The following is a 56,148-nucleotide window of genomic DNA, read 5'->3' as shown; positions in this document are numbered from 1 at the left end:
CCGCACAGGAACACACATGGACAGCGCCGAGGCGCACGGCACCGAGGAACGGTCTTGCCACGGCCGCGCTGGCCCTCGGCATCGCCGGACTCCTCGCCTCCCCCGTACTCATCGGCTTCGTCCCCGCATGTATCGGTCTGGTTCTCGGCGTTGCCGCGCTGTTCACCACCGGGCGTACCGGAGCCGGCCGGCGCAGGGCCGTCGCCTCCGTGGTGACGGCATCCGTGGCGATCGCCGTGTCCGGGCTGTCTGTCGTCGTCCTGCTCTGGTACGCGGACAGAACGCAGGACTGCTACCGGCCGGACAGCCTGCACCAGTACGCGGAATGCGTCCGCCAGCACTTCGACGAGAACTGACACAAGGACAGGACCGGCCTCACCATGCGTGACAGCAACACCCGTAGAACCCGCCTGCTCGCCGCCGGCCTCGCGACGGCTTCCCTCCTGACGGCGGCGGCTGTCGTCACCACGTCCGAATCCTCCAGCGCGCTCTCCGCCCAGGACCCCCTGTGGGCGTACACGCGGCAGAAGCTCCGTTGGGACCCTTGCCCCTCGAAAATCCCGAGCGCCCTTGAGTGCGCGACGGTCAAGGTGCCCCTGAACTACAGCGACCCGGAGGGCAGGAGCATCGGCCTCGCGATTTCCCGGCTCAAGGCGGGCAGCCCGGAGGAACGCCGCGGAGTGCTGCTGCTCAACCCGGGCGGCCCCGGAGCGTCCGGGCTGGACCTGCCCGTCGACCCGCTCATGAAACTTCCTGAGGAGGTGAAGCGGCGGTACGACCTCATCGGGTTCGACCCACGGGGCACCGGCCGAAGCGCGCCTGTCAGCCGTGGCCTGACCCCCGAGGAACAGTCCGACCATCCGTACAAGGCGGAGTCCTTCGTACAGGACGTCGGCCGGGCCCGCACGGTCGCCGCGAAATGCCGGGCCGCCGCCGGCGACGAGCTGACGCAGCTCACCACCCGCAACAGCGCCCGCGACTTGGACGTCATCCGCGCCGCGCTCGGCGAGGAGAGGATCTCCTACCTGGGAATCTCGTACGGCACCTACCTCGGAGCCGTCTACATGCAGCTCTTCCCCCGGCGTACCGACCGGTTCGTGCTCGACAGCGCGACCGACCCCACCCGGGTCTACCGGGGAATGTTCCAGGACATGGCCAAGGCGGCAGAGCAGGCATTCACACGCTGGGCCGGCTGGACCGCGCAGCGGGACCATCAGTACGGGCTCGGAAGGACTCCAGCAGAGGTACGTGCGGCCTTCTGGGACCTGATCGCACGAGCCGACCACGACCCCGTCGCCTTCGAGGGACAGACCCTCACCGGGGACGACATCCGCGCCAACAGTCGCGCATTCGTCCACGTCCAAAGCGCTGCCGAATGGATCGCCGCGCTGAAGAAGGCGTCCGACAGCAAGAAGCCGGTCCGTGGCACTGCCGGCGGAACCCAGGAATCCGACGACTCCTACGCGTCGGCCGCGTGGTCCTACATGTGCGCCGACACCCGGACCTGGTCACACGACCCCGGGGAATACCGCCGCGAGGCGGTCCGCGACCAGGAAAGGTATCCGCTCTACGGCGACTTCGCGGCAGCCATCACCCCCTGCGCCTTCTGGGAACAGGGCAGCGAGCCACAGACCATCATCAACAACAAGGCACGTGCGCTGATCACCCAGAACGAATGGGACCCCCAGACCCCCCTCTTCGCCGCCCAGGCCATGCACCAGGCGTTGCGCGGCTCCCGCATGCTCACCGTCACCGGAGGCGAAGGACACGGTGTCCTCTATGCGCCGGACGGCCCTTCCTGCGCGGACCAGGTCGCCACGGCCTACCTCACCACAGGCGGACTCCCCGCCACCGACCAGCACTGCCAGACCGCACCCCCGAACTGACGCCCGATTGCACCTCTTCGGGTTCGCCGCACCGCCGGCCCCGCCGCACCGCGCCGGGCGCGTGCCACGGCCGGGCAGGGCTCTGGCTCCAGGTCCCCGTCGAGCGCGGCGGCCGTCTCCCCGTCTGGCTGCGCGGGCTCGGGTGAGAACGTCCTTCAACCCCGGGCGCGTGGCGTGGCCCGTGGCCCAGGCAGGACTAGGGTCGTCCGAACGGCGCGTTGAGCACCGCGATGCCGGTGGTTGTGGCGATGTGGGCGGTGGTCCGGCGGTCTCGGTGGGTGTCGATCAGGCCTGCGTTGCGGAGCGTCGTGGCGTGCTCGCTGGCGCTGGCCTTGGCGATGCCGATGAGTGCGGCGAGCTGCTGGGTCGAGCAGCCTGGGTGGCCGGCGATGGCGCTGAGCACTGCGGCCCGGGTGTGGCCGAGCATGGATCCGACCAGGTCGACCGCTGGTGCTGTCCGGCCCCGGCCCGCGGTGAACAGGGGGGTGGTCACGCCGTCCTGGAGCTGAGCCACCGGGTAGGTGAGGACGGGCTGCGGCACGGCGTCGAGGTCGATCACCGGGACCTCCACAGCGAACACCGACGGCTGGAGCAGCAGCCCTTGTCCGGCCAGGTGCACGTCGGCGTCCGTCCTTGAGATCATCGCGACCTCCAGCACGGGGGCCCGCCAGCGGATCCATCGCGGGTTGATGCGGGCGAGAAGGTTCTCCACGCCGCCGCTGAGCATCTGGCGGGAGCGCACCGCCGCGTCGACCGCCGCCATGGCCTGAATCTCCTGCCAGTGCGGGGTCAGGGCGTGGCCGGCCACGTGCTCCAGGCTGTCGCATAACCGCTGGAGGAGCGCCGGGTCGTCGGGCAGCCGATGGGCCCAAGAGGGCAGGGGTTGGTGCCGCGCCGTCCCTTCCAGACTGGCCCGCAAGCGGCGCCGGGGCGTGGCACGGATCTCTTCAAGCAGTTCGGCGGGGGTGGAGCTGTTCGCGCCGCTCAGGAACTCGGTGACGCGCCCGCGGCGGGGCATGAGTCCGAAGACCATCCGGGAAGCAGGATGCAGGGCGGACAGGGTGTGGTGGCGCCAGGCTCCGAGACGTACCAGATGAGTCCGTTCCTGCAGTTGGCGCACTGCGGTGCTCAGCTCGAAGCAGGGTGCGGGCCCCTCGGCGATGCGCGTCCGCGCGAGGTCCTCCATGGTGAAGTGAATGCGTAACGACACGTCGTCGCCATCCCCGAAACCCGCCCGGCCCGTACCGGTGCTGCTGTCCGTCTGCGCGTCGACGGCCATCCTCGTTGAGAGTGGGGCAGCGGGCCAGTAGGGATCGAGCCGAAGGCGGGCGGGCCAGGCGGACTCAGCGCTCCGTCAGGCGGGCGGCGGCCTGCTGACGGAGCTTCCGGTAGATCGCGATCTGTTCCGCGTGTTCCCGGGTGACTTCGCGGCGGTAGTGGTTTTCGAGGTCGCGCATGGTGCGCGCGCGGCCGGCGCGCGCGTCGCACGTGGCGTCGGCGACGGCGACGGCGATCTCCCGGCGCCTGAGCCGGTCGAGATCCTGAGGCCGGGCGCTGGGACCGCCGGACTCCTTCTCGTATCTGGCGAACACCGCCGCCCGGCCCGCGGCCGGGTCCTTGTAGGGGAATCCGCGAGCCTTCATGCAGTCACGCCACGCCGGCAGGGTCTGGACGGTCCGGTCGTCGTCGGTCACCCTGCGGCTGATCTCACTGGCCAGGTTCATCACGGTCATCTGAGCCCTCAGCCACACGGTCAGGTCGCCGTACAACTGCCGCTCGGCATGTGCGACGCAGCCGTCCGTATTCATGAAGACCACGCCGTCGGGAAGGTTCACTTCGAGGCGATGAGCCTGTGTACCGAACAGCGCCGCACCGTAGGCCTTGGCCTCGTCCCGGGCCAGGGTCCGCAGGTAGTCGCCGTTGGGGTCCTCGGCACGCGCCGGCACGAGCGCCGCAAGGGCGCCGTACCCCTCGCGCCGGCGTGCCGCGATGTCGTCGCCGTGGGCGTCGTCGCTGCCGTCCGTACGGTCCGGAGCGTGCCAGGCCAGGGGCCGGTACGGCCTGCCGCGATCCCGCATGCAGGCGGCGACCATGCGTTCTTGTGTCTCGAACAGCAGCCGCTGCTCCGCCGGATCGCCTTTGGGGTCGCTCCGGGAATCTCCGGTGGGGTCTTCGTGGGGAGTGATCGTCGGCGGGGCCACGGGGGTCGTCCCCGCTCGCGACGACACCCCGGAAGCAGGCCGGTGGTCGTTGTCGTGCGCCGGCCCGCAGGAGGCCAGAGCAAGCAGCGCGGTCGTCCCCGCGAGCAGCAGGGTCGTACGGCGCGGGGGGCGGGACCGGAACATGCGAGGCACCTCGTTCGTCGGGTCGAGGCGGTCCCCGGGGCGGCGTGACCGCCCCGGGGACCGCCGGGGTGAGTCACGGGACCGGGGTCAGCAGCTCCAGGTCCACTTGTTGCCTTCGCCGTCGTCGTTGGGGCGGTGCTGGGTCCAGCCCCGGCCGTCGGGGAGGCAGCCCAGGGGGCGGCTGTAGCCCTCGTCGCCGTAGAGGATGACGCCCATTCCCGACGTACCGCCGTTCCAGGACGACGAGTCGTCGTTGAAGATCGCCCAGGAGGCCCAACTGGAGTTGTTCCCGCCGAACAGGAACTCTCGGCCCTGGTAGTTGGCGTCCCAGTACACGCAGTAGTAGCCCGCGTTGCAGGTGTTCGCCGCAGCGGTGTCCGCCGCCGTCTCGGCCGCCGCGGCCCCCGGCGCCGCGAGGAGACCGGCCCCCAGAAGTGCGGTCCCGGCCAGTGCGGTGAGCATGCGCTTCACGTTGTGCTCCTTGTCTGCCGTGCTGTCCGCTTCGAAGGGCGCGGGCAGCGTCGCTGCGTTCCAGACTGGCCGGGCCCACCCGGCGGATCGAGACGATTCGGCGTGGCCCGAACACCTCGGTCCGCACACCTCGAAGGCCGTCGGTCGGACCGCCGCGGCGCGGGTGCCCGAAGGGCGGGGCCCTCCACAAAGGGTGTCGATCCGCTACGGGAAGCGGTGCTCACGGCGGGGGTGGGCGCGGGCGTCGATCCCTCCCTGGCCGGGATGCGCATCCGGCCCTACCGCGCCTGCCTCAGGGCGCTCGTTCCACCTGGCGAGGATCGCCCACGGCTCGCGCTCACCGAGCCTGTCTCATTGGAGCAGCAGCAGACCTACCGGACCTGCTGACAAGGCAGGTGATCTGGCGGGGTAGGCTGGCACTCCATGGCAACAAGCTCCGCTCTATGGTCCTTCGCCCTGGTTGTAGGGCTCCTCACTCTGACTCCGGGGCTTGATACGGCGCTGATCCTGCGCACGTCCGCCCTTGGCTGGCGCAAGCGGGCCTGGGGCGTCGTCCTCGGAATTCAGACCGGCACCCTGGTCTGGGGGGCTTTCACTTCCCTCGGAATAACCGCGCTTCTCACCGCCTCCCATCTGGCCTATTCGGCGTTGCGCTGGATCGGCGCCGCTTACTTGATCTGGATGGGGTTCCGCATGCTCCGGGACGCCTTCCGGAGGTTGCCCGCGGCAGACGCGGACGACTCCGTCTTGGCCACCGGCACGGACTCGGTCAGGAGCGGCTGGCGGCAGGGGACGCTCACCAACCTCCTGAACCCGAAGATGGGCGCCTTCTACGTCGCCGTCCTGCCACAGTTCATCCCTGCGGGCGCTGGCCACTTCACCATGGGCCTCCTACTGACCACGGTGCACATTCTCCTCGGCCTGCTCTGGTCTGCCGTCCTGATCGGCTTCGCCCGGGTCCTGCACGGCTGGCTCCGCAAACCCCAGGCCCGCCGTCTGCTCGACCGGATCACCGGTACGGTCATCGGCATCTTCGGAATCAGGCTGGCACTCAGCGACTGAGGTTCTGAAAGCCGAAGTCCATCGACCTGCTCCGCGTCGGACCCGGATCGAGATGAACACGACGTGACGTGAAGTGCGGCCCGGTGGGCGATGGCGAGCGTGTCCGTCCGCATGGACGGGCCGCGCCACTGCTTGAGCCGGACGATGCACCGCTCGACCGCGTTCCGCTGCTTGTACGTCTCCTTGAAAAGTCCGTAGTCGTCGGTGCTTTCGGCGCAACCGGAGCAGACGGCCGCCGGCCGTTCTGCCACGAAGGGGGAAGAGTTCTCCCCCGTCGGTGCCACGGTCACGGGGACCCTCACCACAGACCGGGTCATTTGTGCCGAAATATCACACAAGACCTGGGCAGGGCTCCGCAAGCACTGCTGCCGGCCGTGCCACACACGGCGCGCCCGAGTGCCCTGACAGGACGGCATTCTCCAGACGGCTCCGCGGTCACCGTCGCACGGGCACAGAGCCGTCAACAGGCCCCTGACGGCGGCTCTGTCCCCGCCTCCCGGAAGGACCGTTCACGGGAGTGACCGGCCGCTCTTGCGTGGGCGTTCGCGTGTGGCTATTGGCGGGCGTACACCACCAAAGGGCTGCCTGGGGCGTGGCGTGCGGTGATGATGTGGTCCTTGAATGTGAACAGGGCTGCCAGTTCGGTTTCCGTGCGGATCATGTCCAGGCCGGTGTCGATGTTCTCCTGCTCGTCGCCGTCGGTGGCGTCGAGGACGCGCAGCTGTTCGTGACCGTCCTTGCGGGAGCCCTGGTCGGAGAGGACGGTCACCCGGTCACCGGACACGTCGAGGCCGCGCAGGCCGCCCGCGACAGCCACGTTCTCCAGCCAGAGCCGTCGGCCGTCCTTGAGGTCGAAGGCGACGACACGGTCCCGGTACGCCGTGCGTGTCCGGCTCTCGGCTCCGACGTAGAGGCGCCCGTCATGGACCGACACGAGGGCGGGTGTGTGGGCCTGGAGGTCGCCGTAGTCGCCCTTGAAGTCGATCCGGGCCGTGGTCCTTCCGGCCTCGTCGAAGGCCAGGAAGGCGCCCGGCGCGAGTTCCCTCGTGGCGGTCTGCACCATCGCCGGTTCGGCGGACAGCAGGGCGAGTTGTCCGTCCGGTGCGGGCACCGTGCGGCTGCCGAGCGGCGCGGTCCAGCGCAGCCGGCCGTCGTCCGGGGCGAACGCGGCGAGGCTCAGGTCGGTGCGGTCGCAGGCGAGGAGGGCGACGACCTGCCGCTTCCCGGCCTCGACCTGCTCGGGGACGCAGCCCTCGGGGACGGCTGCCGTCCAGCGCTTGGCTCCGGTCCGCAGATCGAAGGCGCGCAGGGCCTTCGTACCGGGGATGCCGGGCCGCATAGCGATGGCCCAGTCGTCGTCGGCGTCCCGCAGGAGGGCCAGCCCGCCGCCCGCGGCCACCATCCCGGTGAACGTCTCGGTCAGTCGGCCCCCCGCCGTGCGGGCGGTGTGCCAGCGCTCGTGGCCGGTCGTGAGGTCGAGCGCGGCGACGGTCGTGCAGCCCTCGGGCGTGGTGCGGCCCCGTGCGATCAGCACGACGGAGTCGACCGCGTTCCGGCTGACCGCGCAGACGCGTTCCCGGCCGGGCGGGGCGTACTCCCAGCGCGCCTTGCCCGTATCCGCGGCGAAGGCGGTGACCTTGTCGTACCGGCTGCGGACGAGTGTGTCGCCGATCAGCCAGGCGCCGTTGCCGCGTTCCTCGACGATGTTGTCGGCCGGGGCCTCCCAGACGACGCTCAGCGAGCGTCCGAAGGCGGAGCAGCCGGTGGCCACGGCAACGAGGAACGCGACGGTCGTGAGAAGGCGGGTGCGTCCCCTTCTTCGCCGGCCTGCCCGTTCCCGTCCCGATACCCAGCGACCCTCCGGTCCGGGTGTCCGTCCCAGCGGCGCGTCGTCGGTCGTACGCGTAGTCATACTGCCCCTCCCCCTGGCCCGAGCATTCAGGCGACGCCAGCGTACGGGCGAGCCAGTGCATCGTGTCCCGCCGAACGCCTCGAACCCGGCGGAAGCCCCTGCCTGGCCCTACATCGACGGGACCAGCACGCCGACCGCTGCACGAGGGTCGCCGAGTTCACCCTGTCCTTCCGCGCAGACCACGGGGGCGGCCCCTCCTTCAAGCAACTGGGAGACTCCCTCGGCTGGGCGCTCACCCGGCCCGTTCTCGGCTTCACCGTGCTGTGCCTCGTGGCGAGCGGCTGACTGACGGGAACAGGCGAGGTTGCCTGGACGCTCCGCCCGGGTACATCCGCTCAGCCGTGCGGTATCACCCTTCCTGCGGCACGCACCCCAGCATTTCCCTAACAGCAGCACTGAGCTGACCGACCACTCCCGGATCAGGTCCGTTGCGTCTGCCCGCTGCAGGGTCGCCGCCTCGGAATGCCAGGTCACGAGCCCGGCTCGGAGGCGGAGGTGAAGCGGAGCTTGGTGGATGCGGTCTTCGCTGGGTCGGTCACCACCGGGATGCTCCCCGGTGGTGACCGAGAACCTGGTGTGAAGCGTGTGCGTGGGGGGCGTCATGACGGGATCGTTCCAGGTGGCGGACCGGCGACGACCGCGTTCCGGTCAACTTCGCCAGCCCCGCTGCCGGACAGGGCAGGGCAGGTTGATCACGACAGCTGTGAGGACTGTGCAGACACCGCCGAGCAGCGGCGTCGGTTCGGACGCCGGGCAACCTGCCGTACGCAGACGCCCCCTCCACCGACGTTGGACGGATTGTGCCGCTGAGCAGATGCTGAGGTTCTGGCCGCCAGGGCTGATGGCCGTTGACAGTTCCTGCCTTCCGGCCCGCTCAGCGGCGCCACCATCGGCGCCCTCTTGCGGGCCGGTCCGGGGTGAGGAGCGGTTCGATGGCTGGTGGCGGTGCGGTACGCTCCGCCGCCAGGCCTACCTTGCCCGGATGAACGCAGACCGGGGTGCGGTCATCGACGGTGTATCGGAAACCGTCCACGGGGTCGAATGGCCAGAGCCGGCTGGGGCGGTCGGCGACCACGAAGCCGGAACGTGGCAGCCGCAGAGCCGGGCAGAACCAGCAGCATGGGTAGTCGGATTCCGGGTCGATGAACGGGCTCTGTGCTTCGTTGGGCATGTCCGTCCAGCCAGTGGAAGGTTTGGTCGTCAGGGGCGGCGTGCTCCTCGGGCACCAGCCCGCCCCAGCAGGACGCCAGTTCACTGCGCTGAACGATGAGACGGCTGCGTGCGCCGGGCAGGCGCGCTGAGAGATCCCCGCTGATCACCGGCCCATCCTCCCTCATGTCGCGGGCCTGGCAGGCGCGTTCGGCGCAGTGCTGGGGAGCCGCCGCAGGATTCGGGCGCTGTGGAGTACGGTGCCCGGTCTCTTCGCTCCCCTGTGCCTGCACTTCGCCGGGCAGGCCGGGTCGGCTGCTCGGCGGCGGACCGCCGGTTCTGGTCGGGCCGTTGTGCCGTGCGCGGCAGGTAAGGGGAAGGGACGCGGTTCTTGCGGGCGGCAGACGGGCCCTGACGTGCGTTCCCTCCACGGTCGGTTCTGGAAGAATGCGGGAATGCACATCGACCAGCCGTCACCGGCTGATGAACCAGAAGTGCCTTGGTGGCACCAGGTCTTCCTGCGCGCTGTACCCGACTCCAGCGATCTGGCGAGGGAGGTTCGCTGCGCGGTCGACCATGGACTGCACGACCCCGTGGACACCGTGGAGATGGTCGCCGCCGCCGAGGAGACGACCGCGGCCGTGGTGACGGCACTGTCGTCTCCGTGGTCGCTCTACACCCCCCAGGATGCCGCGCACGTCGCCGCTGGCCTCTTCGTCCAGATGCAGCACCAAGCGGCAGCGCTCCAGGAACTCGGGCGCGCGGTCGAACGTATCGCGGGGCGCGGTGAGACTCTCCTGCCCTCCGAGGCCGGTCCCGGGCAGGAGGAGAATCTCGCCGATGCTCTGGCATCTCTCCAGTCGGCATCCGACCAGGTTGCCTCGCTGGCCGCACGGCATGCCCCCGTCATCGTGCGCGCGCTGGAGGCCGCACCCGCCTATGCCCCCATCCCGGCGAACATCCACGAGACCCTGGTGGCCGTCGCGGCGCTGCTCACAGAGCAGCACGACGGCACGGTCACTCTGAACCAGCCCCACGAGAGCGACGTGTTCGATGACCCGGAAGGGTTGGGGTGTGGCTGCGACATCACCCTCCACACCGACGACGAGGAGTACAACTTCCACCGCGGCGACAGTGAGTGGGCGCTCGTCAAGGAGTCCGACGGTCTCGAGTTCTCCGACGGGTCCGTCGCCTACGGCACGTACGAAACCCTGGCCGTGAGCCTCGAAACGCCCCACCCTCAGCAGCTCACCGACAGCGTCCTGCGGTTCATCGCGGACGATCAGCGTCCGTCGGACTTCATCGGCGGGCTGCGCAGCGTCCCCGCCGGCGGAGCCTGAGACTCTGCTGAGCCCTCATCGTCGGCTCCCGGGATACATCAGCGGCGACGCGTACGGGGAGTGGTACATCGAAGCCGGTCCGGTGCTGTTGCGGGCGCCGGTCCAGCTCGCCTTCGCACACGGACCCACCGACCATGGCACGGCGCTGATCTCTGGCTACGAGAATCTTGCCAGAGGCACGTGTGTGCAGAGGTGGGTACGAATGATCCGCCTTCGAGGGCAACGAGACTGAGATCGGCCGCATGGTGCGGCTGGAGGCATGAGACCCGGCGACCGAAACGGCGCATGCCGTCGGCCCCGAGCGGCGCCACGCAACCGATCCCTGGCCGGTGCAGACGACGCCTCGCGGATTCGGACGGCTGCCGCTGTCCGATGGTCCCGCTGAATCGGGCTGTACGCGGCGGAGTCATCGGCGACCGGCGGCGCGGGCCGGATCCGGGAGGCCATGTCCGTACCCGAGCCGTCCCGACTTGGGGCTCCCGGTCCGGCTCACCGTTGCCGATTTTGAATCCGTTTCATGCCGGACCTGGTGCCATTAGAGTTCGCAGATGATCTTTTCCTCTGCCCACCCGCGATCGGCCCTCAGGGCGACTACGAGCCATCCGGGCCGCTGATATGGCGCCCTTTGTGTACCGCATCACTCCGTACCACCCTGCTGAGCTCGACGCCGCAGCGGGCGCAGACAGCACGTTCATCGCGTATGAAACGAGGGAGCGCGTCGCTGCTGCCTGTGTGGCGGCCGTGGCCGGGTTCGCGCTCGATGACGCTGTCGAGCAGGTGACGATCGACAATCCCATGACTGAGGGATTCTTCTCCTTCTCCGTCCTCGCGGGAAAAGGGGGGCACGGGCTGAGCGGGCTCTTCCCCCATGACGGCGCCGGGTTCCACGACGGCGCGCGCGTCCCGCTCGCCACGGGGCTCGGGTTGCTGCGGGCGATGGTGCTGCGCGAGGGCGCCTGGTGCCGGCTGCAAGCAGACAATGGATTCTTCGTCCATGTCGGCGACCGGGACGACATTTACGTCGGCGGCGATCGGGACCAGCGGAACGCCGTCTCCCGCGCCCGCATGCTTGGGCTGTTCGCCGACCGGGTCGTGAGCTCGCCCTACGACCCCGCTCTCGACGAGACCGACGCCCCGCGGGCGGCCGACGAGGAGTTCTGGTCCGAGGTCGGCGCACTGGTCGCGGTCCGCGGCGGGGTCCTGCTGGAGGAGCGTCCGACCGGCAACGCCTACCGCTGGCACCGCCTGACGGCCGCTCACGAGGTGGACTCTGTGTGTGAGCGTCTGACCCCGCGGGCGCGGCTGGCGATATGGCCGGACCTGACGGACGACGTCGAAGCGATCCGCGCGACCGTCGTGCGCGGTGAACGCCTTCACCTGCTCGTGGAGCAGTATCCGGGCGGAGGGTTCTACGAGGCGCGTGTCGCCGAACCGGGCATGGGACGTGCAGACGTGCCGAATCCCCGGATCAGGGTGAGCCCGGGTCACCGCGTCGCGTTGGTTCCGCTGGAACAGGCTGATCGCCGGCCTCTTCTCGCGGCAGTGCTGCCCGACGGGGACGGTGTCCTTCGGGCACGCTGGCGCACCAATCGCACCCGGGCCGAGGAGCGGCGGACGTTCCTCGGCTCTCTGCGAGTGGGCGAGGCTGTCACCGGTGTTGTCGCGACGGGTCTCCATGACGTCGGGGTGTACGTACACCTCGATGGTGATCTGGGTCGTCACCTCGGCTTCCTCCGTGTTCCCGAGATGTCCTGGGCCCGTTTCGACTCGGTGGACGAGGTTGCTCCCGTCGGTCGAGAGATCCGCGCCGAGATCATCAGCATCGACTTCGCGCAGGAGCGGGTGAGCCTGTCGATGAAGGCACTGCAGCCCGACCCCTGGCAGCACTATGCCGATACCCACAAGGGCGGTGACACGGTCTCGGGCACTGTGACCGAGCTGGTGCCGTTCGGCGCGTTCGTCCAGGTGGAAGAGGGTGTCGAGGGCCTCGTCCACCTTTCCGAACTGGTCGATCACGACGTCGAACACCCGCAGGAGGTGCTCGCGACCGGCGACCAGGTCCGCGTGGTCATCCTTGACGTGGACCGCCAGCGTCGCCGCATCAGCCTTTCGCTCAAACGCGCCCGACGGGAATGACGGCAGCAGCACTGCGCGGGCCCTCAACGATCACGCCCAGTTGCGCCTCGATTCTGCTGCGCTGCCCCTCGGCCCACGCTGGAGCGGGTGAGCGCGGCGCGCCCCGCAACGCCCCGGCGGCCGCGCGGACGGCGGGGTGCGGGGTCTCAGGCCGCCGTGTTCGGCGGGGCCGGGGGCGGTCGTGTCGGGGCGAGCATCGGAGGCAGCGGCGGAAGCCGTGGAGGGCGCGCACGCGCTCAGGTGGAGAAAGTGAGCACGTCATGAGTTGGCCGACAGGAGAGACGGCGTTTGTCACCGGTGCGGCGTCGGGGATCGGGCTCGGGATCACCAGGGCGCTGGTCGCCGCGGGAGCCCGGGTGGCACTCGCGGACATCGACAGCGCGCGGTTGGCGGAGGCGGCCCGGGAGCTGACCACGGCGGGCGGCACGGTCACCACGGTGGAGCTCGATGTCAGTGACGCCGAGCAGTGGTCGGCCGCGGCCGACCAGGTGGAGGCGAAACTCGGTCCGGTGTCGATCCTGTGCAACAACGCGGGTGTCACCGGCGGCGGACCGATCGAGCAGACCTCCCTGGAACTCTGGCGCTGGATCCACCGGATCAACATCGAGGGCCAGTTCATCGGCGTCTCGACCTTCCTGCCCCGGATGCGTGACCGCGGCGGGCGCGCGCACATCGTGAACACCGCCTCGATGACCGCCCTGCTGCCCACCGCGGGTCTGGGCGCCTACACCTCCTCGAAAATCGCCAGCGTCGGCTTCTCGGCGGTGCTGCGCGACGAACTGCGCGGGACGGACATCGGCGTCTCCGTGCTGTACCCCGGCACCGTGGCCACCCGGATCAACCGGACGGCCGGGGCCGCGCAGGCGAAGCTCCTCGGCAGCGGGCCCGACGACGCGCTCACCGAGCAGATGGGCGCCGTCCTGGCCCAGGGAGCGGACCCGGACGTGGTCGGTGAGCAGGTGCTGGAGGCGGTCCTGGAGCGGCGCTTCCACATCCTCACCCACCGCGACTTCGCCCCGCTGGTCCGCGCGGTCCACGGCGAGTTGGAGCAGGCGTTCGCGGAGATGACCGACCGGCACGGCCCCGACCCGTCCGCCCGGATGCTGTCCGGTGGGCAGGACCCGCTCGGCTCGTAGCCGTCCGTCCGCCTGTCGCCCGGATCCCCGTCACCGGGGCGCTGTACGCTGGCGCTCCGGTGACGGGGAGTGAGCGGATGCGGGAGCACGTCGGACGGCCGGACGGCCCGGGGGTCGCCGAGGTCCTGAAGGTGGTCGCCCACTTCGACGCGCTCGCCCTGGCCGGTACCGGACCGGAGGGGCTGCTGCGCGGCGCCGCCGCGCTGTCCGGCGTCGTCGCGGGCACCGAGCGCCGGGGCCACCGGGTCATCCGGCGCGACCCCGACGGCCGGGCCCCCGTGGTGGAGCCGTCGGCCCGCTCGTGCGAACGGCCTTGCTCCACCGGGACGGTGTGGCTGGAGCGGGTCGGCCCGCCGCACGCCACCGACGCGCTGATCACCGAACGCCTCGCCGTCGCCCTCGACCTCGTCGAGGCCCGCAGCCACCGGCCCGGCACCCTGGAGACCGTCATCGATCCGGTCCGTTCCCGGGCCGAGCGGACCGCGGCCCTCACCGGACTGGCCTCACCCCGGCCACCCGGATCCGGATCGTCGCGACCCACGCGGACAACACCCCGGCGGCCGGCCCGGCAGCACTCGTCGCGACCCGGTACGGGCTGCTGCGCGCGGAGCTGCGCCACGGGGACGCGCCTCCCCCGGGCGGTCCGGCCGGGCTGGGCCCCTGGGTGCGGGCCGACCACGCTCCCGACTCCTGGGAGAGCGCGGTGATCGCGCTGCGGCTCACGGAACCCGCGGTCCCGGTGGTCGACGCCACCGATCTCGGCGCGCTGCTCATGCTCGCCCGCGCCCACGACCCGCAGGACCCGCATCCCGATGTCGCCGCCCTCGCCCGGCTGGACACCCGGACGGCCCGGGTGCTGCAGGTCCTGGTCGAGGCCGAGAGCCTTCGCGCCGCCGCGGCAACCCTCGGCATGCACCACTCCACCCTCCAGGCCCGGCACGTGACCCTGGTCCGCGATCTCGGCTACGACCCGCGCACCGCCACCGGCAAGGTCCGCTACGCCGCCGCCGAACTCCTCCTCCGCCTCACCGACCGGGATCCTCACGAGGGCGGGGACGAGGCAGCAGAGCGCTGAACGCGCCCGCCACGGGACCACCGGGCAGCAGCCGTTCCCTTCGGCCCCAGGGTGTTACGGCATCGTCGGCGCGACGCGTGGCGCAGGCCACCGTGCGCACACGGTCCCGGCAACTGCGCCCCCTCCCTCTTCAACCGGGGCCGCGTCGGCCGGTTGCGCACGCGGGCTCGGTCCCGTCCATGGAGGCGAGCACATCCGCGACGGGTCCACCGTCCGCAGCCCGACGCTGAACGCTCACCGAGAGCCTCGGGCCCCTTCAGTTCCTGACCGGGCGTCGGCCCGGGGAAGGCAGCGCGCACGGTCGAAGCCCTCGGCGTCCCGAGTGGGCGACGTCTGCGCCCAGGTCCAGCGCCCCGGCCAGTCGGCGAACGGCCGGCGTCAGGTGTCGGGCCGGCGTACCGAGCCCTTGGCCATCTCGACCCACGTCACGGAAATGCCGGCGCTGTCGCCGGTGCGCAGACGGCTGGGCAGAGCCCTCGACCTGTGACCGGACGTCGTCGTCCGCCGCGGCAAGCAAGCAGGCAGGCAGGCAGGTGGTCGAGGACGGGGACGAGCCCCTGCCGCCGGTCGGCGGCGTCGTCCACCCGACTCGACCGACTCCATCCGACTCCATCCGGCTCAAGCGACTCCACCCGGCGCTCCCTCCTGCCCCTCGACCCGACTCCATCCGACGTTCGACGTTCCCTCCTGCCCCTCGAATCAAATGGACGCCTCGTTCATTTCATGGTTATATGGACGTGGCGTTCATATAGAGCCATCAGTCAGCAAGGAGATCTCATGAACACGTCCGCACCCGACCGCGTCGCTCTCGTCACCGGCGGCTCCGGCGGCATCGGCCGCGCGGTGGCGGAGAGGCTGGCCAAGGACGGGGTATCGGTCGCCGTCCACTACTCCGGCAACCAGGCCAAGGCGGAGGAGACCGTCGCGGCCATCACCGCGTCCGGCGGCCGGGCGCTCGCCGTGGGCGGCGACGTCGCCGACGAGAATGCGATGCGTTCCGCCTTCGAGACCGTGACGTCCGCGTTCGGCGGCATCGACGTCGTGGTCAACACGGCCGGCATCATGATCCTCGCCCCGGTCGAGACCTTCGACCTCACCGAGCTGGACCGGATGCACCGCACCAACATCCGCGGCACGTTCGTCGTCAGCCAGCAGGCCGCGCGCACGCTGCGTCCCGGCGGCGCGATCATCAACTTCTCCACGTCCGTGGTCCGCACCCAGTTCCCCCAGTACAGCGCCTACGTCGCCAGCAAGGCCGCCGTCGAGGCCATGACCCTCGTCCTCGCCAGGGAGCTGCGCGGCCGCGACATCACGGTCAACGCCGTGGCCCCCGGCCCCACCGCCACCCCGCTCTTCCTCCAGGGCAAGGACGAGGAGACCGTCGACAGGCTCGCCAAGGCCGCCCCGCTGGAACGCCTCGGCCGGCCCGAAGACATCGCCGAGACCGTCGCCTTCCTCGCCGGCCCCGCCCGCTGGGTCAACGGCCAGGTCATCTACGCCAACGGCGGCCTCGCGTAGCCCGGTCGCACCCACCCCTCACTGAAGGTTTCCCCATGGCCCCCACAGGCAACGTCATAGTCATCACGGGTGCGTCCAGCGGTTTCGGCGCACTCACCGCCCGAGCCCTGGCCGACGCCGGTCACACGGTGTACGCGGGCATGCGCCACACCACGGGCCGCAACGCGCCGCAGGTCCAGGCCGCGACCGACTACGCCGCCGCGCATGGCGTGGACCTGCGCACCGTCGAACTCGACGTGAGCACGCAGGACTCCGTCGACGCCGCCGTCGCACAGGTCGAGGCCGAGGCCGGGCGTATCGACGTACTCGTCCACAACGCCGGCCACATGGCCACCGGCCCCGCCGAGGCCTTCCCGCCGGAACAGCTCGCAGAGCTGTACGACGTCAACGTGCTCTCCACCCAGCGCGTCAACCGCGCCGCCCTGCCCGGCATGCGCCGCCGGGGCCGGGGGCTCGTTCTCTGGGTGTCCAGCAGCAGCGTCAAGGGCGGCACTCCCCCATACCTCGCCCCCTACTTCGCGGCCAAGGCCGCCATGGACTCCCTCGCCGTGTCCTACGCGGCCGAGCTGGCCCGTTGGGGCATCGAGACCACGATCGTCGTACCCGGCTCGTTCACCAGCGGCACCAACCACTTCGCCCACTCCGGCCGCCCCGCGGACACCTCCGTCGAGGCCGAGTACACGACCAGGTATCCCGGGCTCATGGACCAGGTCGCGGACAAGCTGGCGGCCCTCGCCCCCGAAGGCGCGGACGCGTCCATGGTGTCCGAGGAGATCGCGCGCATCGTCGCCCTGCCGGCGGGCGACCGGCCCTTCCGCGTGCACGTCGACCCCGCGGACGACGGGTCGAAGGAGGTCTCGGACACCGCGGACCGTATCCGCGCCACGTTCCTCCGGCGGATCGGCCTCGCCGACCTGCTGAGCGGCGCGCACTGACCATGAACCGATGGCGTACGGGTCTCGGCCCGCACGCCTCCGGTACGGACCGCAGCGTCGCCACCCCCTCACCACACCCAGGAGCCCCCGTGTCAGAGACAGCGAAAGAACCTGCGAGCAGAGGCCGCGGACGGCGACCCGCCGACGAAGTCCGGGCGGAGGTCCTGCACACGGTCGGCGAACTGCTCCTGACGGAGGGGATGGGCCGGCTCACCTTCGAGCGGATCGCGAAGGCGTCGGGCGCCAGCAAGACCACCCTCTACAAGTGGTGGCCGTCCGTCGGCGCGCTCGCCCTCGACGGCTACTTCCATGCGGTCGAGGACACCCTCGCGTTCCCCGACACCGGGGACATCCGAGCGGATCTGCTCACCCAGCTGCACGCCTTCGCCGAGGTCATGACCCGCACACCCGGCGGACGCGTCCTCACCGAGCTCATCGGCGCCTCGCAGACCGATCCGCAGCTCGCCGTCTCGTACCGCACCCTGTACTCGGCCCACCGCCGCAGGCTCGCGGGCGAGCGGCTGCGGCGCGCCCAGTCGCAGGGGCAGATCCGCGCCGAGGTCGACGTGCAGGTCCTGGTGGACCAGCTCTGGGGCGCGGTGTACCACCGGCTCCTGATACCCGATGAGCCGGTCACCGAGGGCTTCGTCACCGCCCTCGTCGACAACCTCCTCCACGGGGTCGCCGCCCGTCCGACACCCGGATCGCCCGGCTGAACGGGAAGACCGCCGAGCGGCACAGCCGTTCCAGACATGAGGAAGCTCTCTTTTTTCATTCGAATGACGACCTCTTGCGGTGATGCATTCATGTCAATACAGTTCCCCGCGTAAAGTTGCGGCGCTTCCGGCGGTCCGTTCGCGGCCGCCGGGCGCCGCAGGGGTCAACCGATCGAAGGGGCTCTCGGTGGGATTCACGCGGCGCACGTTCTTACAGGCGGCGACAGCGGCCGGGCTGGCAGGAGCCGTCGGAGCCGGGGAAACGGCGCTCGCGAGCGCGGCCTCCGCGGCCGGCGGTCAGGGCGACGTGGTCGGCAAGGTGACCGTGGGGTACCAGGGCTGGTTCGCCTGCAAGGGCGACGGCGCGCCGATCGACGGCTGGTGGCACTGGGCGCGGAACTGGGGGGAGACGCCTTCCCCGTCCAACCACGCCATCGTCGCCTGGCCCGATGTACGTGACTACCCGGCCACCTACCGGACCGCCTTCGGCAACCTCGGCAACGGGCTGCCGGCCTCGCTGTTCTCGTCCTACGATCAGTCCACCGTCGACGTGCACTTCCGGTGGATGAAGCAGTACGGCATCGACACCGCGGCCCTCCAGCGGTTCAACCCCACCGGCGGGGAGGGGCCGACGCGCGACGCGATGGCGGCCAAGGTGCGCGCCGCCGCGGAGGCCGAGGGCGTCACGTTCTACATCATGTACGACGTGTCCGACTGGACGACCATGCAGACGGACATCAAGGCCGACTGGACCGCCAAGATGCGGACGCACACCGCCTCTTCCGCCTACGCCCGGCAGAACGGCAAACCGGTGGTGTGCATCTGGGGCTTCGGCTTCAACGACGCCCAACGGCCGTTCACCCCGGAAGCGTGCCTCGACGTGCTGAACTGGTTCAAGGCCCAGGGCGTCTACGTCATCGGCGGCGTTCCGACATGGTGGCGGACCGGCGACCGGGACTCCCGGCCGGGCTTCAGCGGCGTCTACCACGCCTTCGACATGCTCTCGCCGTGGCTGGTCGGCCGGATCGGCAACGCCGCGGACGCCGACAACTTCTACAACGCCGCCACCCTGCCCGACCTCGCCGAGTGCACCGCGCACGGCATCGACTACCAGCCGTGTGTCCTGCCCGGCGGAGTCACCGAACGGCAGCGCGCCCACGGCGACTTCATGTGGCGGCAGTTCTACAACATGGGCCGGGCCGGGGTGCCCAGCGTCTACATCTCCATGTTCGACGAATACAACGAGGGCAACCAGATCGCCAAGACCGCGGAGTCCCGGGACTGGGTTCCGGCCGGATCGGGCTTCCTCGCGCTCGACGAGGACGGCACCGCCTGCTCGTCCGACTACTACCTCCGGCTGACCGGCGACGGCGGCCGCATGCTCAAGGGGCTGCTCCCCGTCACCCCCACCCGGCCGACCCCGCCGCTCGGCGGCAACGGCAACCAGCCACCGACCGCCCCCGGCAGTCCGCACGCCACCACGGTCACCGACACCACCGTGGCGCTGGCCTGGACCGCCTCGACGGACGACTCCGGCATAACGGGCTACCGCGTACGCCGAATCACCGGCGACACGGCCACCCCTGTGGGCACCGTTCCGGGGAGCAGCACCACGTACACGGTGAGCGGTCTCGCCCCCTCGACCTCCTACACCTTCGACGTCCAGGCGCTCGACTCGGCAGGCTCCGTCTCCCCGGCCTCGGCCCGGGTCACCGTCACCACCGCGGCCGGCGACGGCACCCCCACGGGCGACCTGGCCCTGCGCCGGCCGGTCTCGGAAAGCAGCCACACCCAGACGTACAGCGCGAGCAACGCCGTGGACGGCGATGCGGGCACCTACTGGGAGAGCGCCAACCGCGCCTTCCCCCAGTGGCTCCAGGTCGACCTGGGCACCACCACGGACGTCCGTCGCATCGTCCTCGCGCTGCCGCCGTCCACCAACTGGTCCGCCCGCACGCAGACCATCACCGTCCAGGGCAGCACCGACGGCACCTCCTTCTCCGTCCTGCGCGCCAGCGCGGACTGCGCCTTCGACCCGCTCACCGGGAACACCGCCACGCTGACCCTGCCCGCCGCCACGACCACCCGTCACCTCCGCCTCGTCTGCACCGCCAACACGGGCTGGCCCGCGGGCCAGCTGGCCCAGCTCCAGGTGTACGGCGCGTGATCCGCGCGGCGTGATGGCAGTACGACAGCAGGCTCGCCCAGGAGTCCGAGGACTCGCGGCAGCCGTCGGCCATCGCGATGATCTCCTTGGCTCCGTCCGCGGGCACGCCCGTGACGGCTGGGATCGCGGCCTTCGCCACCTCCAGCCGTATGCACAGGTGGATACCGTCGGCCCAGACGAAGACGTAGGCCGTGGTGGACAGGTCGCGGTCGCTGAACGCCTTGTGGTCGGCTTGCCAGTGGGCGGTCAGCCGGGTGACTGTAGCCGGCGACAGGGCGGCCGAGGAGCCGAGAAACATGGCGGCAGGATCACCGAGAAGAGCCGCTTGCGTTCGCCGGTTGCCTGGTCGACGCGTTTGTCGTTGACGCGCGGGGCGTTCATCTCGACCGTCCCGGCCGCGGTGGTCACCGTTCTCGCGTGATCAGGGGTGATGGACCGGAACGGAGACACCGGTGAGACGTTCGGCCTCGGCCCACAGGCGCGCCGCGACGTCCTTGTCCTGGGCGCTGCGCGGCACAGCGGTCGCCTTGGTCGGGCCGACCATCGCCCAGCGGGGGCCGTAGTAGCCGCCCGCCACGGCGTCGGGGCTGGTGGCCGCGTACAGCAGGGGCTCTGCGCCCTGCTGCGGGCCCTGCGACGGGACGATCTTGTAGAGGATCGATTCGATGAGGCCGGGGCGGCCGCCGTTCAGGGTGGGTCCGGACGTCATCAGGTTGGTGCGTGTGTAGCCGGGGTGGGCGCCTGCCGACAGCAGGGGCCAGTCGTAGCGCGAGGCGAGTTCGGCGAGATGGATCATCATCAGCATGTCGGCGAGCTTGGACTGGGCGTAGGCCCTGGTGGGGCTGTAGGCGCGGCTCGACTGCAGGTCGTCGAAGTCGATGCGGGCCCGGTTGGCGGTGCCGCTGCTCATCGTCGCCACCCGCGGCGCGGATGCGGCCAGCAGCAGCGGCACGAGCTGGACGGTGAGGGCGAAGGGACCGAGGAAGTTGCTGCCCAGTTGCAGTTCGAAGCCGTCGGCGGTCTCGGTGCGCTGGGGCACGTTCATGACGCCGGCGTTGTTCAGCAGCAGGTCCAGCGGTGCGCCCTCGGCCGCCAGGCCGTCGGTGAACTCACGGACCGACGACAGGTCGGCCAGGTCCAGTCGGCGGACCTCCACCCGGGCGTCCGGGTGCGCGGCGAGGATCTCGTCGCGGGCCAGCTCGCCCTTGGCGGGCGTACGCGCCGCGAGGAGGACCCGAGCGCCGGCGCCGGCCAGTCGCTTGGCGGCTTCCTTGCCCGTGCCGCTGTTCGCGCCGGTCACCACGGCGAGCTTTCCGTGCTGGTCAGGAACCTGGTACATGACGAAACCCCATTAAGGACTGCCGGTATCTTGTCTCCGATCCACGGTAACGGACCACCGGTACGTACGCAAAGTACCGGCGGTTTGTAATATGGACCCGTGACCTTTCAACGCGCCCGCACCGATGAACAGCGCAGCCAGCGACGGCGCCAGATCCTGGACACCGCGGCAGCGATGCTGACCGAAATGCCGGTCGCGAAGCTCAGCCTGAACGAGCTGAGCCGCCGCGTCGGCCTGGCCAAGGCGAACGTGCTCCGCTACTTCGAATCCCGCGAGGCCGTGCTGCTCGACCTGCTCGACACCGAGATCCACGCCTGGATCACCGAACTGGAGCGAACACCGGCGGACGGTCACGGCACCGCGCGCGAACGCGGAGACGCTCTGGCCGACCTGCTCGCCACGTCGATGGCGCGGCGCCCCGTGCTGTGCGACCTGTTCAGCGCACAGGGCGCGGTGCTGGAACAGAACATCTCCACCGAGACCGGCATCCGCCACAAGCGTGCCGCCCGGGAATCACTGCAGAGCCTGGTCCGGCTGGTCCTGCGCCATGTCCCCGAACTCGGCGCCGAGGGCGCGGCCGCGCTGGTGGAAACGACTCTGCTGATGGCCATGTCCGCCTGGCAGTGCAGTCGCCCTTCGGACGCGATGCTCGCGGTCTACGCCTCGGACCCCGAACTCGCCTCCATGCGCCTGGACTTCACCGACCTGGTCCGCCGCGCAACAGCTGTGGCCGCCACCGGCCTACTGGCCCGACGCCAACAGTCCGCCGGCGCCGACCCAGCCGGCTGACGGGCGTCCACTTCGCTCTGCGCTTGCAGGCATCCCGTTCCCCGTCGCCCGCTCGCATAGCCTCCCGCTTCGCCTCCTCCCGGAGCGGCGCATAGGCGCTGTTGCCCAGGTCGTGGTCTCCCGGTGGTGTGTACCCGGATCGACGGCGCCACCCGGCCGACGGCCTGCACCCGCGAATTGCGCACGCCGAGTGGCGATTGACGCTCGGATCGGCCTTCGGGGTTGGAGGAGTTGCTGCTCCCGTCACACACACAGCTCCTACGTGCGGCTTTCCCGCCGACGTACCCAGCGCGGGACGGCGGGTGGTCCTCTATCGTCGAGCCCGCTGCGACATCCCTCGTCATCCCCCGTCACCGAACTGCGCGCCCTCGGCGACAACGCCCCGCGCTGATCACCGTCGGCGGAGCGCGATGCCGGTGTCCTGGAGCCGGACACCGGGCACGCGCCCCAGCGCGGATGCCCTCACTTCTCTCGGCTGCAGGGCATCCGGATGTCCGGGACCCCGTCTACCGCACTCGTGCAGAGGTTGGGACGCGGGCTCTCCTCCACGGGCGGGACGGCCCGCTCCTACTCGACGGTGTCCGTCAAGGCGACGGTGAGCGTGTCCTCGTCACGGGTGAGGTGTTCGATGGTGATCGAGCCCTCGGCTCCCTTGTAGTTTCCGGTACCGCCGGTGATCGCGAACTCGTGGGTCCACTGGCGTGAGTTGACGGGCAGTTCGGTCACGGCAGGAAGCGGGCGCTGGAATGCGGTGGAGGCGGTGATCATGCCGTCTTCAAGAGCCAGGACCAGCGTCGCCATGACGTAGGAGCCGTCGGGTCCTACGCTCACGGGCAGGCAGTGCGCGTTCTCGGTGCCCACGCTGCGGCCCTCGGCGTCCGTCAGGTCGTAGCGCACGTAGTACGGGACCCCGGTCGTCAGGATGTCGGGGATGTTTGCGCCCGTACGCCTGCCCTTCAGGGTGATCAGGCGGTCGGCCCTCGGGGTCGCACCGGCGGCTCCGGCCGATTCGGCCACCAGCCCTCCGGTGATCGCAGCCGCCGAGGTCAGCTGCAGCATGCTTCTGCGGTTCATGTGGGTCACCCTTGCTCGTCGTGTGCGTGGGCTGCGCGCTCGCACCCCATGGGTAACGGCGTCCGGGGGCGGAACGGGTCGCCCTCGGCCGGAAGATCACCGGAACGCAGGAGCCCGCCGGGAGTGCACGTACGCATGGCAGGGTGGCCGTATGAAGATCACCGTACGTACCGCCGCCGGGCACGACCTTCCCGCGCTCCTCGCCCTTTACGGTGAGCTGAATCCGGACGACTCCGACCTGCCCCGGGAGACCGCCGGGATCATCTGGAAGCGCATCGCGTCCCAGGAGGGTCGGACCGTTCTGATCGCCGAGACGGAGGACGCGGTGGTGGGTACGGCCGACTGCCTCGTCATGCCGAACCTGACCCGGGGCGGCCGGAGCATCCTCTTCGTCGAGAACGTCGTTGTCGCCGGCGCCGGCCGTCGCCGGGGCGTCGGGCGGCACCTGCTGGAGGCGGCCGTGCGGCTGGGCGAGGAGGCCGGATGCTACAAGGTGCAGTTGCTCGCGGCCGACGACGCGTATGTGCACACGTTCTACGCGGCCTGCGGCTTCGAGCCGTTGGCCCAGGGCTTCCGGCGCTACATCGGGCGGGCGGCGTGAGCCGTAACGGTGCTCAGTTCGGGCGGCATGCCCGAGCAGGTTCGCGGGCTCACGGCCGCGGCAGACAGCGGCGTGGGTCAAACACCTGTTTCGGGGCTCCCGTGGCTGGGTGAGTGAGTGCGGGGCCGGTGTTCGGGGGGTTTGACCGGCGCTCAATCCCTTGACCCGGCCCGTACGGTGTTCGCATGAAGGACACCTTGATCAACGAACTCCGCACCGCGTACGACGCCCAACTCCGTGGTGTCACACCGCCGGGCGGCAGCGCCCGCGTCGAGAAGGACGGCCCCTTGACCCGTGTCGTCGGTTGGCACCGTGGCTTCGTCACCGGGCCACGCGACCTCGGTGTGCGCGGGGAAGAGCTCGACGCGCTCATAGCGCGACAGCGTGACTTCTACGCTGCTCGTGGTGAGGCGGTCGAATGGAAGACGCGCGCCCACGATCTCCCCGCCGACCTCACGGACCGGCTCACGGCGGCCGGCTTCGTCGCCGAGGAGAGCGAGACCGTGCTCATCGGGAAGTCAGCGGACCTGGCCTCCGACCCCGTCCTGCCCGACGGCGTGACCCTCCGCCGTGTCACCGCCGGATCGGACCTCCAGCGCATCGCCGCCATGGAGAGCACGGTCTGGGGCGAGGACTGGGGCTGGCTGGCCGACGACCTGGCGGCCCGGATCGAGAACGCCCCGGAGAACACGGTCGTCCTCGTCGCCGAAGCAGGTTCCGAAGTGGTCTGCGCCGCCTGGCTGGTGTTCAAGGACGACGTCGACTTCGGCGGCCTCTGGGGCGGCTCGACGCTCAAGGAATGGCGCGGTCAGGGCATCTACCGGGCCATGGTCGCCCGCCGAGCCCAGATCGCTGCCGCCCGTGGCGTCCCGTACGTCTATGTCGACGCCTCGTCCGACAGCGCCCCGATCCTCACCCGTCTTGGCCTGCACGCGGTCACCACGACGACACCGTACGTCTGGTCTCCCTGAGCGCAGCTGGCGAAGTAGGCTCCTCGGCCCGCGCCTCGCCCACCGCACGTCTCAAGGGCGAGGCGCGCTCCAGCTGCGCGCCGCCTTGGCGGACGGACCCGCGCCCATTCCAACCGCCTCGTCTCCAATCGAACCGGAGCTGAGTGCGCGGTCGGGGGCAGCGCAGCTGTGCGGCAACCGGGGTGCCTAGTCTTGCGGCATGGATGACGGAGTCGACCGTGTGGAAGGCGGCTGGGACCTCCGCTCGATGCGTGGGACCGCCATCGGAGAGGTGATCGTCGGCGACGCCCTGCGGCTCCGCACCGGATCTAACCAGGTCGAGGTTCACGGTCCCGCCGAACTGGCGACGGACCACGAGGCCGTGCCCGTTCACGCGTCCACACGGACCAACCTCGACCGTCTGCCGCAGCTACTCGATCAGGTGGTCGCCGAGGTCTACGCGGCTGATTCGGGCAGCCTGCGAATGCGTTTCGCCAGCGGGTGGTGTCTGGACGTGCCCACTTCCTCCGACGCCCGCGGCTGGGTCGTCGCGCTGCGGGGCAGTTGCTTCATCCGGTCACTGCCCGGGGGCGGCGTGAGCGTGCCCGACCGGCCACGGGCATGAACGTCGGGCTCGGGAGGGGTGGACGGGCCGAGAACAGCCTCACCGGGGTGCGGTCGATTCCGGCAGTGTGCGCCTTCGGATTCCGGTGCTGTCGGACGAACGTGTCACCCCTGGGCACCTTCGAGCGCGCGGTTGTGCTCCCGGACCGCGATCCGGGCCAGCTTGGTCAGCATCATGCCGTTGCGGATCTCGATGAGGTAGTCCACGGGCAGGCCGTGCATCCGGATGCCGGGTCCGCGCAGTGCGTGCCAGTCGAGAACGAAGAGTGTGGCGTCGCCCCAGGGCACCAGCTTCATCGCGATGCGGGCCGCGCCGAACGGTTGTGCTCTCGCCTCCAGCTCCAGGCGGCGCTCGGGTTCGCAGATACGGACGACGCAGGTGTCGTCGACGACCAGCCGGCCGACGCCGACGCGGACGCGCAACCGGGCACCCACCTGGGGCCAGTGCGGGTCCGCGTCGAGGACTTGCTGAGTGCCGGTCACCCATTCCCCGTACCGGTGCCCGTTGGACAGCAGGCTCCAGACCTCGGAGGGGGTGCTCAGAATCAGACGACGGTTCCGGGCCATGCTGAACACGCTCCCTACGGACAGCGGCGAGGACAGAACGGGTTCGCCGTCTCCGGCGCGCCCCTCGACACTAGCCCGGCCGTTCTGCGGCCTTCGGGGAACGCGCCGGGCCGTGAACCGTCCGGGCGAAGCACTGTCCGCGCCGCGGCGCGCCTCCTCTCATTCCGGCCGGAAGGGCCGTTGCGGGGCGAGGTACGCCATGAGGACGACCGGGTCCTGGAAGGCTCCGAGGGCCACATCGACGCCGTCGATGAGGAAACGTTTCTCGCAGGAACTCGGACAGCCATGTTCGGCCAGGGCGGGCATCGCGCCGGCTTCCCCGGGCCGGCCCATGTTCTGCATGGCCTCGGTGAACGGACGGAGCAGGTCGAAGGTGCTCGACGCCATCGGCCCGCCCCCGCCCCCGCCGCCTCCGGGGACCGCGGCATCCGTCTCGACAATGGCCGTGAGGCGTTGGGCGAACTCTCCTTCGAGGCGTTCGAGCGTGTCGAGCAAACCGGAGAGCGACGAGGCCTGCGGGCTCGCCGCCGGCTCGGATCGACCGACGGCGTGGGGCGGCTGGAATTCAACGTCAGTCCGGAAAATCAAGTGGTCATCCATGTGCACGACCACTCAACGAGCCCGTCCCTGTCGCGGAACGCCACGCCCGGATAACTCACCCGACATGACGACCGTTTCTGTCGCAGGCCCATCGGCCCAAGGGGGCGTAGAACCCCGCATCCCCGGCATGGCCGCCGGTCCTCCGGGCCGGAGATCGAGCGTTCGGCAGTCGGGCTCGAACTCGTGACGGACGGTTCGCTCACACGTTCCGGTCCGAAAGCTTCAACCTGTTGTGGCGGTCGGTGCCAGAGTGCGCACGACGTCGAACTCGTTGCCTTCGGGATCGGCCATGACCGTCCAACTGCGGGCGGGTCCCTGGCCCACGTCGATCCTGGTGGCGCCGAGGGCGAGCAGTCGGGCGACTTCCTCGTCGGTGGTCGCGTCGATGGGGCTCACGTCGAGGTGCAGGCGATTCTTGACCGTCTTGTTCTCCGGCACCTGGATGAACATCAGCGTCGGCGGCATCTGGCGGGCCCGTACGGCTTCGGCGGTCGGTTCCCAGGAGCCGATCTCGACCGTGTCCTCGGTCCGGTCGAGCACGGTGAAGTCCAGGACTTCGCACCAGAAGGCGGCCAGGCGGTGCGGGTCGCGGCAGTCGACAACCAGTTCGGTGAACCTGCTGGTCATGGCTTCTCCAGGTCGGTGGTGGTGGAGGAGGAGACGGGGGTGCTGAGGATGCCGTCGAACGCGTCGGTGACCGCGGCCTCCTGGTGGATCCCCTGCATACGGATGCGGGCGGGGGCTCCGGGGCTCTCGGACGGGGACCGGCGGAGGTCGGCGATCGCGAGTCCGAGGCCGGCGTCGGCGAAGGCCGCTTCGATGCTTCCGGGTGCGGGGGGTTCCAGCGGGGTGTCGTGGAGGGTGAATCCGAAGGGTGCGCTCTCGTCGCGACGCATGTCGGCGGTGTGACCGGTGATGCTGGTCAGGCCGAGGGCGTAGTACGAGTCGCCGAGGGCCTCGTGGAGGTGCTGTCCCATGGGAAGCCCGGTGAGGCGGCCGTCGAAGGCGATCGGTGTCTTCTGAATGTGTGCGTTGTGTGCCATCAGGACGACGCGGTCCGTGGGGGCCAGTCGGTCGAGGTGCCACAGAAGTGACTCCGCCATGAAGAGGTCACGGGCGGACGTGTCGGCGGTGAGACCGTCTCCGGTGAAGAGGGCGGCCATGGCGCGGAACGTGTAGTCGCCGTGGCAGGCGGCCTCCAGGCATCGCAGGGCGGTGTCGTAGGCGTCCCGGTCCGCGCGCGAGAGGTAGAGCGGTTTCAAAGAGCGGAATCGGATGAGCAGCCGTGCCAGGAGCGCGGTGAGGTTGTCCTGTTCGCCGGTGGTCAGGCGCGCCCACGCGGGTGCGGCCACGGCTGCCGAGTCACCGGCGAAGGACGCGGCGATCGTGGTCGCGTGCCGGATCGCGGGCAGGGTTTCCGGGTCGACGCGCCCGAGGTAGTCGGCCAGCGGAGCCAGGGCGGGGAGCAGGGAGCCGCCGGCCGCCGGGATGTCGATTCCCGCGAAGCGGACCTGCCGGGCGGCGGTGCGGTTGTGTCCGCGGAGATAGCGCGCCGGCTCCTGGAGTCCGATGGGGACCGCGGTGGCCAGGAGCTCGGAGAGGCCGTCGTCCGCTCCCGTACCGCGCGTCCAGGCATCCAGCGGCAGGGCTTCGCAGAAGCCGTACTCGAAGGCCAGGACGGTGAAGCCGCAGCGTTCGACGAGGAAGCGCAGGATGCGGCCGCGCAGGGCGGCGAACTCGTCGATGAAGTGGGAGTGTTCGCCGACGGCGACCACGCGGACGCCGTCGAGGATGTCACGCAGTGGTTCCAGGTCGTCCAGGGGTGCTGCCGGGTCGAGGTGGGCGAGCGGGGTGGCATGGCCGGCGAGCCAGTCGGTGAACGGGGGCCGGTCGGGGGCGGGCGGCATGGTGGGGGTTCTCCTCCGGAGGGATGGGCGAGGCGTGCGGGCGCGGGGCTCAGGGGTGCCGGGAGGTGGGGGCCGCGTCGCGCAGTTGGTCGACGCTGCCGGACATGAGGGTCCGCACGTGCCGGCTGATGTGCTCCGGGGGCCAGTCCCACCAGGCCAGTTCGAGGAGCTGGGCGATGTCCTCCGCGCTGTAGCGGGTGCGGACGAGCCGGGCCGGGTTTCCGCCGACGATGCCGTAGTCGGGCACGTCCTTGGTGACGACCGAGCCGGCGCCGATGATCGCGCCGTGGCCGATGCGTACGCCGGGCATCACGGTCGTGCCGTGGCCGAACCAGACGTCGTTGCCGACGACGGTGTCCCCGCGGCTGGGCAGCCCGGTGAGCAGGTCGAAGTGCGCGGACCAGGAACCGCCCATGGTGGGGAACGGGAAGGTGGAGGGGCCGTCCATACGGTGGTTGGCCCCGTTCATGAGGAACCGCACCCCCGTGCCGAGTGCGCAGAACTTGCCGATGACCAGCTTCTCGGGCCCGTAGTGGTAGAGAACGTTGCGCGTCTCGAACGCGGTGGGGTCGTCGGGGTCGTCGTAGTACGAGTACTCCCCCACCTCGATCAGCGGGGACGTGACCAGTGGCTTGAGCAGCACCACCCTCGGCTGGTCGGGCATGGGGTGCAGGACGGTGGGATCAGCGGGTACGTGCATGTCGGGCGTCCTCATCGTGTGCGAGCGGTCGTACGTGGCCGGTGGCCGGCAGGTGGTGCGGATTCTCGTCGGTCCGAGGGTGCCCGAACCAGGTCGAGAGGGAGTGCCGCAGTGTCGGCAGCAGAGTGTCGGAGGGCGCGCCGACGGGTGCGGCCCAGGCGATGCGGGCGTCCGGACGGATCAGGAGGGCGTCGGCCGGCCGGTCGTCGGTTCCGGCCGTGCGGATGTCGACGCGGTGGGCCCATCCCGCGGCGGCTTCCCGGAGTTCCCGGCGGTCCGCGAGGTCGAGGAGCAGAGGGCGCGCGGGGTGCATCAGTGCGCCGACACTGCTGGTGCCCCGGTCGGTGTCCAGAGGGAGATCGGGTGCGAAGGTGCCGGTCAGTGCGCGCGGGGCGCCCTCGGACAGCGGGTATCGGGTGTCGGCTTCGGCGACGAGGGCTCCGATGCGGCGCTGGGGTGCCTCGTCGGCGAGCAGTTCCCGGAAGACTTCGCGGAGGGCTTCCGCGGCGGTGTCGTGGCCGCGCCGCAGTGCCATCTGGGCGCGGGTGTGCAGCAGTGTCCGGGCTCCCGCGGCGTGGCGCTCCGTGTGATACGAGTCCAGCAGCCCGGATGGTGCCCAGCCGTGAACCTCGGCGGCCAGCTTCCACGCGAGATTGACCGCGTCGAGCATGCCGGCGTTGAGCGCGACGCCGGTCGCGGGGAACTGGTGGGCGGCGTCGCCCGCCAGCAGGACGCGGCCCTCCCGGTACCGGTCGGCGTGCCGGTCCTGGAACTGGTAGCGCGACAGGCGCAGCGGCTCGCCCAGAGGAAGAGTCGCACCCAGCACCCGGCGCACGCTGCCCTGGAGTTCGTCCAGGGTCATCGGCGCGTCGTCCTCGTAGGTGGTGTCCTCGTCCTCCGTCGTGGAGATCAGCATCACCTCGGAGGTGAGCCAGCCGAACCCGAGTACGCCGTGGCCGTTCCGGGTGAACCCCGGACTCAGTCGGCCCAGTGACGGCACGTCGAGGTCGCCGTTGTCGTGGCGCACCGCTCCCTCGGCCGGGGTGACCTGGGCCAGCCGGTTGACCTCGGGGCAGGTGCTCCCGGGGAAGCGGATGCCCGCCATGTCGCGTACACCGCTGCGCGAGCCGTCGCAGCCGATCAGGTACTGGGCGCGTACCCGGTACGGGCCGTCCGGGCCGTGCACGTCGGCGGACACACCGTCCCGGTCCTGGGTGAATCCGGTCAGCTCGTGGCCGCGACGGATCCGGGCGCCCAGTCGTTGGGCGCGCCCTTCCAGCAGGCGCTCCAGACGCGGCTGCGGGATCTGGACCGCGGTCATCGGCGGGTCCGCCAGACCGCTGAGGTCCAGGTGAACGTTTCCGAACGGAAAGCGAGGAACGGGGTGGGGGTCGGTGGCAGCCTCGTGCAGTTCGGTCAGCATGCCGCGGAAGTGCAGCAGCTCCAGGACCTGCCCGCCCAAGCCGTTCGCCCGCGGTGTCTCGCGCAGGTGAGGCCGCCGCTCCAGGAGCAGGGACCGCACGCCTGCGGTACGCAGTTCGCCGGCGAGCATCAGGCCCGTCGGCCCCGCGCCCACGATGATCACATCAGTGTCCACACACCCATCCTTCACTACGACACGGCACGTGCCGTGCCGTTCTGGGGAGAGCGTGCCGCGAGCACCCGGGTCTGTCAAGTACGGCACGTGCCGTGCCGCTAGGGTGAGGGCATGACCCATGCCCGTCGGAGCGGCCCCGACCTCACCCAGGCCATCATGCGAACCACGCTGGACCTGGGGCAGGAACTCGGCTACGCCAAGCTCAGCATCGAAGCGATCGCCGCGCGGGCCGGCGTCGGCAAGCACACCGTCTACCGCCGGTGGTCCTCCAAGGGCGCCCTGCTGCTCGACTCGGCGCTCTCCCTCAACCAGTCGGACCTGGACTACCCCGACACGGGCGACATCGCGGCGGACCTGCGGGCGCAGATCTACGCGACCGTCGATCTCCTGGGGACCCCGCCGCTCCGCTCCCTCTTCCAGGCGTTGGTGAGCGAGGCCCAGCACGACCCCGGCGTGGCCGCCGCGCTCAATGAGCGCTTCATCGCCCCGCAGGCCGACAGGACCGTCGCACGCCTCAAAGCGGCACAGGACCAGGGTCAGCTGGCCCCGGGCTTCGATCTGGACCTGGCGATGGCCATGCTCTCCGGTCCGCTGTACTTCCGCCTGCTGATCACACAGGAGCCACTGACGCACGCGTACATCGACCGGATTCTCGACGCGCTCTTCACCGGGATGGCGCCACGGCCGTGACCTGACGGGGCATGGGCGGCATCGCCCCAGACGCCCCTCTCCGCGAGGCCAGCCGCGAACGCCTACGCACAGTCGGGGACTTCGCGCGGCCGCGTCGCCCCCACCTCCGCCGCACCGTGCCGGGCCGACGTGGCTCACGTACGTCCGGCATCGCGTCGACCGAACCGGTTGGACGCGATGCCGGCGGACGACGACACCCTGGCATTCGCATACCCCCGAGGGGTATGCTGTTCCTCTCGCTGTCTTCCGTCGGCAGAAGCCGGTGGCCACACACACGGCAGGAAGGACCAGCCATGCCCGCGGTCGGCGCGCCCTCGAACGCCCGGACTCCCGCCTCCCTGACGCCCCGCAGCGCGCTCTCGTTGTTCACCGCTCTCGTGACGTCCGAGCCCGGTCGCGCTGCCGCTCGGTGCCTTGCGGGCTGCGCCCTGCGTGCCCTGCAGGGGCAACTGGAGCGTACGTCCGGAACGTCGACGCGCACCGCGTGCGGAGCCGGACACCGCCGGCTTCCGATCTGACCGTGCCGGTCACGGCCTCAGGTATCTCCGACGGAGTCGACGGAGTCCGGGGCCGTTCGATCGGGTCACGCGGCCGCGTCCCCGTGGAACCGGTCAGTCGAGCGCGCGCAGTGCCAGCCGCACGACTCCCGTGATCCCCCGTCCGATCCACCGGAGGACTCCCGTCTCCAACGCCGCCTCCGCGACATCCGCGGCCGTCTCCGCACGGTCCCGGCCCCGGCCGCACCGCGCGCAGGAACGGGGCCAACGTCGCTTCCGCGCACCGCACTTTCTGCATATTGCCATGCGCGCATTCTCCCCCGTCCAGGTCGGCGGGCCTGCCACGCCCCCGGTCGCGGACCCGTCCGGCCCGTCCCTGCGGACGGGGCCGTGTGCCCGCACCCGTACGAGCAGGCGACGCCCGCCCCGCCGGCGCACGGGGCGGGCACGCCCGACGAAGGCCGCTCAGACGCCGGAGTGCTTGAGGCTCTCGATGATGCGGGCGAATCCCTCGGCCCCGTGGCCGGCGTCCACCTGCCGCTGGATGAGGCGCTGGACCATGGCGACCGGTTCGGCGCTCACCCCCTCGTCGATGATCGCCCCGACGAGCAGGTCGAGGTTGGAGAACGTCAGACTCTGCTGGCCCGGGACCGTGTAGTCGCCGCCGTCGATGACCTCGGCGTACCCCGGGAGTTCGCCCGACATCGCGGTCAGCCACGGTGCGGCCATCGCCGCGAACCGGGTGGCCGGCACGCCCGCCGGGGCGAGCATGGCCGCGCCCTGCATGAATCCGGCGAACATCACGTACATCGCCGAGAGCAGGGCGAAGTCGTAGAGGGACGCCAGCCCGGCGTCCTCGCCGAAGTAGGTGCCGGCCGCCCACTGGTCGAAGAGTTCCGTGTGTTCCTCGAACACCTCGCGGGAACCGCTGTACAGGATCGAGGCCCCCGGCTGCCCGATCATGGACGGCACGGCCATGATGCCGCCGTCCAGGTAGGCGATCCCGGCGCGGGCGGCCCAGGCGGCCAGCTGCCTCGCCTGCTCGGGCTTGGTCGTGGTCAGGTTGACCACCTTCCGGCCGGCCAGGTCGTCCACGAGCGGGTCGAGCACCTCGTGCACCGAGTCGTGGTCGAAGAGGCAGACGATCACCAGCGGGCTCGCCCGGACGGCCTCGGCGGCGGAGGCGGCCTCGGTCGCGCCCCCGGCGACGAGGGCCTCCGCCTTGCCCGCCGAGCGGTTCCAGACCGTGGTCGGCACGCCGGACTTCACCAAGGCCCCGGCAAGCGCCCCACCCATCGCGCCGAGTCCGAGGACGGTCACGTCGGTGGCGTGGACCGTGGCGTGGATCTCGTTCATGTCGCTGTTCTCCCCTGTCGTGCGGAAGGCTCCGTTGATGCCTCAATCCTCTTCAGGGGCAGTAGAGTTGACCAGTACGGACTAATTAGTGCAGTACTCACCGGAAGGTAAGTACCCTCCGGGCGGGATGGAGGCGGTCATGGCGACAACGGCACGACGGGGCCCCTACTTCTGCGGGATCGACGCGGCCATGGACGTCGTCGCCGGGAAGTGGAAGTCCTTGATCATCTGGGAACTGCACGAGCACGGCACGCGCCGCTTCGCGGAGCTGCGGCGCGGGCTCCCGGGCGTCAGCGAGAAGATGCTCGTCCAGCACTTGCGGGAGATGGAGACGGACGGCCTCGTGCACCGGGAGGTGTACGCCGTGGTGCCGCCGAGAGTCGAGTACTCCCTCACGGAGCACGGCATCACCCTCAACACCGCCCTGGGGGCCCTGTCCCAGTGGGGGAAGGAGCGGATCCGGCGCATCGGCGCGGAGAAGGTCCCCGTGGGTCCGGCGACGTAACGGCTTCGGCCGGGGCCCCGCCCGCCGTCGCTACCGCTCGTCGAGCGCCAGGGCGACCTGGTCCATGACGTGCTGCCAGTGCGTCCGTTGCCGCTCGCGCTCCTCGGGGCCGGCCAGGTGTTCCTGGTGGAAGCGGAGCATCGTGCGGGTGCCGTCGGCCGCGGGGGCGAGGGCGACCTGCACCGTGGTGGTGCCGTGGGTGACGCGGATGCGGTCTCCGGGGCGGTAGCCGCGCACCTCGCCCGTCACGCCGTCGTCGGTGCGGTAGGGGGTGCCGCGTTCCGGAGCGAGGACCGCGCCGGGGCCGAGCCACAGGGCGAGGCCGTCGGCGCCGCTGACGAAGTCCCAGACGAGGGCCGGGGGCAGGGGCAGGGTGCGGGACACGCCGATCTGCCAGCCGCTGTTCTGGGTGAGTCCGGTGGGCATGAGGGTCATCCTTCCTCGGTGTGGCGGGCGCGCAGGGCCCTGACCTTGTGGCGGTTGCCGCAGTGCTCCATGGAGCACCAGCGGCGACGTCCGGGGCGTGAGGCGTCGACGTAGACGAGGTGGCAGTCGTCCGCCGCGCAGGTGCGGATGCGGTGCGCGAAGGGTCCCGTCAGCAGGTCGACGGCGTCCCGTGCGACGGTGGCCGCCAGTTGGGTGCCGGTGGCGGTTCCGGCCCACTGCCGCCGGCCGTCGGGGGTGATGGCCGGGGCCAGGGCCGGACGGGCGGCCGCCTCGTTGATGGTCCGGAGGTCGCGGGGCGGGTGGGGCTCGCCGTCGGTATGGGCGGTGACCACCCGGAGCAGCGCGTCGCGCAGCGTCCGCGTGTCGGCCACGTCCGCGTCGGAGATCGACAGGACCGGAGTCGGGGTCAGCCGGGACCTGTCCGCCCAGGCGGCCAGGTCCGCGGGTCCGTGCAGGACCTCGTACTGGCGGTAGGGCCCGGGGCCGCCGGTGGTCAGCAGTTCCAGGCACAGCGCACCGGGGTCGAAGCGATAGGCGGCACCGGAACGGGAGTGGAGCGTCAGGCCCGGGGTGGGCGAGGAATCCATGTAACCAGTATAAACGGTTACGCGGGAGAGTGCGGGGCGACCGAGGAGTTCCCCTTGCCCCCGCACGGACCGCCCCCGTACCGGCCGGAACGGGGGCGGCTCCCGTCCCGTCAGTCGCCCGACTGGATGTCCCCACGCGTCGAGGAGGTGATCGGCTCGCGCTGGGCGAAGTCGCCGGGAGGGATGCCCGGGTGGTGGTCGCCCTCCACGGGTTCCACGGCCGCGGCCGGGCCGAGGGCCAGGCGGGAGACGATGCGGTAGCGGTCGCCCCGGTAGAGGGAGTGCACGTACTCGACGGGGCGGCCGGTGGTGTCCGAGGTCAGCCGCTCGAAGAGGAGCGCCGGGGAGAGCTCCGGCACGTCCAGGAGGCGGGCCTCGGCCCGGGTCACCACGGTGGGTTCGATCGCCTGCACCGCCTCGTGGACGTGGACGTCGTGCCGTTCGCGCAGGTGCTGGTACAGGTCGCCGTTCTCCAGCTCGTCGGCGGAGAGGCCGGGCACGAGTTCTGCCCTGATGTGCAGGTGCTCGATGGCCATGGGCGCGCCGTCGACCAGCCGCAGCCGTGCCACGTACACGATGTCCGCGGCCGGTGACATGCGCAGCTTGCGGCCGACCCGGGCGCCGGCCTGGAGGGTGGTGAACTCCAGCAGCCGGCTCGACCAGGCCCCGGCCGCCTGCGGGACCGAGAGGGCGAGGTCCGCCGAGATCAGTTCCTGGGTGATCTTCTCCGGCGCGACGAACATGCCCCGGCCGTGCTCGCGCACGAGGAGGCCGGCGGCCACCAGTTCGTCGACCGCGGCGCGCAGGGTGGGGCGGGAGACTCCGAGCGTGGCGCAGAGGGACCGCTCCGAGGGGATGGCGTCGCCCGGACGCCGGGACTCGATCAGTTCCAGGATCGCATCACGGGCTCGCTCCCGCTTGAGCACCGTCCCCGACGCGTCGACGTCCATGCGCTGCCCCCTCCTCACGACGTACCCACTCGACTGTATGACCACTTGCCGACCAGCGACAGGATCAACTTAACCACTGGTCAGGCCAATTGTCACCGCAATCAGCACCCCGGCTGCCCGCGACTTCTTCGGCGAGATCCCCAAATCAACGCTGTACGCAGGGGGTTGACGCCCCCAGAGGTCTATGCCACCTTCATCCACCAACAAGAGGTGAGCTGTCCAGTGACCATCATTGGTCAAGTGGTCAGGTCCTGGTCTCCCCGAGGTGAACCGTGAAGTACCGCTTGCTTGCCGGTGTGTCCGCGTGCGTGCTGGCCGCCGCGCTCAGTGCCTGTGGCTCATCCGACGACTCGTCCGACGCGTCCGGCGGCGGCCGGACGACGATCGACGTCTGGCTGATGCGCGACAGCGTCTCGGCCGCGTTCCAGAAGGAGTTCGTGAAGGGCTTCGAGACCGCGCACCCGGACATCCGGGTCCGGATCCAGACCCAGGAGTGGGACGGCATCGGCGAGAAGGTCACGGCCGCGCTCGCCAGCAACGACGCGCCGGACGTCATCGAGACCGGCAACACCCAGGTCGCCCAGTTCGCGCAGAGCGGCGGTCTGGTCGACCTCAGCGACGAGGTGGACGAGCTGAACGGCAAGGACTGGCTCCGGGGCCTCGCCGAGCCGGGCGCGTACGAGGGCAAGCAGTACGGCATCCCCTTCTTCGCCGCCAACCGCGTGGTCGTCTACCGCACCGACCTCTTCGAGAAGGCCGGTATCGACGCGAAGGCGATCAAGACCCGCGACCAGTGGATCACCGCCACCGAGAAGCTCAACCGGGGCGGCACGCAGGGCATCTATCTGCCGGGCCAGATGTGGTACGCCCTGGCGGGCTTCGTCTGGGACGAGGGCGGCGACCTCGCCACCGAGTCCGGCGGCACCTGGAAGGGCGCCCTGGACACCCCGGAGGCGCTGCGCGGCATGGAGTTCTACGGAAAGCTCCAGGCGCTCGGCAAGGGGCCGAAGGACTCCGACGAGGACGACCCGCCGCAGGCCGATGTGATGGCGCAGGGCCGGACCGCCCAGGTCATCTCTCCCCCGGGCGGCGCCGGCATCGTCATCGAGAAGAACCCCGGCCTCAAGGGGAAGCTCGGCTTCTTCCCGATCCCCGGCAAGACCGCCGGCACCCCGGGTGCCGTGTTCACCGGCGGCTCCGATCTGGTGATTCCCACCGCGTCCGGCAAGCAGGAGGCCGCGCTCGCCTTCATCAAGGAACTCACCGGGGACACCTGGCAGAAGAAGCTCGCCGTCGCCATGAGTTATGTGCCGAACCGCACCTCGCTCGCCTCCTCGGTGGCCGACGACCCGGGCGCGGCCGCGATGGCGGTCGGCGCGGCGAACGGCCATGCCACGCCGAACACACCGGGCTGGGCCGCCGTCGAGGCGGAGAACCCGATCAAGGACTACATGGCGGCCGTGCTCACGGGCGCGGACCCGGCGAAGGAGGCCGCCAAGGCGTCCGCCGACATCACCCGGGCGATGAGCACCGACTCCTGACCCCTCCCGGCCCCGCCGCCCCGTCCACATCCATCCGCCCACCCGCCCATCCGTCCGAATCGTCGAGAGGAGGCGTGCCGTGTCGGTCATCCGGGAACGGACCGCACCCCCCAGTCCCCTGCGCCGGGCCGTTCCCGGCCTGTCCGGACCGCCGCCCCGCCGACGGCGGAGGTCCGGGGAACCGCGCGGCCTGCTGCCGTACGCCCTGATCGCACCGGCGGTCGGCGGCATGCTCTACCTGCTGGTCTATCCGCTGCTGCGGGCCGTGCTGATCTCGCTCCAGGACTTCCGGCTGCGGCAGCTGATCACGGGTGACGCCGAGTTCGTGGGGCTGCGCAACTACCGCACGCTGCTGTCGGATCCGCGGTTCTGGGAGGTGGTCCGGCGCACCTTCGTGTTCATGGCGGTCAACGTCGTCCTGATCATGGTGATCGCGACGCTGGTCGCCCTGATGACCGAGCGCCTGGGGCGGATCGCGCGGACGGTGGTGCTCGGTTCGCTGGTGCTGGCGTGGGCGATGCCGGTGATCGCGGCCACCACGGTCTTCCAGTGGCTGTTCCACTCCGAGTTCGGCATCGTCAACCATCTGCTGACCGGGGCGGGCCTCTCCTCGTTCGACCGCTATCCGTGGTTCGCGCACGGCACCACCGCCTTCGCCGTCCTGGTGCTGCTGATCGTGTGGCAGTCGGTGCCGTTCGCGGCGGTCACCGTCTACTCCGCGCTCACCACGGTCCCGGCCGAGCTGTACGAATCGGCGCGGCTGGACGGGGCGGGCGCCGTCCGGCTCTTCCGCTCGGTCACCTTTCCGGTCCTGCGGCCGATCTTCCTCCTGGTGTTCTCGCTGGAGGTGATCTGGACGTTCAAGGCGTTCGTCCAGATCTGGGTGATGACCCGGGGCGGTCCGGGCGACGCCACCACGATCCTGCCCGTGTACGCGGTGCAGACCGCGCTCGCCGGCCAGCGCTACGACCTGGGCTCGGCCGCCTCGATGGTCACCGTGGTCCTGATGTCCGGGGTGCTCGTCCTCTACTTCCGCCAGATGCTCCGCCAGGAGGGCGAGATCCGATGAGCCGTGCCCGTACCGCGCGCCTGCGGCGGATTCCGCTGAACGCTGCCGCGGCCCTGACCGTCCTGGTCTGTCTGTTCCCCGTCTACTGGATGATCTCCACCGCGTTCCGACCGGCCCGGGACATCCAGTCCTCCGACCCTCGGCTGTTCCCGCGCAGCTGGACGCTGGACCATTTCCGCACGGCCGTGCAGGCCGACGGCTTCGGGATGTTCTGGCGCAACAGCCTGCTGGTGACGGCCAGTTCGATTCTCCTGGCGCTGGTGGTCGCGCTCGCCTCGGCGTACGCGGTGGCCAGGCTGCGCTGGAAGGGTCGGCGGCAGTTCATGCTCATGGTGTTCATCGCGCAGATGGCGCCCTGGGAGTCACTGATCATCCCGGTCTACATCATCTCCCGGGACACGGACATGCTGGACCGGCTGCCCACCCTGACCCTCGTCTACTTCATGGTGACGCTGCCGTTCTCGGTGATCGTGCTGCGCGGCTTCATCGGGACCATTCCGCCGGAGCTGGAGGAGGCCGCGCAGGTCGACGGCTGCACCCGCACCGGTGCCTTCCGGAGGGTGGCGCTTCCGCTGCTCGCGCCGGGGCTGATGGCCACCTCGCTGTTCGGCTTCATCACCGCGTGGAACGAGTTCGCGTACGCCAACTTCCTGATCATCAAGCACCAGGACAGCCGCACGCTGCCGGTCTGGCTGTCGTCCTTCCAGAACACCTTCGGCACCGACTGGGGCGCCACGATGGCCGCCTCCACCCTGTTCGCCCTGCCCGCGCTGGTGGTCTTCCTGGTCCTCCAACGCCATGTCACCTCCGGCTTCGCGGCCGGCGCCGTCAAGGGCTGACCGACCCCCAGCTCCCCTTCCGGAGGCCCCGTATGCCCGCACCCCGCCCCGAACACACCCTCGTCCCCCGCCCGCGGAAGGTCTCCTCCCGCTCGGGCCGCTTCACCCTCACTCCGGACACCGGCATCCGCGCCCACCCGGGGGCGGAGGGCGCGGCCGACCTGCTGCGCACCCTGATCGGCCCGACCACCGGGCTGCCGCTCGCCCCCAGTGCCGCCGGCCGTGTGGTGCTCGCCCTCGAACCGCAGCTGAGCGGCCTCGGCGAGGAGGGGTACGGGCTCACGATCGGCCCGGACACGGTTCTGCTGCGGGCGGCCCGGCCGGCCGGGCTGCTGTGCGGCGTCCAGACGCTGCGCCAGCTCCTGCCCGCCGAAGCGCTCTCGCCGGGAGCCCGGAGCGGGGGTTCCTGGACTCTGCCGTGCGTGGAGATCAGCGATGTGCCGGCGCATCCGTGGCGCGGCACGATGCTCGATGTGGCCCGGCACTTCCAGCCGGTCTCCTATCTGCGTCGGTACGTGGACCTGATGGCGCTGCACAAGCTGAACACGCTGCATCTCCACCTCACCGACGACCAGGGCTGGCGGATGCCCGTCGCCGCCTACCCGAAGCTCACCGGGATCGGCGGCCACCGGACGCAGTCGATGGCCGGTCCCCCGGGCGGGCCCTTCGAGCGCTTCGACGGCGTCCCGCACGCGGGGGCGTACACCACGCGGGAGTTGCGGGGCCTCGTCCGGTACGCGGAGGCGCGGGGTGTACGGGTGGTCCCGGAGATCGAGATGCCGGGCCACGTACGCGCGGCCCTGGCGGCCCATCCGGAGCTGGGCAACGATCCGTCGCGGCGGCTGGGGGTGTGGACCCGGTGGGGCGTGTGCGACACGGTGTTCGGGGTCCACGAGGAGGTCTTCGACTTCTGCCGGACGGTGCTGGACGAGGTCATGGACGTCTTCCCGTCGCCGTACATCCACGTCGGCGGGGACGAGTGCCCGACGACCGAGTGGGAGAACAGCCCGGCGGCCCGGGAGCGGGCCGCGGCCGAGGGGCTGCCGGACGCGCGGGCGCTGCACGGCTGGTTCATGGGACGGATCGGGGCGTTCGTGACCGCGCGGGGACGCGTCCCGGTCGGCTGGGCGGAGACCGGCACCGAACTCCCCCGGGACTTCGCCGTGATGACCTGGCGTGATCCGGCCCATGCCCGCGCCGCCGCCCGCCGCGGCCACCGGGTGGTCGCCGCGCACTACCGGGCCACCTACCTCGACTACGCGGAGTCCGCCGATCCCGCGGAGCCCCGCGCCCAGCCGGGTCCTCCGGTGGAGCTGCGCACGGTGCACGGCGACCGTGCGCTGACCGACGGCTGGGAGCCCGCCGAGACGGCGCGGCTGCTGGGGACGCAGGCCCAGTTGTGGACGGAGTACGCGCGCACCCCGGACCGGATCGAGTACCGCACGTATCCGAGGCTGTGCGCCCTCGCGGACCGTGCCTGGTCCGGCGGCCGTGACGGCTGGCCCGGCTTCCTCGCCCGCCTGGACCACCACACGGCCCGGCTCGACGCGCTCGGCGTCCGCTACCGCCCCCTGATCCCCCGGCCGCTCACCACGGCATCCCCAGGAACAGCGCCGCCCCCGTGACCGCACATCCCACCAGGAACAGCGCCCTCCGAAGACGCACTCCCCCACGACCGTTCCGGAGAGGAACAGACTCATGACGTCATTCGTGAAGAGCCGGCTGCGCGCCGCCGCCGCGGCGGCCGCCACCGCGGCTCTGGGCTGTACGGCCCTGGCCGCCGTCCCCACGACGGCGAGCGCCGCCGGCGAGCCGATCGCGGTCCAGTACCGCAGCGGTGCGTCCGGTGCGACGGCCGACCAGAGCGAGCCCTGGCTGAAGGTACGCAACACCGGCAGCGGGTCCGTGCGGCTCAGCGACGTGCGGATCCGCTACTACTTCAAGGGCGACGCGGTGGGCGAGGTCTACCGGTTCGCCTGCTCCTGGGCGGTGAAGGGCTGCGCGAACGTCACGGGGACGTTCGGCACGCTCGCGAAGCCGACCGCCACCGCCGACCGCTATCTGGAGATCGGCTTCACGGCGGGCGCGGGTTCGCTGGCGCCGGGTGCCGACTCCGGTGATCTGCAACTGCGGTTCCACCGGGCGAACTGGCAGCCGCTGGCGCAGAGCGACGACTACTCCTTCGGCGCCGGCGCGACCACGTACACCGACTGGTCGAAGGTGACCGCGCAGCTCGACGGCGCCACGGTCTGGGGTACGGCTCCGGAGGGCAACGACCCCACCGACCCGACGGACCCGACCGACCCCACGGACCCGGGTGAGGACGGGCCGACGCTGTTCGACGACTTCAACTACACCGGCCACACCGACCCGCAGATCGCGGCACACGGCTGGAGCGTCCGTTCCAACGCCGGCGGGCCCGGCGTGCCCGGGGCCACCTGGGCGCCGGACAAGGTCACGTTCGCCACGCAGAGCGGCAACTCCGTCATGAACCTGGAGACGTCGACGGCGGGCACCGGCGAGTCCACGAAGCAGACCGAGATCCTGACCCAGTCGATGAAGTTCCGCAACGGCACCTACGCGGCGCGCGTCAAATTCGACGACGCGCCGAAGTCGGGCCCGGACGGCGACCACCTCGTCCAGACGTTCTTCACCATCAACGACCTCAAGGCTCCGATGGCGGACGACTACGCGGAGTACGACTTCGAGTACCTGCCCAACGGCGGCTGGGGCGAGAGCGGCAACATCCTCTACACGACCTCCTGGGAGACGTACCGGCCCGACCCGTGGGAGGCCGTCAACCAGCACACCGAGTCCCGTCAGAGCTACGCCGGCTGGCACGACCTGGTGGTGACCATCGACGACAGCGCGATCACGTACTACATCGACGGACAGCTCTTCGGCACACACGGAGCGGCCTACCTTCCGGAACGCGGCATGTCGATCAACTTCAACCAGTGGCTGATCGATCTGGCCGGGCAGACGAGCACCACGCCCCGCGCGTACGACCAGCAGGTGGACTACGTCCTGCACGTCAAGGACCAGGTCCTCACTCCGGCGCAGGTGAACGCCAGGGTGGCCGCGTTCCGCACGGCCGGGACGACGTTCCAGGACACGGTTCCGGCCGGGTGACCCGGTAGCGGGAGCGAGCGGGCGGGGCGGACGGCCGACGGGCTTCCGCCCCCCTTCCCGCTTGCCATTCCTAGGGCTCCTCGTCTATACCTAGGGCTCCTAGGAAATGGGGAGGGCGCATGGTGCGGGCCGGGCTGACGGCGGACCGGGTGACGAGGGCCGGTGCCGAACTCGCGGACGAGGCCGGCCTCGATCAGGTGACCATGTCTCAGGTGGCGCGGCGGCTCGGGGTGAAGGACGCGAGTCTCTACACGCATGTGCGGGGACTCGACGATCTGCGGGGCAGGATCGCCCTGCTGGCGGCGGACGAGAAGACGATCCGCATCGCGGAGGCGACCGCCGGACGTTCGGGCAGGGACGCGCTGGTGGCCTTCGCGAACGCCTGGCGGGAGTACGCCCACGCGCATCCCGGCCGTTACACGGCGACCCAGACCCCGATGGAGATCGACCCCGGTCTCCTGGCGGAGGCTCCCGGACCGCGACGCGCGGTGGAGCTGACCTACGGCATGCTGCGCGGCTACGGGCTGGCCGAACCCGACGCGACCGACGCGGTCAGGCTGCTCCGCAGCACGTTCCACGGCTTCGTCGCCCTGGAGGCGGCCGGCGGGTTCGCGCACCGGCGCTCGCCCGAGCAGTCCTGGGTCCGCGCTCTCGACGCCCTTCACACCCTGTTGGAACACTGGCCCGCATCCCGGGAAGGAACGTCCTCATGACCGGCCCGACCACCGGAAGCCTGCGGGTGAACGGAGCGATCCTGCACTACGAGGTACGCGGGCGCGGCCCGCTCCTGCTCCTGGTCCCCGGCGGCACGGGCGGCGCGGCCTCGATGGACGCCGTCGCCGACACCCTGGCCGCCGCGTACACGGTGGCGACGTACGACCCGCGCGGCATGTCCCGCAGCACCTTGGACGACCCCGAAGCCGAACAGCGGGTGACCGAACACGCCGACGACGCCTACCGGTTGCTGAATCGGCTGTCGCCCGACGAACCCGCCCGGGTCTTCGGCGCCAGCTCGGGCGCCATCGTCGCCGTACACCTCCTCACCGCCCACCCCGAACGCGTCGCACGCGTCGTCGCGCACGAACCTCCGCTGGTGGAGGTCCTGCCGGACGCCGCCCGGCATCGCGCGCTCGTCGCCCGCGTGCAGGACACCTTCCGCACACAGGGGCTCATGCCCGCCATGGCCGTCTTCGCCGCGGGTCTCGCCGGGGACGGTGACACCACCACGCCCGAGGCCGGGCCCAGGCTCCCGCCGCAGGCGGCCGCGCGAGCCGAGCAGACACTGGCAGACTTGCCGTACTTCGTCGGACGCGTCGTCCCCGCGTTCATGTCGTACACCCCGGACCTCGATCGCCTGGCCGCCCTCTCCGACCGGCTCGTGCTCGCCTGCGGCCAGGAGTCGCGCGGCGAGCTGACCTACCGTCCGGCCGCCTTCCTGGCCGAGCGCCTGGGCACCGAACTCCAGCACTGTCCGGGCGGCCACACGGGGCTGACCACGCATCCCGGGGAGTTCGGGGAGATCCTGGCGAAGGCATTCCGGGGCTGACGGTCGGACTGCGGGTGAGCGTACGGGCCCTGACAGCCGCCCAACTCCCCGTCGTGGCAGCCTGGGCCCCAGCCGCGGACGAGAGTACGAACACCTGATACGCCGTCATGCCGTCGCCGACCGTGCTGCTGAGCCGGGTCACCTCCGAGCCGGCGAAACGAGCCGATACTCCGGACGCTCTCTGAGCCTCGGCCCGGCTTCCCCTCCACCGGGCCGATCCCCTCCTGCGTGCCTGGCGAAGTCGCCTCCCATCCGCGAGCGCGTCGGCTACGAAGAACAGGCGAAACGCACTCAGGTTTCCAGGGCCGGACCGCCCCATGGGGTGGCCCGGTCCCGTCACAGCGACGGCACAAGGACCGGCATGCAATGGACGCCCCGCCCTCCGACGGCCACCCCGGGCCGCCACTTCGTTCTCTCGCCACGGCCGGAGCCCCACAGGTGAACCAACCGATCCCCCTCAGCGACGACCGGTCCCACGGGTCTTCCGGTCGCGATCTCGTCGATGTCATGCAGAAGGTGGCCCATGGTGACAAGGAGGCCTTCTCCGTTCTCTACGACGCTCTCGCACCGTTGGTGTTCGGGATCGTGGTCAAGGTGGTGCGCGACCGTTCCCAGTCCGAGGAGGTCGCCCAGGAGGTCATGATCGACCTGTGGCGGCAGGCGGCGCGCTACCGGCCGGGGGCCGGCTCCGTCGTGACGTGGGCGGCCACGATCGCGCATCGGCGGGCCGTGGACCGGGTTCGCTCCGCGCAGGCCGCCACGGCCCGCGAGCACGCTCAGGCGGCCCGCGAGCACGCGACCGCGTTCGACGAGGTGGCGGAGCAGGTCGAGACACGTCTGGAGTCGGAGCAGGTACGCCGCTGTCTGCGGGGCCTGACCGAACTTCAGCACCAGGCGGTGACGCTGGCCTACTACCAGGGGCTGACCTACCGTGAGGTCGCCGAAACGCTGCGCGCTCCGCTTCCGACCATCAAGACACGCATGCGGGACGGGCTCATCCGGCTCCGCGACTGCATGGGGGTGACCACATGAAGCACCACGCCACCGACGCCCACACCCTCGCGGCCGCCTACGCTCTCGGCGCGCTCGACGACGGGGAGCGGAGAACCTTCGCCAGCCATCTGCGGGGCTGTGAGCCCTGCCGGCAGGAAGCCGTCGAGTTCGAGGCGACCGCGGCCCGTCTGGCGGCGGCCGTGTCCCAGCCGCCGCCCGCCGCGGCCAAGGCACGGGTCATGGCGGCCGTCGACGGAGTCCGGCAGCTGCCGCCGCGCGTGGCCGCCCCCGCTTCCGCGGGGCCCTCGCTCCGCAGGCTGCTGAGCCGCCGCGCCGTCCCCCTGGCGCTGGCCGCCTGCGTGGCAGCCGCCGCGCTCGGCGGGGTAGCCGTCTGGCAGCTGAGGAACGGACAGGACCTCAGGGACCGGGCCCGCCAGTCCCAGCGGCAGCTCGACACGGTGACCGCGCTCCTCGCGGCCCCCGACGCGCGAACCGTCCACGGGCGGACCGAGAACGGTGCGCTGACCACCGTGGTCTCCTCCGACCGGCAGAACAGGGCGGTCTTCACGGCCGCCGGTCTCCCCGCGCCCGGCCCCGGGAAGACCTACCAACTGTGGCTCGACCACGACGGCACGATGCGTCCCGCAGGTCTCATCGACCACGACGGCACCGTCGTCCTCGCCGGGAACCCGGCCGACGCCGGTGCCGTCGGGCTCACCCTCGAACCCGCCGGGGGCTCACCCAGGCCCACCACCGATCCCCTGCTCCTGATGCCCCTTTCCGCCTGACCGCCCCGGCCGCCGCGGCCTTCCGCGGTTGCGCGCACGGGGCAGCGCACCGACGTCCGCGCGGTCTCCCCGAGAACCGGGGAGACCGTCGGTCGCCGTCCGCCCTGCCGGCGGGCACCCGGACGGCGGCCGCTTCCACCGGCGCGACGCGTTCCTCGGTTCGCCCGGCTCTGCCCGACCGCAGCCGCCGCACCGCTTCGAATCTCCTCCAATCCGGCCGCCGCACCGCTGCGAAGTACAGATGAAGCGCGGCAGCCGGGCGGCGTGTGGAGTGAGGAGCACCTGGAGTGGACGTACGGAAAGTGGCCGTGGTGGGAAGCGGAGTCGCGGGCCTGACCGCGGCCTACGTCCTGGCGTCCTCGTACGAGGTCACCCTGTACGAGGCGGACCACCGGCTCGGCGGTCACGCCCACACGCATGAACTGCCGGGCCCCGGCGGGGACATGGTGGGGGTGGACTCGGGGTTCATCGTCCACAACGAACGGACGTACCCCACGCTGCTGCGGCTGTTGCGTGAACTGGGCATCAGCACGCAGGACGCCGAGATGAGCATGTCGGTGCGGTGCGACGGCTGCGGTCTGGAGTACGCGGGGGCGCGGGGACCGGCCGCGCTGTTCGCTTCGCGGGCCGCGCTGAGGGGCCGCCATCTGCGGCTGCTCGCCGAGGTACCGGTCTTCCACCGCGGTGCCCGGCGTGTCCTGGCGCGGGGAGCCGACGCGGACCTCACGTTCGGGGACTTCCTGCGGGCAGGCGGCTTCTCCCGCTACTTCGTCGGCCATTTCGCTCTGCCGCTGGTCGCCGCGGTGTGGTCCTGCCCGGCGCGAACGGCACTGGCCTATCCGGCCGCGTATCTGTTCGCGTTCCTCCACCATCACGGTCTGCTGTCCGTGACCGGCTCCCCGCGGTGGAGGACCGTCACCGGCGGCTCCGCCGCGTACGTCACCGCCGCCGCGAAACGCGTCCAGCGCGTCCACACCTCCAGCCCCGTCGGCACGGTCCGGCGCACCGGCCGGGGCGCCCTGGTCACCGCCGCGAACAGGGGCACGGACGCGTTCGACGGCGTCGTCATCGCCACCCACCCCGATCAGGCGCTGCGCCTGCTGGGCGACCCCACGCAGGAGGAGCGGCGGGTGCTGGGCGCGTTCAGGTATGCGCGCAACCCCACGGTGCTGCACACCGACACCACCGTGCTGCCGCGCTCGCCGCGGGCCCGTGCCTGTTGGAACTACCGGATGTCCGGCTGTGACCCGTCCGCGGAGCCGGTACGCGTCAGTTACGACATGCGGCGCCTCCAGCGGCTGCCCGACGGGGCCGACTACGTCGTCACCCTGGGCGGGGAGGACGGGATCGGCGCCGACCGGGTGGTGGAGCGGATGGTGTACGAGCACCCGGTGTACACGTCCGCGTCCGTCGCGGCCCAGAAGCTGCTGCCCCGCCTGAACGACGGGATCACCGCCTACGCGGGGGCCTGGCACGGCTGGGGATTCCACGAGGACGGCTGCCGCTCCGGTGTCGCTGCCGCCCGCTCCCTGGGAGCGCGGTGGTGACCGGGGCCGAGGAGCCCGTGGCGGCGTTGTACGACTGCGTGATCTCGCACACCCGCACGACGCCGCTGCGGCGCACGTTCCGGCACCGCACCTATCTGTGGTGTGTGGACCTGGACCGGCTGCCGGTGCTGCCCCGGCCGGTGCGACCGCTCGCCCGGTTCGACGCCCGCGACCATTTCGGCGGGACGTCCGGCACGATCCGCTCGGGGCTCGACGCCTGCCTCGCCGCCCACGGCATCGACCTGGACGGCGGGCGCGTCACGATGCTGGCGCATGCCCGGGTGTTCGGGTTCGTCTTCAATCCGCTGAGTGTGTTCTGGTGCCACGACCGGTCCGGCGTCCTGGTGTGTGTCGTGGCGGAGGTCCACAACACCTACGGGCAGCGCCACTGTTACCTGCTGCGCCCGGACGGTTCCGGTGCGGCGGAGGCCGACAAGGCGTTCTACGTCTCGCCGTTCCTCGCGGTCGAGGGCCGCTACCGGATGCGGTTGCCGCTGCCCGGGGAACGGCTGCGCCTGGCCGTGCACCTCGACCAGGCGCACGGGCGGGTGTTCACCGCCGTCGTCCGGGGCCGCCGACGCCCCGCCACCGTGCCCGCCCTCCTGTCCGCCGCCGTCCGCAGACCGTGGTCGACCGCCGCCGTCCGGACCGGTATCGGCCGCCACGGCATCGCCCTGCTGCTGCGCGGCCTGCCCGTACATCCCCGCCCACGGTCCACCCCGCAGAAGGGAACGCCCTCGTGACCCAGCACTCCCCCGCATCCTCGGGTCCCGCCGGGCCGTCCCGTCGCGCCGTCGGAGTCCCCGCGCCGAACGGGTCCGGTCGGCGGACGTCATCGGCGTCCGGCACCCGTCGCGGCGCGCCCGCCGTACGCCGTGCCGAAGTCGACGCGGAGCGCTGGCCGGACGTGGCGCGGGAGCCGTCCGCGGGGCCCGTGCGGACGGTGGTGGCCCGCGCGCTCGTGGGACGGGCCCTGGACCGGCTCGGGCTCGCCGCGCCCGGGGCCGGAGCCACCGGCCGGCTGCTGACGGTCCATGACCCGGACGCCTTCCACCGGCGGATCGCCCGCGACGGCCTCATCGGCTTCGGCGAGTCCTACATGGCCGGGGAATGGGACAGCGACGACCTGGCCGGAGCGCTGACCGTGCTCGCGGGCCACGCCGACACGCTGGTCCCGGCCCCGCTGCGGCGGCTGCGCCGCCTGTGGGTCTCCGCCCGGCCGGCCGCCGACCGCAACACGCGCGCCGGGGCCCGCGCGAACATCCGGCGCCACTACGACCTGTCGAACGACCTGTTCGCCGCCTTTCTCGATCCCACCCTGTCCTACTCCTCCGCCCTCTTCGCCGCCTTCCCGGCCCGCGCCGCCGATCTCGCGGAAGCGCAGCACCGCAAGATCGACCGGCTCCTGGACCTCGCCGGGGTCGGCGACGGGACCCGGCTGCTGGAGATCGGCACCGGCTGGGGCGAACTCGCCCTGCGGGCCGCCGCCCGAGGAGCCGGGGTCACCACCCTGACCCTCTCCGCCGAACAGGCCGGCCTCGCCCGTGCCAGGATCGCCGCCGCCGGGCTCGCCGACCGGGTCGACGTGCAACTGCGCGACTACCGCGACGCCGAGGGCCGCTTCGACGCGGTGGTGAGCGTGGAGATGATCGAGGCCGTCGGCGCGGAGTACTGGCCGTCCTACTTCGCGGCGCTGCGCCGTGCCCTGGCCCCCGGCGGCAGGATCGCCCTGCAGTCCATCACCATGGGCCACGAGCAGATGCTGCGCACCGCCGCCACGCACACCTTCATCAGCAAGTACGTGTTCCCCGGCGGCCTGATCCCCTCCCGCCGGGCCCTCGCCGAGCACTCCGAGGGTGCCGGGCTGACGACGGCCGCCGACCACGGCTTCGGCGTGCACTACGCGGAAACCCTCCGGCTGTGGCGCGAGCGGTTCACCGCCGCCCGGCCCACCCTCGCCGCGCTCGGCTTCGACACCGTCTTCCAGCGGATGTGGACGTTCTACCTCGCCTACTCGGAAGCCGGATTCCGCTCCGGCTACCTCGACGTGCGCCACCTGCTCCTCATCGAAGGGACCCCCCGTTGAAGCACGCCGCCGATTCCCTCGCCCGCCTGATCGGCCACGTAGTCCCGGGCCCCCTCCCCGTACGCGTGCACGCCTGGGACGGCAGCCGGTCCGGCCCCTCGGACGCCCCGCTCGTCACGGTCCGCTCCCCCGACGCGCTGCGTCGGCTGGTCCGGCGGCCCGGTGAACTCGGCCTCGCCGAGGCGTACATCGCGGGCGACCTCGATGTCGAGGGGGACCTCGCCGACGCCCTGTCACGGGCCGGCCGGACCGTCCGCGACCGGCCCGCCACGCGCCTCCGGCCGACCGGTCTGGCGGCGGCCGCCGCCCTCGCCGTGCGTCTCGGCGCGATCGGGCCGCCCCCGCCCCGCCCCGGCGGGCGGGCCCGCCCGACCGGCCCGCTGCACAGCGCCTCCCGCGACCGGGCCGCCATCAGCCACCACTACGACCTGTCCAACGACTTCTACGCGCTCCTCCTCGACCCGTCCATGGCGTACTCCTGCGCCTACTGGACCCGCCCCGGCGATCCCGCGTACACCCTCGCCGACGCCCAGCGTGACAAACTCGAACTGATCTGCCGCAAGCTGGCCCTGCGCGCCGGGGACCGACTGCTCGACGTGGGCTGCGGCTGGGGTTCGCTCACCGTGCACGCCGCCCGCGAGCACCGGGTGCGCGTCACCGCCGTCACGCTCTCGCGGGCCCAGCGCGACTTCGTCGCCGAGCGGGCCGCGCGCGAAGGGGTGGCCGATCTGGTGGACGTCACCCTCCGGCACTGGCGGCACGTGGACGGCGCGGGCTACGACGCGGCGGCCGCCGTCGAGATGGGCGAGCACGTCGGCGCCGCGGAGTACCCCGCGTTCGCCGCGAAGCTCCACGGCGTGCTGCGCCCCGAGGGCCGGCTGCTGGTCCAGCAGATGTCCCGAGGCGCCCACGCCCCCGGCGGAGGGGCCTTCATCGAGACGTACATCGTCCCCGACATGCACATGCGCCCAGTCGGCCGGACCGTGGACCTGCTGGAGGACGCGGGGCTCGAAGTCCGCTCCGCGGAATCCCTCCGCGAGCACTACACCACCACGATCGACGCCTGGCGCACCGCCCTCGAAGACCGCTGGGACGAGGTCCGGGCACTGGTCGGGGAGACCACCGGCCGGGTGTGGCGCCTCTACCTGGCCGGGGCCTCGCTGGCCTTCGCCGAACGCCGTATGGGCGTCGACCAGATCCTCGCCGTGCGCCCGACCCGTGAGGGGGCTTCCGCCATGCCGGCCACCCCCGTCACCTGGTACGCCGCACGGGGTGCGGAGTGACCGGTACCGACTGGGGTGCCCTCGGCCTCAATCTCGTCTGCTGCGCGGTCGCGATGGGCCTGATGTTCCTCGTGACCTTCGCCGTGGCCGTCCGCCGGGGGCTGCACCGCGTCGTCGACATCGCCTGGGGTCTCGCCTTCGCCGTCGTCGCCGCCGTCACATGGCTGCTCTCCGCCGGGCACGGCGACGACGGGCGGCGGCTGCTCGTCGCCGCGGCCACCGCGGTCTGGGGGCTGCGCCTGGCCGCGCACATCGCGCGGCGCTCGCGAGGCCACGGTGAGGACCCGCGCTACAGCGCCCTCCTCGACAAGGCCCGGGGCAACCGGACCCTGTACGCGCTGCGCACCGTCCACCTCACGCAGGCGGCCCTGGTGTGGGTGATCTCCCTGCCCGTCCAGGCCGCCTCCTACAGCTCCCGTCCCCTGGGCGTCCCGGCCCTCTGCGGGATCGCGCTGTGGGCCCTCGGACTCGGGTTCGAGGCCGTCGGGGACCACCAACTGGCCCGTTTCAAAAGGAATCCCGCCCACCGGGGACGCATCATGGACCGGGGTCTGTGGGCCTGGACGAGGCACCCCAACTACTTCGGCGACAGCCTCGTGTGGTGGGGGCTGTACCTGCTGGCGTGCACCGCCTGGCAACCTGCTCTCATGGTCCTTGTCTCCCCGGTCCTGATGACCCTTCTGCTGACCGTCGGCAGCGGCAAACGCCTCCTGGAGAAGCACATGGCCGATCGTCCCGGCTACGCGGAGTACGCCGCACGAACCAGCGGCTTCTTTCCGCGGCCCCCGCGCAGAGCCGCGCCGGCCGGGCGGACGGGCACCGGATGAGCCGGCACCCGTCCGACGGTGTACGGGAACACCGCGCCCTCGTGCTCTCCAGGCCGCCGGGCCCGGCCGCGCCCGGGGCGGTCCTCCTCCTGCACGGGGGCCGCGCCGACTCCCTCGCACCACCGCCTCCGCTCAACCTGCCGGGTCTGCGGATGCGCCCGTTCGCCCGTGCGATGGACCGGGACGCCCGCCTCGCGGGCGTGCTGATCGCCTCCGTCCGCTACCGGATGCGCGGCTGGAACGGGCAGCGGGCCGATCCCGTCCTGGACACCCGGCGCGCCCTGGAGGAACTGCGCCGTGCTGCCGGACCGCTGCCCGTGGTCCTCGTCGGGCATTCCATGGGCGCCCGAGCGGCGCTGCGTGCCGCCGACGAGCCCCAGGTACGGGGCGTTGTCGCCCTCGCCCCGTGGTGCCCGCCGGACGAGCCGGCCGGGCATCTGACGGACCGTACGGTCATGGCCCTCCATGACGAGGCCGACCGGATCACCTCGGCCGCGCAGACCTGGGACTGTCTCGCCCGCGCCCGTACGGCTGGTGCCCGTGTCCGGGGCATCCGCATGCCCCGCGGCCGCCACGCCATGATCCGCGACGCCCGCCTCTGGCACCGGCTCACCACGGACTGTGTCGCGACGATCCTCGGGATCCCGGCAGCGGAAGGCAGCACCCCGTACGAGGAGGCCCCCTGGGGTGCCGAACCGGTCGACGCCCATGACGTCCTTCTTCCCGGCCGGTGATGCCCGCGCCAGCACCGGACCCTACGGGTTTCGGCCAAGATCCCGGATCGATGGGGAACTACTCCACATCCTCGCTAGTTTCTACATTGTTGTAGAAACCAGTTCGGTGGAACACCGCATCCGGAGGAACGCTCGTGGCCCTGTGGGACCGCATCAAGGAATCCGCGTCAACCATGCAGACGCAGTTGGTGGCGAAGAAGAACGATCTGAAGTCCGGCGCCTTCCGTGACGCGTCGATGGCGATGTGCGCCCTGGTGGCCGCGGCCGACGGCACCGTCGACCCGTCCGAGCGGCGCCGGGTCGCCCAGTTGATCACGAGTAACGAGGTGTTGCAGAACTTCGACGCCACCGACCTGCAGCGGCGGTTCGACGCCAACCTCGACAGGCTCCTCTCCGACTTCGACTTCGGCAAGGTGAGCGTCCTGCAAGAGGTCGCCAAGGCGAAGAAGAAGGAGAACGAGGCACGCGCGGTCATCCAGATCGGCATCGTCATCGGCGGCGCCGACGGCGACTTCGACCAGCAGGAGCGAGCGGTCGTGCGCGAGGCCTGTCTGATGCTGGGCGTGGCGCCGCACGAGTTCGATCTGTAGGCGCTGCGCGGGAAGGGCCCCGGACCGGCAGGTCGAACGCCGGCCGTTCCGGGGCTCGTTCACATCGGTGTCGCCGCGCGGAGCACCGCCAGCAGGGTGATGGTGGAATTCGCCGACGACAGGGCCGACAGGACGGTGCCCGCGCCCGCCGTCCATGAGGCGATGCCCACACCGGTGAAGAGCGGGGGCCAGCTCCGGGCGACCGGGGCCGGCGCGAGCAGGGCGGACATCCGCCGGGGCACCTGGCCCGGTGCCGCCATCGCGGGAAGCACCGCGGCGGCGCCCACCGGCGGGAAGAGCGCGGCCCTGCCGATGGCCCGCGCCACGACGGTCCGGTCGCCCAGCACGCGAGCGGCGTCCTCGTCCGCCCATCGCTCCGTCGTGAACGAGACGGCCGTGCACAGCGGGCGCAGGAACGGGTTGCAGCGGGCGGCCAGCCGCGCCGCGAGCACGTATCGGTGGTGGTGGCCGGTGAGGTGCGCCCGCTCGTGGGCGAACAGCGCGCGCCGTTCGCGGGGTTCGAGCGCGCCGAGCAGTCCCGTGGTCACGACGATGCGCCCCGCGGTCCGGCCCGGGAGGGCGTGCGCGTAGGGGCGCTCGTCGGGAAGCACCACCACGGCGGTGGGGCGCAGATGTGCCAGGGCCCGGTGCGCACGCCGTCGTACCCGGCAGTCACGCGAAACGACCCTCGCGCTGCCCAGGAGGGCGAACAGGAGAACGGGGATGGCGGCGATGCCCACGGCTTCGTCGTGCGGGATCACGGCCCGTACCGCGGGCGACGACCAGCCGTCCGGCAGCGGGTTCCCCGGCAGCTGGGCCGTACCGGCCACCACCAGAAGGGCGAGGCACAGCGTGGAGCATGCCGCCATCACGACCCCCACACCGGTGAGCAGGCGGGTGGCGGTCCGCGGGTGCAGCCGCACCGACGCGAGGTGGGCGACCGGCCAGGCAGTCACGGGAAGGACCAGCGGAAGGAGCACGAACACGCCCACCGGCTCAGCCCGTCCCCGTCTCGTCGCCCGTGCGCCGCAGGAGTTCGCGGACGGTCCGCTCGTCGGACTCGGAGAGCGACACCAGGAAACTCGCCAGCACGGCATCCCGGTCGGGCTCGCTGTCCAGCACCCTGCGCATCTTCATCGCGGCAAGTCCCGCCCCGTCGGCCGCCGGTGACCACCGGAAGGAGCGCCCGCTGCGGACGCGGGTGACCACCTGCTTGCCGAGCAGGCGGGCGAGGATGGTCACGACGGTGGTGTGGGCGAGGTCCCCGGGGACGCGTTCGCGGATCCAGCCCGCCGTGACGGGCTCCCCCGCTTCGTGCAGCAGGTCGAGTATCTGCGCTTCCAGCTGTCCGTGCCGGCGCCGTGAGGGACGGGGCGAGGGGGGCGACACGATGGGGCCTCCTGCACGATGACTGCCCGTACGCGATGGCGCACCAGGGGCGGGAACGCGTCATCGTATCCAATGCCGGGACGGCCGCCGGTTGGGCTCCACCCTCGACGGCGGGGCGCGACCGCCGGAAGACCGCCGGACGCGGCCGGTCGGCGCGCGCGCCACGGCAGGGGCGGGCAACGGGCAGCGCCATGGGCAGGGACCGCCTCCCGCACCGGGAACGGTAAAGGCACAGCAAAAGACGCTCGTCAAGGGCCCGTACCGGCACACCCGACAGCACCTTTCGGCCTTTCGCGCAGCGCGATGCCGTCAAGCGCTCGAAGCGGGGTCGCAGCGCCCTATGCTCTACACAGTTGTAGAAAGTGGGGGTCGGTGACGACGCTCCCGCGCTCTCCACGTCCTTCTCTTCCCACCTCGCACGCACATCAAGGGAGTGAACGCCTCGATGGTGTTCAAACGACTGCTCGGCTCGCTCGGCGTGGGCGGCCCCACGGTCGACACCGTGCTCACTCCGGGAGCCACGACTCCCGGAGGCAGCCTCTCCGGCCACGTCCATCTCCGCGGCGGCAGCGCCGACTTCGACGTCGACCACATCGCCCTGGAACTCGTCGCCCGTGTCGAAGCGGAGCACGACGACGGCGAGAGTCAGGGCGTCGTCGCGTTCGACCGGTTCACCGTCGGCGGAGGCTTCCGTCTGCCCGCCGGTGCCGAGCAGAGCCTGCCGTTCACCGTGCGCCTTCCGTGGGAGACCCCCCTCACCGAGCTGTACGGCCAGGGTCTCGGCATCGTCCTGGGAGTGCGCACCGAGCTCTCGGTCGCCGGCGCCCGCGACAAGGGCGACCTCGACCAGCTCGCGGTCGCGCCGCTCCCCGCCCAGGAGGCGATCCTCGAAGCCTTCGGCCGGCTCGGCTTCGGCTTCAGGTCCGCTGACCTGGAATACGGCCGCATCGGTGGCACCGGACAGCAACTCCCCTTCTACCAGGAGCTGGAGCTGACGCCCGCCCCCCAGTACGCCCACGCGGTGAACGAGATCGAGGTCACCTTCCTCGCCACCCCCGGCGGCATGGAAGTCGTCCTCGAAGCGGACAAGCGCGGCGGCCTCTTCACCGAGGGCCACGACGCCCTCACGCGGTTCACCGTCGGCCACGACGGCGTTCAGCACCAGGACTGGACCACGCTCGTCGACGGGTGGGTGCGGCAACTCGTCGAACACCGCACGGCCTACGACGGCCACTCCTCCCACAACACGGTCCACACCGCGCACGGCCACCACGGCGACCCCTACGCCGACCACCCTCACCACGACGGCGGCCCCCGCTCCGGCCCCGGCCTCGGCACCGCCGTCGCGGTCGGCGCGGCAGGCCTCGCCGTCGGTGTCGTCGGCGGCCTGGTCGCCGCCGAGGCCGTCGACGAGATCGGCGACTTCTTCGAGGGCGACGACGAGGACGAGGGCGGGGAGGACTGACCGTGTTCGGAATCAGCGAGATGGCGATCGTCCTGATCGTCGTCGTCGTGGTGCTCGGCGCGAAGAAGCTGCCGGGACTGGTCCGGTCCGCGGGCTCGTCGGCCCGTATCTTCAAGGCGGAGGCCAAGGCACTCAGGAACGAGGACGACCGAGCCGACGGAGCGCCCGCCCCGCCTCGCGTCATCAAGGGCGAGACGGTCTCCCCGCGTGACACCGGGCAGGGCCCCTCGCCTCAGTAGCCCACCGAGGTTGTCGGGCAGCAAGGGGTCTCCGTCGTGACGGACGCGTACCGGTGCTCATAAGCCGTTACGACGGTTGAGCAGCGGGTCCGCGAACGGCATCATCGCGACATGGGAAAGGACATCTGGGGCTTCATCGAGTGCCACCGTGATTACAGAAACCATGAAGCGGACTCGTTCTGGCACGCCGTCATCGACCTGGACCATCTGAAGGTGCCGAGGAACTATGACGCATTCGGCTCGCTGTTCGGCGTCTGCGACAACGAGCAGTTTTCGCCATTGGCCCCCCTCCGTGGACTTCCTGCCGACGCCTCGGACCGCGTTCTTGACGGCCATAGGACCACGGCCGGGCGAAGCGCGAGCTGGGTCAGTTGGGCGGAGCTGGAGCGGGCCGACTGGGATGAGGAGTCCAACGAACCGGATGCCTACATCCGCGAGTACCGTCGGAATCC

Annotated in this window: 55 protein-coding genes and 2 pseudogenes (2 of these 57 running past the window's edge); 37 read left to right on the top strand and 20 right to left on the bottom strand. The window is 71.2% G+C overall.

Annotated elements, in window-relative coordinates; genetic code table 11:
* Together ACZ4FH_RS32110 and ACZ4FH_RS32105 are read left to right on the top strand one after the other, a co-directional pair.
* A protein-coding gene (locus tag ACZ4FH_RS32110) for a DUF4190 domain-containing protein (RefSeq protein WP_467309296.1) crosses the window boundary here: on the top strand, nt 1-356 show its 3' portion. 43 nt of this gene lie to the left of the window's left edge; the window shows 356 of its 399 coding nt (coding positions 44-399); the start codon falls outside the window, past its left edge; its stop codon occupies nt 354-356.
* Between the two features lie 24 nt (nt 357-380).
* Nucleotides 381-1,886: an alpha/beta hydrolase gene (locus ACZ4FH_RS32105; RefSeq protein ID WP_467309295.1), complete on the top strand. Its 1,506-nt coding sequence runs from the start codon at nt 381-383 to the stop codon at nt 1,884-1,886.
* Between the two features lie 196 nt (nt 1,887-2,082).
* Here the strand turns inward: ACZ4FH_RS32105 and ACZ4FH_RS32100 are convergent, their stop codons facing one another.
* The 3 genes from ACZ4FH_RS32100 to ACZ4FH_RS32090 form a co-directional block, all read right to left on the bottom strand.
* Nucleotides 2,083-3,096: a winged helix-turn-helix domain-containing protein gene (locus ACZ4FH_RS32100; protein ID WP_467309294.1), complete on the bottom strand. Its 1,014-nt coding sequence runs from the start codon at nt 3,094-3,096 to the stop codon at nt 2,083-2,085.
* Nucleotides 3,097-3,229: 133 nt separating this feature from the next.
* The gene (locus tag ACZ4FH_RS32095) at nt 3,230-4,087 is read right to left on the bottom strand and encodes a hypothetical protein (protein WP_467309293.1); all 858 of its coding nucleotides are present in this window, start codon (nt 4,085-4,087) and stop codon (nt 3,230-3,232) included.
* 231 nt (nt 4,088-4,318) lie between these two features.
* On the bottom strand, nt 4,319-4,693 hold the full coding sequence (locus tag ACZ4FH_RS32090) for a peptidase inhibitor family I36 protein (RefSeq protein WP_467309312.1): 375 nt from the start codon (nt 4,691-4,693) through the stop codon (nt 4,319-4,321).
* A gap of 432 nt (nt 4,694-5,125) precedes the next feature.
* On the opposite strand from ACZ4FH_RS32090, the gene ACZ4FH_RS32085 reads away from it, so the two are divergent.
* Nucleotides 5,126-5,764 (top strand): LysE family translocator, encoded by a 639-nt coding sequence (locus tag ACZ4FH_RS32085; protein WP_467309292.1) that lies wholly within the window; start codon nt 5,126-5,128, stop codon nt 5,762-5,764.
* A gap of 59 nt (nt 5,765-5,823) precedes the next feature.
* Here the strand turns inward: ACZ4FH_RS32085 and ACZ4FH_RS32080 are convergent.
* Nucleotides 5,824-5,946: pseudogene (locus ACZ4FH_RS32080) on the bottom strand (IS5/IS1182 family transposase); the annotation flags it as partial.
* 371 nt (nt 5,947-6,317) lie between these two features.
* On the bottom strand, nt 6,318-7,535 hold the full coding sequence (locus ACZ4FH_RS32075; RefSeq protein WP_467309291.1) for an outer membrane protein assembly factor BamB family protein: 1,218 nt from the start codon (nt 7,533-7,535) through the stop codon (nt 6,318-6,320).
* A 1,745-nt stretch (nt 7,536-9,280) separates the two neighbouring features.
* On the opposite strand from ACZ4FH_RS32075, the gene ACZ4FH_RS32070 reads away from it, so the two are divergent.
* The 9 genes from ACZ4FH_RS32070 to ACZ4FH_RS32030 all read left to right on the top strand — a co-directional run bounded on the left by ACZ4FH_RS32070 (nt 9,281) and on the right by ACZ4FH_RS32030 (nt 19,848).
* Nucleotides 9,281-10,165 carry a hypothetical protein gene (locus ACZ4FH_RS32070; RefSeq protein ID WP_467309290.1) on the top strand — a complete coding sequence of 295 codons (885 nt, stop codon included), beginning with the start codon at nt 9,281-9,283 and terminating at the stop codon, nt 10,163-10,165.
* Between the two features lie 627 nt (nt 10,166-10,792).
* A complete protein-coding gene (locus tag ACZ4FH_RS32065) occupies nt 10,793-12,301 on the top strand; it encodes a S1 RNA-binding domain-containing protein (RefSeq protein ID WP_467309289.1) in 1,509 nt (502 codons plus the stop codon).
* 260 nt (nt 12,302-12,561) lie between these two features.
* Nucleotides 12,562-13,437, top strand: coding sequence for an SDR family NAD(P)-dependent oxidoreductase (locus ACZ4FH_RS32060; RefSeq protein ID WP_467309288.1), 876 nt, complete (start codon nt 12,562-12,564; stop codon nt 13,435-13,437).
* 77 nt (nt 13,438-13,514) lie between these two features.
* A complete protein-coding gene (locus tag ACZ4FH_RS32055) occupies nt 13,515-14,144 on the top strand; it encodes a hypothetical protein (RefSeq protein WP_467309287.1) in 630 nt (209 codons plus the stop codon).
* Nucleotides 14,141-14,512, top strand: a complete 372-nt coding sequence (locus tag ACZ4FH_RS32050; protein ID WP_467309286.1) for a hypothetical protein — start codon at nt 14,141-14,143, stop codon at nt 14,510-14,512. The genes ACZ4FH_RS32055 and ACZ4FH_RS32050 overlap by 4 nt, the downstream gene beginning before the upstream one ends.
* Nucleotides 14,513-15,289: 777 nt before the next feature.
* Nucleotides 15,290-16,030 (top strand): SDR family oxidoreductase, encoded by a 741-nt coding sequence (locus tag ACZ4FH_RS32045; RefSeq protein ID WP_467309285.1) that lies wholly within the window; start codon nt 15,290-15,292, stop codon nt 16,028-16,030.
* A gap of 35 nt (nt 16,031-16,065) precedes the next feature.
* On the top strand, nt 16,066-16,965 hold the full coding sequence (locus ACZ4FH_RS32040; protein ID WP_467309284.1) for an SDR family oxidoreductase: 900 nt from the start codon (nt 16,066-16,068) through the stop codon (nt 16,963-16,965).
* An 89-nt stretch (nt 16,966-17,054) separates the two neighbouring features.
* Nucleotides 17,055-17,681, top strand: a complete 627-nt coding sequence (locus ACZ4FH_RS32035) for a TetR/AcrR family transcriptional regulator (protein ID WP_467309283.1) — start codon at nt 17,055-17,057, stop codon at nt 17,679-17,681.
* A gap of 187 nt (nt 17,682-17,868) precedes the next feature.
* Nucleotides 17,869-19,848 (top strand): discoidin domain-containing protein, encoded by a 1,980-nt coding sequence (locus ACZ4FH_RS32030; protein ID WP_467309282.1) that lies wholly within the window; start codon nt 17,869-17,871, stop codon nt 19,846-19,848.
* Here ACZ4FH_RS32030 and ACZ4FH_RS32025 read toward each other — a convergent pair.
* A pseudogene (locus ACZ4FH_RS32025) lies at nt 19,832-20,262 on the bottom strand (transposase); the annotation flags it as partial. The gene ACZ4FH_RS32030 and the pseudogene ACZ4FH_RS32025 sit on opposite strands and share 17 nt — an antisense overlap.
* Before the next feature lie 7 nt (nt 20,263-20,269).
* Nucleotides 20,270-21,187 (bottom strand): SDR family oxidoreductase, encoded by a 918-nt coding sequence (locus ACZ4FH_RS32020; RefSeq protein ID WP_467309281.1) that lies wholly within the window; start codon nt 21,185-21,187, stop codon nt 20,270-20,272.
* Nucleotides 21,188-21,286: 99 nt separating this feature from the next.
* Between ACZ4FH_RS32020 and ACZ4FH_RS32015 the strand changes: the two genes are divergently transcribed.
* Nucleotides 21,287-21,976, top strand: a complete 690-nt coding sequence (locus ACZ4FH_RS32015) for a TetR/AcrR family transcriptional regulator (RefSeq protein ID WP_467309280.1) — start codon at nt 21,287-21,289, stop codon at nt 21,974-21,976.
* A gap of 567 nt (nt 21,977-22,543) precedes the next feature.
* Here the strand turns inward: ACZ4FH_RS32015 and ACZ4FH_RS32010 are convergent.
* Nucleotides 22,544-23,050 (bottom strand): allene oxide cyclase barrel-like domain-containing protein, encoded by a 507-nt coding sequence (locus tag ACZ4FH_RS32010; RefSeq protein ID WP_467309279.1) that lies wholly within the window; start codon nt 23,048-23,050, stop codon nt 22,544-22,546.
* Nucleotides 23,051-23,201: 151 nt separating this feature from the next.
* On the opposite strand from ACZ4FH_RS32010, the gene ACZ4FH_RS32005 reads away from it, so the two are divergent.
* The 3 genes from ACZ4FH_RS32005 to ACZ4FH_RS31995 all read left to right on the top strand — a co-directional run bounded on the left by ACZ4FH_RS32005 (nt 23,202) and on the right by ACZ4FH_RS31995 (nt 25,226).
* A complete protein-coding gene (locus tag ACZ4FH_RS32005) occupies nt 23,202-23,651 on the top strand; it encodes a GNAT family N-acetyltransferase (RefSeq protein WP_467309278.1) in 450 nt (149 codons plus the stop codon).
* 185 nt (nt 23,652-23,836) lie between these two features.
* The gene (locus tag ACZ4FH_RS32000; protein WP_467309277.1) at nt 23,837-24,622 is read left to right on the top strand and encodes a GNAT family N-acetyltransferase; all 786 of its coding nucleotides are present in this window, start codon (nt 23,837-23,839) and stop codon (nt 24,620-24,622) included.
* A 199-nt stretch (nt 24,623-24,821) separates the two neighbouring features.
* Nucleotides 24,822-25,226 (top strand): DUF6188 family protein, encoded by a 405-nt coding sequence (locus ACZ4FH_RS31995; protein ID WP_467309276.1) that lies wholly within the window; start codon nt 24,822-24,824, stop codon nt 25,224-25,226.
* Nucleotides 25,227-25,330: 104 nt separating this feature from the next.
* Here the strand turns inward: ACZ4FH_RS31995 and ACZ4FH_RS31990 are convergent, their stop codons facing one another.
* From ACZ4FH_RS31990 to ACZ4FH_RS31965, 6 genes are all read right to left on the bottom strand, one after another.
* The gene (locus ACZ4FH_RS31990) at nt 25,331-25,792 is read right to left on the bottom strand and encodes an SRPBCC family protein (protein ID WP_467309275.1); all 462 of its coding nucleotides are present in this window, start codon (nt 25,790-25,792) and stop codon (nt 25,331-25,333) included.
* Between the two features lie 159 nt (nt 25,793-25,951).
* Nucleotides 25,952-26,392, bottom strand: coding sequence for a hypothetical protein (locus ACZ4FH_RS31985; protein WP_467309274.1), 441 nt, complete (start codon nt 26,390-26,392; stop codon nt 25,952-25,954).
* Between the two features lie 222 nt (nt 26,393-26,614).
* Nucleotides 26,615-27,019, bottom strand: a complete 405-nt coding sequence (locus ACZ4FH_RS31980; RefSeq protein WP_467309273.1) for a VOC family protein — start codon at nt 27,017-27,019, stop codon at nt 26,615-26,617.
* A complete protein-coding gene (locus tag ACZ4FH_RS31975) occupies nt 27,016-28,299 on the bottom strand; it encodes an erythromycin esterase family protein (RefSeq protein WP_467309272.1) in 1,284 nt (427 codons plus the stop codon). Before ACZ4FH_RS31975 ends, ACZ4FH_RS31980 begins: the two co-directional genes overlap by 4 nt.
* Before the next feature lie 49 nt (nt 28,300-28,348).
* Entirely contained in the window at nt 28,349-28,999 is a 651-nt protein-coding gene (locus ACZ4FH_RS31970) for a CatB-related O-acetyltransferase (RefSeq protein ID WP_467309271.1), read from the bottom strand.
* On the bottom strand, nt 28,983-30,596 hold the full coding sequence (locus tag ACZ4FH_RS31965) for an FAD-dependent monooxygenase (RefSeq protein ID WP_467309270.1): 1,614 nt from the start codon (nt 30,594-30,596) through the stop codon (nt 28,983-28,985). The genes ACZ4FH_RS31970 and ACZ4FH_RS31965 overlap by 17 nt, the downstream gene beginning before the upstream one ends.
* A 111-nt stretch (nt 30,597-30,707) precedes the next feature.
* On the opposite strand from ACZ4FH_RS31965, the gene ACZ4FH_RS31960 reads away from it, so the two are divergent.
* Nucleotides 30,708-31,286 (top strand): TetR/AcrR family transcriptional regulator, encoded by a 579-nt coding sequence (locus tag ACZ4FH_RS31960; protein ID WP_467309269.1) that lies wholly within the window; start codon nt 30,708-30,710, stop codon nt 31,284-31,286.
* Nucleotides 31,287-32,248: 962 nt separating this feature from the next.
* Here the strand turns inward: ACZ4FH_RS31960 and ACZ4FH_RS31955 are convergent.
* A complete protein-coding gene (locus ACZ4FH_RS31955) occupies nt 32,249-33,139 on the bottom strand; it encodes an imine reductase family protein (RefSeq protein ID WP_467309268.1) in 891 nt (296 codons plus the stop codon).
* A gap of 139 nt (nt 33,140-33,278) precedes the next feature.
* Here ACZ4FH_RS31955 and ACZ4FH_RS31950 point away from each other — a divergent pair, with 139 nt between their 5' ends.
* Entirely contained in the window at nt 33,279-33,644 is a 366-nt protein-coding gene (locus ACZ4FH_RS31950; protein ID WP_467309267.1) for a winged helix-turn-helix transcriptional regulator, read from the top strand.
* A gap of 30 nt (nt 33,645-33,674) precedes the next feature.
* Here the strand turns inward: ACZ4FH_RS31950 and ACZ4FH_RS31945 are convergent, their stop codons facing one another.
* The 3 genes from ACZ4FH_RS31945 to ACZ4FH_RS31935 all read right to left on the bottom strand — a co-directional run bounded on the left by ACZ4FH_RS31945 (nt 33,675) and on the right by ACZ4FH_RS31935 (nt 35,628).
* Entirely contained in the window at nt 33,675-34,070 is a 396-nt protein-coding gene (locus ACZ4FH_RS31945) for an SRPBCC family protein (protein WP_467309266.1), read from the bottom strand.
* A gap of 5 nt (nt 34,071-34,075) precedes the next feature.
* The gene (locus ACZ4FH_RS31940) at nt 34,076-34,678 is read right to left on the bottom strand and encodes a CGNR zinc finger domain-containing protein (protein WP_467309265.1); all 603 of its coding nucleotides are present in this window, start codon (nt 34,676-34,678) and stop codon (nt 34,076-34,078) included.
* A gap of 110 nt (nt 34,679-34,788) precedes the next feature.
* Complete coding sequence (locus tag ACZ4FH_RS31935) at nt 34,789-35,628, bottom strand: GntR family transcriptional regulator (protein WP_467309264.1); 840 nt, start codon at nt 35,626-35,628, stop codon at nt 34,789-34,791.
* 272 nt (nt 35,629-35,900) lie between these two features.
* Here ACZ4FH_RS31935 and ACZ4FH_RS31930 point away from each other — a divergent pair, with 272 nt between their 5' ends.
* From ACZ4FH_RS31930 to ACZ4FH_RS31855, 16 genes are all read left to right on the top strand, one after another.
* Nucleotides 35,901-37,169, top strand: a complete 1,269-nt coding sequence (locus tag ACZ4FH_RS31930; RefSeq protein ID WP_467309263.1) for an extracellular solute-binding protein — start codon at nt 35,901-35,903, stop codon at nt 37,167-37,169.
* A 79-nt stretch (nt 37,170-37,248) separates the two neighbouring features.
* Nucleotides 37,249-38,238, top strand: a complete 990-nt coding sequence (locus tag ACZ4FH_RS31925) for a carbohydrate ABC transporter permease (RefSeq protein WP_467309262.1) — start codon at nt 37,249-37,251, stop codon at nt 38,236-38,238.
* Nucleotides 38,235-39,077, top strand: a complete 843-nt coding sequence (locus ACZ4FH_RS31920) for a carbohydrate ABC transporter permease (protein ID WP_467309261.1) — start codon at nt 38,235-38,237, stop codon at nt 39,075-39,077. The genes ACZ4FH_RS31925 and ACZ4FH_RS31920 overlap by 4 nt, the downstream gene beginning before the upstream one ends.
* Before the next feature lie 32 nt (nt 39,078-39,109).
* Nucleotides 39,110-40,702 carry a beta-N-acetylhexosaminidase gene (locus ACZ4FH_RS31915; RefSeq protein WP_467309260.1) on the top strand — a complete coding sequence of 531 codons (1,593 nt, stop codon included), beginning with the start codon at nt 39,110-39,112 and terminating at the stop codon, nt 40,700-40,702.
* 73 nt (nt 40,703-40,775) lie between these two features.
* Nucleotides 40,776-42,209 carry a cellulose binding domain-containing protein gene (locus tag ACZ4FH_RS31910; RefSeq protein WP_467309259.1) on the top strand — a complete coding sequence of 478 codons (1,434 nt, stop codon included), beginning with the start codon at nt 40,776-40,778 and terminating at the stop codon, nt 42,207-42,209.
* 119 nt (nt 42,210-42,328) lie between these two features.
* Entirely contained in the window at nt 42,329-42,922 is a 594-nt protein-coding gene (locus ACZ4FH_RS31905) for a TetR/AcrR family transcriptional regulator (RefSeq protein WP_467309258.1), read from the top strand.
* Nucleotides 42,919-43,755 carry an alpha/beta fold hydrolase gene (locus ACZ4FH_RS31900; RefSeq protein WP_467309257.1) on the top strand — a complete coding sequence of 279 codons (837 nt, stop codon included), beginning with the start codon at nt 42,919-42,921 and terminating at the stop codon, nt 43,753-43,755. Before ACZ4FH_RS31905 ends, ACZ4FH_RS31900 begins: the two co-directional genes overlap by 4 nt.
* Before the next feature lie 438 nt (nt 43,756-44,193).
* Nucleotides 44,194-44,787 carry an ECF RNA polymerase sigma factor SigK gene (sigK, locus tag ACZ4FH_RS31895; protein WP_467309256.1) on the top strand — a complete coding sequence of 198 codons (594 nt, stop codon included), beginning with the start codon at nt 44,194-44,196 and terminating at the stop codon, nt 44,785-44,787.
* Nucleotides 44,784-45,536: an anti-sigma factor gene (locus tag ACZ4FH_RS31890; RefSeq protein WP_467309255.1), complete on the top strand. Its 753-nt coding sequence runs from the start codon at nt 44,784-44,786 to the stop codon at nt 45,534-45,536. Before sigK ends, ACZ4FH_RS31890 begins: the two co-directional genes overlap by 4 nt.
* Before the next feature lie 287 nt (nt 45,537-45,823).
* Nucleotides 45,824-47,083, top strand: coding sequence for an NAD(P)/FAD-dependent oxidoreductase (locus ACZ4FH_RS31885; protein WP_467309254.1), 1,260 nt, complete (start codon nt 45,824-45,826; stop codon nt 47,081-47,083).
* On the top strand, nt 47,080-47,826 hold the full coding sequence (locus tag ACZ4FH_RS31880; protein WP_467309253.1) for a DUF1365 domain-containing protein: 747 nt from the start codon (nt 47,080-47,082) through the stop codon (nt 47,824-47,826). Before ACZ4FH_RS31885 ends, ACZ4FH_RS31880 begins: the two co-directional genes overlap by 4 nt.
* 164 nt (nt 47,827-47,990) lie before the next feature.
* Nucleotides 47,991-49,169 carry a class I SAM-dependent methyltransferase gene (locus ACZ4FH_RS31875; RefSeq protein WP_467309252.1) on the top strand — a complete coding sequence of 393 codons (1,179 nt, stop codon included), beginning with the start codon at nt 47,991-47,993 and terminating at the stop codon, nt 49,167-49,169.
* Nucleotides 49,166-50,452: a class I SAM-dependent methyltransferase gene (locus ACZ4FH_RS31870; RefSeq protein WP_467309251.1), complete on the top strand. Its 1,287-nt coding sequence runs from the start codon at nt 49,166-49,168 to the stop codon at nt 50,450-50,452. Before ACZ4FH_RS31875 ends, ACZ4FH_RS31870 begins: the two co-directional genes overlap by 4 nt.
* Nucleotides 50,449-51,279, top strand: a complete 831-nt coding sequence (locus ACZ4FH_RS31865) for a DUF1295 domain-containing protein (protein WP_467309250.1) — start codon at nt 50,449-50,451, stop codon at nt 51,277-51,279. Before ACZ4FH_RS31870 ends, ACZ4FH_RS31865 begins: the two co-directional genes overlap by 4 nt.
* Nucleotides 51,276-52,013, top strand: a complete 738-nt coding sequence (locus tag ACZ4FH_RS31860) for an alpha/beta hydrolase (protein ID WP_467309249.1) — start codon at nt 51,276-51,278, stop codon at nt 52,011-52,013. Before ACZ4FH_RS31865 ends, ACZ4FH_RS31860 begins: the two co-directional genes overlap by 4 nt.
* Nucleotides 52,014-52,147: 134 nt before the next feature.
* Nucleotides 52,148-52,603: a tellurite resistance TerB family protein gene (locus tag ACZ4FH_RS31855; RefSeq protein ID WP_467309248.1), complete on the top strand. Its 456-nt coding sequence runs from the start codon at nt 52,148-52,150 to the stop codon at nt 52,601-52,603.
* A gap of 59 nt (nt 52,604-52,662) precedes the next feature.
* Here ACZ4FH_RS31855 and ACZ4FH_RS31850 read toward each other — a convergent pair whose 3' ends face one another.
* Together ACZ4FH_RS31850 and ACZ4FH_RS31845 are read right to left on the bottom strand one after the other, a co-directional pair.
* Nucleotides 52,663-53,595 (bottom strand): M56 family metallopeptidase, encoded by a 933-nt coding sequence (locus ACZ4FH_RS31850; RefSeq protein ID WP_467309247.1) that lies wholly within the window; start codon nt 53,593-53,595, stop codon nt 52,663-52,665.
* Nucleotides 53,596-53,599: 4 nt separating this feature from the next.
* The gene (locus tag ACZ4FH_RS31845; protein ID WP_467309246.1) at nt 53,600-53,992 is read right to left on the bottom strand and encodes a BlaI/MecI/CopY family transcriptional regulator; all 393 of its coding nucleotides are present in this window, start codon (nt 53,990-53,992) and stop codon (nt 53,600-53,602) included.
* 445 nt (nt 53,993-54,437) lie between these two features.
* Between ACZ4FH_RS31845 and ACZ4FH_RS31840 the strand changes: the two genes are divergently transcribed.
* From ACZ4FH_RS31840 to ACZ4FH_RS31830, 3 genes are all read left to right on the top strand, one after another.
* Nucleotides 54,438-55,457 (top strand): sporulation protein, encoded by a 1,020-nt coding sequence (locus tag ACZ4FH_RS31840; protein WP_467309245.1) that lies wholly within the window; start codon nt 54,438-54,440, stop codon nt 55,455-55,457.
* A gap of 2 nt (nt 55,458-55,459) precedes the next feature.
* Entirely contained in the window at nt 55,460-55,696 is a 237-nt protein-coding gene (locus tag ACZ4FH_RS31835; RefSeq protein ID WP_467309244.1) for a twin-arginine translocase TatA/TatE family subunit, read from the top strand.
* Nucleotides 55,697-55,807: 111 nt separating this feature from the next.
* Nucleotides 55,808-56,148: the 5' portion of a hypothetical protein gene (locus ACZ4FH_RS31830; RefSeq protein WP_467309243.1), read on the top strand. 277 nt of this gene lie beyond the right edge of the window; only the first 341 of its 618 coding nucleotides appear in the window; the start codon lies at nt 55,808-55,810; its stop codon lies off the right edge, out of view.

The sequence above is a fragment of the Streptomyces sp. NPDC024555 genome (genome assembly GCF_055559335.1).
The sequence above is the reverse complement of the archived record's forward strand: the minus strand, read 5'-3'. Positions and strand labels throughout refer to the sequence as shown.

Coding starts and splice junctions, on each gene's coding strand:
- ACZ4FH_RS32020 (WP_467309281.1), bottom strand. CDS start 21,187: ATGTACCAGGTTCCTGACCAGCACGGAAAGCTCGCCGTGGTGACCGGC.
- ACZ4FH_RS32060 (WP_467309288.1), top strand. CDS start 12,562: ATGAGTTGGCCGACAGGAGAGACGGCGTTTGTCACCGGTGCGGCGTCG.
- ACZ4FH_RS32055 (WP_467309287.1), top strand. CDS start 13,515: ATGCGGGAGCACGTCGGACGGCCGGACGGCCCGGGGGTCGCCGAGGTC.
- ACZ4FH_RS31840 (WP_467309245.1), top strand. CDS start 54,438: ATGGTGTTCAAACGACTGCTCGGCTCGCTCGGCGTGGGCGGCCCCACG.
- ACZ4FH_RS32005 (WP_467309278.1), top strand. CDS start 23,202: ATGAAGATCACCGTACGTACCGCCGCCGGGCACGACCTTCCCGCGCTC.
- ACZ4FH_RS31910 (WP_467309259.1), top strand. CDS start 40,776: ATGACGTCATTCGTGAAGAGCCGGCTGCGCGCCGCCGCCGCGGCGGCC.
- ACZ4FH_RS31905 (WP_467309258.1), top strand. CDS start 42,329: ATGGTGCGGGCCGGGCTGACGGCGGACCGGGTGACGAGGGCCGGTGCC.
- ACZ4FH_RS31940 (WP_467309265.1), bottom strand. CDS start 34,678: ATGGATTCCTCGCCCACCCCGGGCCTGACGCTCCACTCCCGTTCCGGT.
- ACZ4FH_RS31935 (WP_467309264.1), bottom strand. CDS start 35,628: ATGGACGTCGACGCGTCGGGGACGGTGCTCAAGCGGGAGCGAGCCCGT.
- ACZ4FH_RS31860 (WP_467309249.1), top strand. CDS start 51,276: ATGAGCCGGCACCCGTCCGACGGTGTACGGGAACACCGCGCCCTCGTG.
- ACZ4FH_RS32085 (WP_467309292.1), top strand. CDS start 5,126: ATGGCAACAAGCTCCGCTCTATGGTCCTTCGCCCTGGTTGTAGGGCTC.
- ACZ4FH_RS31890 (WP_467309255.1), top strand. CDS start 44,784: ATGAAGCACCACGCCACCGACGCCCACACCCTCGCGGCCGCCTACGCT.
- ACZ4FH_RS31960 (WP_467309269.1), top strand. CDS start 30,708: ATGACCCATGCCCGTCGGAGCGGCCCCGACCTCACCCAGGCCATCATG.
- ACZ4FH_RS31920 (WP_467309261.1), top strand. CDS start 38,235: ATGAGCCGTGCCCGTACCGCGCGCCTGCGGCGGATTCCGCTGAACGCT.
- ACZ4FH_RS32070 (WP_467309290.1), top strand. CDS start 9,281: ATGCACATCGACCAGCCGTCACCGGCTGATGAACCAGAAGTGCCTTGG.
- ACZ4FH_RS32045 (WP_467309285.1), top strand. CDS start 15,290: ATGAACACGTCCGCACCCGACCGCGTCGCTCTCGTCACCGGCGGCTCC.
- ACZ4FH_RS31995 (WP_467309276.1), top strand. CDS start 24,822: ATGGATGACGGAGTCGACCGTGTGGAAGGCGGCTGGGACCTCCGCTCG.
- ACZ4FH_RS31985 (WP_467309274.1), bottom strand. CDS start 26,392: ATGGATGACCACTTGATTTTCCGGACTGACGTTGAATTCCAGCCGCCC.
- ACZ4FH_RS31970 (WP_467309271.1), bottom strand. CDS start 28,999: ATGCACGTACCCGCTGATCCCACCGTCCTGCACCCCATGCCCGACCAG.
- ACZ4FH_RS32090 (WP_467309312.1), bottom strand. CDS start 4,693: ATGCTCACCGCACTGGCCGGGACCGCACTTCTGGGGGCCGGTCTCCTC.
- ACZ4FH_RS31980 (WP_467309273.1), bottom strand. CDS start 27,019: ATGACCAGCAGGTTCACCGAACTGGTTGTCGACTGCCGCGACCCGCAC.
- ACZ4FH_RS31900 (WP_467309257.1), top strand. CDS start 42,919: ATGACCGGCCCGACCACCGGAAGCCTGCGGGTGAACGGAGCGATCCTG.
- ACZ4FH_RS31975 (WP_467309272.1), bottom strand. CDS start 28,299: ATGCCGCCCGCCCCCGACCGGCCCCCGTTCACCGACTGGCTCGCCGGC.
- ACZ4FH_RS32000 (WP_467309277.1), top strand. CDS start 23,837: ATGAAGGACACCTTGATCAACGAACTCCGCACCGCGTACGACGCCCAA.
- ACZ4FH_RS31990 (WP_467309275.1), bottom strand. CDS start 25,792: ATGGCCCGGAACCGTCGTCTGATTCTGAGCACCCCCTCCGAGGTCTGG.
- ACZ4FH_RS32010 (WP_467309279.1), bottom strand. CDS start 23,050: ATGAACCGCAGAAGCATGCTGCAGCTGACCTCGGCGGCTGCGATCACC.
- ACZ4FH_RS31955 (WP_467309268.1), bottom strand. CDS start 33,139: ATGAACGAGATCCACGCCACGGTCCACGCCACCGACGTGACCGTCCTC.
- ACZ4FH_RS31950 (WP_467309267.1), top strand. CDS start 33,279: ATGGCGACAACGGCACGACGGGGCCCCTACTTCTGCGGGATCGACGCG.
- ACZ4FH_RS31915 (WP_467309260.1), top strand. CDS start 39,110: ATGCCCGCACCCCGCCCCGAACACACCCTCGTCCCCCGCCCGCGGAAG.
- ACZ4FH_RS32040 (WP_467309284.1), top strand. CDS start 16,066: ATGGCCCCCACAGGCAACGTCATAGTCATCACGGGTGCGTCCAGCGGT.
- ACZ4FH_RS32105 (WP_467309295.1), top strand. CDS start 381: ATGCGTGACAGCAACACCCGTAGAACCCGCCTGCTCGCCGCCGGCCTC.
- ACZ4FH_RS31945 (WP_467309266.1), bottom strand. CDS start 34,070: ATGCCCACCGGACTCACCCAGAACAGCGGCTGGCAGATCGGCGTGTCC.